The organism is Paraburkholderia sp. A1BS-2L (genome assembly GCF_051125205.1).
In the GTDB taxonomy this organism is placed as follows: domain Bacteria; phylum Pseudomonadota; class Gammaproteobacteria; order Burkholderiales; family Burkholderiaceae; genus Paraburkholderia.
The window spans coordinates 2567963-2624897 of sequence record NZ_CP120428.1; the positions used below are offsets into that span (position 1 = coordinate 2567963).

The following is a 56935-nucleotide window of genomic DNA, read 5'->3' on the forward strand; positions in this document are numbered from 1 at the left end:
GTATTCGATCGGCAGGTCGCCGGTGACGTATTCGTTTTGCACGTCGATGATGATCAGCGCACGGCGGGGAGTTGCGGACATGGCGATACCTCCTTCTTCGATATGAGCCTGGCGAGAAAACCGGGGGAAATCCGGATGGAAACTCGATGGAATCCGCGGCCGGCCAGGCAACCCGGCTGCGATGGAGGCATTCTCGGGTGGCGCATCGGACGTGCACAGTGGCCCAAATGACAACTTTCGATAGAATTGGGCCAAACCTGGGCGAATGATACGTGCTCACTCCCCCCCGACTCGCAAGGCGATCGATGCCCACCGCTCCCCGTACCCCGACGCCGGCCACCGCACCCACCGCAACAGCGTCAACGACAACCCCAACGCCCGCAGCAGCGCCGGCCGCGCGCCGCATTGCCGTGGTCGCGTTCGATCGCATCATCCCGTTTCATCTCTCGGTGCCGTGCATCGTGTTTGGCGAACCGCGCCCCGAAGGCGGCGTGCCGCCGTTCGAGTTGATCGTCTGCGCCGCGGAACCGGGGCCGCTCGCGACGACGGCCGGCTTTACGATCGGCGCGTCCTGCGGCCTCGAAGCGCTCGAACACGCCGATGTGGTCGTCGTGCCAAGCTGGCGCGATGCCGAAGAAGTGCCGCCCGGCGCGCTGTGCGAAGCGCTGCGCGCGGCGCACGCACGCGGCGCGGTGCTCGTGGGCCTGTGTTTCGGCGCCTTCGTGCTCGCGCACGCGGGCTTGCTCGACGGCCGCCCGGCCACCACGCACTGGGCCGCCGCGGACGCCTTCGCGCGCCAGTTCCCGCAAGTGCGCTTCGATCCCGATGTCCTCTATGTCGACGACGGCGACATCCTCACTTCGGCGGGTACGGCAGCGGGTCTCGACTGCTGCCTGCATCTGCTGCGGCGCCTCGCCGGCACGCAGGCGGCCAACTACGTGGCGCGGCGGTTAGTGGTGCCGCCGCATCGCCAGGGCAGCCAGGCGCAGTACGTGCAGCAACCCGTGGCGGCGCGCGGGCGCGGCGACCGGCTCTCGAGCCTGCTCGACTGGATCCGCGCTCATCTCGACACGCCGCATACGCTCGACTCGCTTGCGCAGCGCGCGCTCATGAGCCGCCGCACCTTCACCCGCCAATTCCGCCTGACGACAGGCGCCACCGTGAGCGCGTGGCTGCTCGGCGAGCGGCTCGCCCGCGCGCAGCAACTGCTCGAAACCACCGACCAGCCGATCGACGCCATCGCGCAGGGCGCGGGCTTTGGTTCGGCCGCGTCGCTGCGCCAGCATTTCGTGGAGGCATTCAGGACCTCGCCGTCGGCATGGCGACGGGAGTTCCGGGGGACGTGAAAGAATGTGAGGGTGATGTGAAGCCGCGCCGCCTCAGCCTTCCGCAAGACGCCGCGCGACGTAAAACAGCAGCGCGACGAAAAAGATCATCGCGGCCCAAACCCAGTTCGGCATCACGTGCGGCGCAGGCTCGTGATGAAGCGTGCCCGCGGCGCGGCCCGAGAGCGTGCCGCCCGCTTGCGGGAGCAGATGCGCACGCCGCGCGACCGCCGCGAGATTGATGGGCCGCAAAAACACATGCTGACGCCGGGGCGCCTCGCCACGCGCGCGGTTCGGCGCCCGCCCATGCTTGGCCGCAACCACGGCGCAAAATTCGGTGAAGAACTCATCGGCGAGTTCGTGGAGCGCGTTTTCGATCTGACGCGGCGGCAGTTCGCCCAGCGGCCCGGTCAGCGTGGCCCACACCGAATAGTCGATGCGCGTGCTCGCGCCCTTGCCCATCGCGGCCGGTTCCTCCTCGCGCAGTGCGACGTCGATCTGGCCGCGCAGCGAACCGATGCCGTCGGCGCGCGCGCGAAAGCTCAGCACCCGGCGCGGCGTGAGCGGCACCGTCGCAACGTCGCTGGCGATGTGAGCGCGCACTTCGTAACGCGCGCGCAGCGGTCCGAGTGGCACGGTCAGCGTGATCGCATACTCGCCGGGGCCGAGCCGCCTGAACGACTCGCAATGCTCCAGACTCGCCCGCACGAGCGCGACCTCCTGCAGCGCCTGCCAGACGGCAGACGGCTCGAGCGGAATCCTCAACGCATCGTTCAGTTCCATGGCGGCTCCCCGGTGGCGGTTCGAGAAGTTCCTTCAGGTCGTTCGGCGGGTGAGAGCATCAAACGGCAATCAATAGTCGAGCGCTCGGGCGCTTTCTCAGGAGGTCTGATCGATGCGGTCCACGCGCCCGGCGTGAAACGCCAGATAAGCCTTGATGCCGCGCACCGCCTCGAGTGGCGTCTCGTAGCTCCATGCGGCGTCCTCGACGCAGCCATCCTCGGTGCGCAGGTGGTAAAAGGACGCCTTGCCCTTATGCGGGCAGGCTTCGGTGCGTGTGGAGCGTTCGAGCCGCGCCATGTTCACGTCGGCGCGCGGGAAGTAAAACACGTCCGGATTGCCGGTCTCGACGAGCGTGAGCGCCGCGAGCGTATCGGCAATCGTGATGCCGCCGTGGATCACGCGCACGCGGTGACGGTTCACGACGATGTCGATGCGATGGCCGGTATCCGGTTCGACCGTCATGGTCTGCTCCCTGAGCGATGGGCGCCGCCGCGCTTTCGCGCGGCGCCTCACCCGGCACGGCGTGCCGGTTCTATCGTCAACTTGCCGGCCCAGCCACGCCGGGGCGAAAAGGTCCGGTCGCGCGGCAGCGGTGCCAGGAAATTCACGGCAAGTCCGTGGTTTTCATTATCCGCGAAACTCCGGGGGCTTGCGCGAATTCGGCTGCCGCGTGCCGCCAGGGCTTACCAGATGAACGATGCGCGGGCGCTGCCATTCGAGCCCACCGTCACGGCACTGGTCTTGTCGATGCCGTTGTGGCTCGCGTGCACGGTATAGCGCCCCGGGCGCACGCGCACGAGCATGTACGGCCCGCGCGCAGTCGCATCGAGCACGCTCGCGCCACGGGCGTCGACGATCTGCACGCGCACGTCGGCAAGGAATTCGGCGCTGCGGTCGGTGAAGCGCAAGGAAAGCGGCCACTGCGACCGAGCCGCTTGCAGCGCCTTCGATTCGTCGAGGCCGACACCGCCCGACACGAACTCCACGCTGCCTTGCTGCTGCACTTGCGGCATGCCGCCGCCGTTGGTGTTGCCGGCGCTCGACATATCGGTGCTCGAACCGCCCACTGCGCCGTTCGCGGGATTCATGCCGTTCACTGCACCGTGGGCGCCGCCTTGCTGGGCTGGCATCGGCTGCATCGGCGCTTGCTGCGCTGGCATTTGCTGCATTGGTGCTTGCTGCATTGGTGCTTGCTGCATCGGCATTTGCTGCGCCGGCATTTGCTGCGCCGGCATTTGCTGCGCCGGCGCGTTCTCTTGCGGCATCGGCACCTGCTGCACCGGCGCGCTGCCTTGCTGCGCTGCCGCGACGCCCGCGAAACCGAGTGTCAGGGTCGCCGCAATCGCAACGATCGAAAGAACTGGACGCGTTTGATGGAACCTCTTCATCGTGAATGCTCCTTACAAATTGCCTCGGTATCGAACCGGCGCAAAATGCATGCCCAACTCGTGAGGCATGAACAACACGCTGAAAAGAAAACTACCGCCGGGGCGCGAAGCCCACGGCGGCAGTGAAAAAATAGGGTCCGCGCTCAGCCGAGATCGACCGGCACGAAGATCTGCGCGTCGTCGCGCTGAATCAGGAGTGCGATGCTGTTACCCGCTTGCGCGATCATCTGCTTGAGCTGGTCGGGGCTCGTCACTGCGCGGCCGTTCACCGCGAGAATCACGTCGCCGGGCTGGATGCCGGCATTTTCCGCGGCGCCGGACGCCTGCTCGACCAGCAAGCCGTGATCGATCGAGCCATTGCCCTTCTCTTGCGGCGAGAGCGGGCGCACCGCAACACCGAGGCGCCCCTGCATCTGCGACTGAGGCGTGTCGTTCGAGGCGAGCTTGCTGTCGGTGAGCGCGCCGATGGTCGCCGTGAAGTCCTTGGTCGACTTGTCGCGCCAAACCTGAATGTCGGCCTTCGTGCCCGGCTTCATGCCCGCGATCAGCGAAGGCAGGTCGACCGAATCGCCCACCGCCTGGCCGTTCACGGCAAGAATCACATCGCCGGGCTTCAGGCCCGCCTTCGCGGCCGGACCGCTTGCGTCCACCGAACTCACCAGCGCGCCGCGCGGCTTGTCCATGCCGAACGAGTCGGCGAGCGTCTGGTTCATCGACTGCACGGCCACGCCGAGGCGGCCGCGGCTCACATGACCGGTCTTGACGAGTTCGTCCTTGACCTTCATGGCCTCATTGATCGGGATTGCGAACGAAAGGCCCTGGAAGCCGCCCGTCTGCGAATAGATCATCGAGTTGATGCCGATGACTTCGCCCTGCAGATTGAACAGCGGGCCGCCCGAGTTGCCGGGGTTCACCGGCACGTCGGTCTGGATGAATGGCGTGTAGTTCTCGTCGGGCAGCGAGCGCGACTTCGCGCTGATGATGCCCGAGGTCACGGTGTTGTCGAAGCCATACGGCGAGCCGATCGCCACCACCCACTGGCCGACCTTGCTCTGGCGCGGGTCGCCGATCTTCACGGTGGGCAGATCCTTCGCGTCGATCTTGAGCACGGCGACGTCGGACTGCTTGTCCGCGCCCACGACCTTGGCCTTGAATTCGCGCTTGTCGGTGAGCTTCACGGTCACGACGTTCGCGCCGTCCACAACGTGCGCGTTCGTGAGAATGTAGCCGTCCGGGCTGATGACGAAGCCCGAGCCGAGACTCGAGCTAGGCGTGTCGGGCTGCATGCCGCCGCCGTCGCCGCCCATGCCGGGCACGCCGCCGTAGAAGTGCTTGAAGAACTGGTAGAACGGATCGCCCGGATCGATCGGCAGTTGCTGCGCCCCGCCGCGCATGGAGGCCTGCTTCACCACATGCTTCGCACTGATGTTGACGACGGCCGGGCCGTAGGTTTCCACGAGGCCCGAGAAGTCCGGAATGCCGGTCTTGGCAGCGGCCTCGGCGGGCATCATCGCGGCCTGCGCCGGGGTGATCACCTGCGGCGGCGGCACGTCGCGGCGCCCGGCCACATAGCCCGCCGACAACGCGACTGCAACGGCAATGGCCACGGCACTGCGGGTAAAGACTTTGGTATTCATAGCGGACTCCTTGCGCGGGATACTGTCACGACGTAACGAAGATTAAGCGCTATCGCTTAAAGGAGTCTTAAGCGGGGAACTTCGCCGCAAACGCCCGTGCACCGGGCGATTGCGGGATTTCCGAAATGACTCGCGATCTCAAAACCGCACGTCCACCCGCAACCCGCTCGCCGGCGAATCACCGAGCGTGATGGTGGCCTCGTGCTGGTCGGCAATGCGGCGCACGATCGCAAGACCGAGCCCCGTGCCCGATACGTCCGTTGGCGCGCGGCTCGCGCTCGCACCCACGCGATAAAAGCGATCGAACACGCGCGAGCGTTCGTCGACGGGAATGCCTGGCCCGCTGTCGTCGATGCGCACGAGCGGATGGCCATCGTCCACGATCAGGCTCACGTCCACGCGGCCACCCGCGGGCGTGTATTTCGTCGCGTTGTCGAGCAGGTTGTTGAACATCACGCGCAAGGCGTCGGCATCGCCATGCACGTGCGCGTCGACGCTCTCCTCGATGCCGAGATCCACGCCGCGCTGCTGCGCGAGCGGCGCATAGTTGAGCACGCAATCATCTAGCAGCGCATGCAGGTCGACGCTTTGCTCACGCGCGTGGCCGTCGGGCTCCGAGCGCGCGAGCGCAAGCAGTTGCTCGGCAAGACGCGTGGCGCGCGTCACGCCCGCTTGCAGATCGACGAGCGCTTCGCGGCGCGTTTCATCATCCCTTGCGCGCGCAACGAGTTGCGCCTGAATCTGCACCGCCGCGAGCGGCGTGCGCAGTTCGTGCGCGGCGTCGGCCACGAAGGCCTTTTGTGTATCGAGCGCCTGGGCAAGGCGTTCGAGCAGCGCGTTGAGCGCATGCACGAGCGGCATCACTTCACGCGGCAGGCGCTGCTCGGGCAGCGGCTCGAGCGCCTCGGGGTGGCGCGTATCGAGCGCGAGCGCCACGCGCGAAAGCGGCTTGAGTCCGCGCCCCACCACCTGCCACACGGCGAGCCCGAGGAACGGCAGCAGGACGATCAGCGGCCAGAGCGTGCGCAGCGCGACGTTTGCGGCGAGCCGGTTGCGCACCGTCATTGGCTGGGCGAGCTGCACGACGTTGTCGCCGACGATCGCGCCATAGACGCGCCAGTCGCCGCGGTCGGTGCGCTCGGTCGAAAAGCCGAGCTCCGCGCGCGGCGCGAGCGGCGCGCGCGGATGCGAGTAGTACATCAGCTCGCCGTTGCGGTTCCAGATCTGCAGAACGATGCCCTCGGTGCCGGTGTCGCGCGAGCTTAGAATCTCGTTGAACGGCTCGGAAGGCAGCGCAGCGGCAATCTCCTGCAACTGGTAATCGAACAGCTCATTGGCTTCGGCGAGCGCCTGGCGGTAGATCAGCCAGCCCGCGAGGCCCACGCCCGCGACCACGATCGCGAGCAGCCAGAACAGCAGTTGTCGTCGGATCGAACTCATTCGGAACTCATCAAGCGGGCGCTCGTCCTCACGCGTCTTTCGCGATCATGTAGCCGAGGCCGCGCACGTTGCGGATCAGGTCGGCGCCGAGCTTCTTGCGCAGCGCGTGGATGTAGACCTCGACCGTGTTGCTGCCGATCTCCTCGCCCCAGCCGTACATCTTCTCTTCGAGCTGGGTCTTGGAGAGCACCGCGCCGGGACGCGCGAGCAGCGCCTCCAGCAACGCGAACTCGCGCGCCGAGAGCGCGACGGGCGCGCCGTCCTGAGTCACCTGGTGCGAGGCGGGATCGAGCGTGATCGAGCCGTGGCGGATCGTGGACTCGCTGCGGCCCGACTGGCGGCGGATCAGCGCGCGCATGCGCGCGCCCAGTTCGTCGAGATCGAAGGGCTTGATGAGGTAGTCGTCGGCGCCGGCATCGAGACCTTTCACGCGGTCGGCGATGGCGTCGCGCGCGGTGAGGATCAGCACCGGCAGCGCCACGCCGCGCGCACGCAAGGTGCGCAGCACGTCGAGGCCATCGCGCTTGGGCAGCCCGAGATCGAGCAGGATCAGATCGTAGGAGTCGGCGCTCGCGACCGAGAGCGCGGCCTCGCCGTCCTCGACCCAGTCGACCGCGAAGCCTTCGCCGCGCAGCGCCTTGCGCACGCCCTCGGCGATCATGCGGTCATCTTCGACTAGCAGTATGCGCATCGTAATGAATTGGCAAGGCGGCGCTCGCGGCACCGCGCTTGAAGCTCGAAGTGAATGAAGATGGCTGCATTCTAGCGCCTCGCCCCGCACCACCCGCGAGAACGACGCGCGTGCATGGGTGGTCCAGCCCTGCGCCCGCGCGACCTTTTCCCACATTTCTCGCCGGCGATGCGCGCACGCCACGCGAGGTCTTTACAATGTGCGCTTTTGCGGCGCGCGGCGCCGCGATGCGAACGCCCCCTTTCTCGTCCAACGCTCTTCATGCCGCCCGTTTTGCTGCCCATCTCGCTGTCCCGTCTACGTACCCGGTTCTGCCCGAACACCCCTCGTTCGCTTGCACGTCAATTTACTCGCCCCCTCGCGCTCATCCTCGCCTGCGCGGCGCTCGCCACCTCCTTTGCCGGCACGCCGGCCCTGGCGCAAGCCCAGGGCGAACCGCTGCCCGCCCAGCACCAGGGTGGGCGCGTGCCCGCCGTCAACGTCAGCACCGTCCTGCCGCCGGGCGTGATGGCAGGGCTCGAGCGCGCACACGTACCGCTTTCGTCGGTGAGCGTGGTGATCGAGAAAGTGGGCGACCGACAGCCGAGCGTGGCCGTCAACGCGGGCCAGCCGATGATGCCCGCCTCGACGATGAAGCTCGTCACCACCTGGAGCGGCCTCTCGATGCTCGGGCCCGACTACCGCTGGAAGACCAGCGCCTACACCGACGGCGAAGTGGACGCGAGCGGCACGCTGCACGGCAATCTCTATATCAAGGGCACAGGCGACCCGAAGCTCGTTCCCGAAGAGCTGATCGATCTGGTGCAGAAGATTCGCGCGACCGGCATCGTGCGCATCGAAGGCGCGCTCGTGCTCGACAAGAGCGAATTCGACGTGTCTACTCGCGACCTGCCCTCGTTCGACGGCGACGACAGCGCACCGTACAACGTCGGCCCCGATCCGCTGATGTACGCGTTCAAGGCGGTCTCGTTCACGTTCGCACCATCGCACGACGGCGTGTCGGTCAACGTGGTGCCGCCCGTCGCGCAATGGCAGATCGACAACCAGATCCGCGAGCGCGGCGGCAAATGCGGCGGCCTGCTGCCGAGCCCGCAGGTCACGCCGGGCGCGAACGGCGTGGTCACGGCGAGCTTCGCGGGCAACTACGCGACGCGCTGCGGCGAGCGCACGCTCAACATGGCCGCGCCCGTCGATCACAGCACCTTCTTCGCCGACGGCTTTCTCGCGCTCTGGCAGCAGGCCGGCGGCAGCTTCGAGGGGACGACGCGCGAAGGCGTCGTGCCGCCGCGCTCGCGTCCGATCGCCGTGCATCAAAGCCCGCCGCTCTCGGACGTCGTGCACGACATCAACAAGTTCAGCAATAACGTGATGGCGCGCAATCTGTTCCTCACGCTCGGCGCGGTCGCCGGAAAGCCGCCCGCGACCACGGCGAAGGCCGCAGCCGCCGTCGCGGCGTTCCTGCGCAAGAGCGGCCTGAACATGCCCGATCTCGTGCTCGACAACGGCTGCGGCCTCTCGCGCGAAGAGCACATCAGCGCACTCTCGCTCGCGAATCTGCTGCAAGCCGCCAATGCGAGCCCGGTGGCGCAGCCGTTCATCGACTCGCTGCCGATCGCGGGCGTGGACGGCACCATGCGCAATCGCCTGAACAACGCGGGCGTCGACGGCAACGCGCACATCAAGACCGGCACGCTGCGCGACGTGCGCGCGATCGCGGGCTACGTGGCCGCCCAGAACGGCGAGACCTGGATCGTCGTGAGCCTCATCAACGATCCGCGCGCCGAAGCCGCGCGCGCCGCGCACGACGCGCTGCTCGAATGGGTCTATCAGGGCATGCCGGAGGAGAAGCCCGTGTATGTCGATCCGCATCCGAAGCGTGCGTCGAAGGCCAAAGCCAGGCACGCCACGAAAGCGGAAAAGACCACCAGGGTCGTGAAGCGGACGCGCGGCGCGCATTGATCGTCCGGGCGCGCCAGCCGGTCCTGGCGCGCCCGCTTCCCGCACAAATTCGATGCGCGAATCCGCGCCTGCGCATCCCTCCTTCTCTCTCCCCCATCCCCCTCACGCCGGGCGCTCCGATCGAAGCTTTCCTCTAGCAAAGCCCCGCGCGCCGTGCGCGTCGGGCGTGTACTCTGACGGGCACAGTCGATTGGCGCGTCGGAATATGCCTATCGAGACAAACACAACAACGCGGCGCTGACTCGCCAGCGCCGCTCAAGGGACAAGGAGAACGGGATTCGTGCAGTTCGACGCTGAATGGCTGCTGCTCGCCCTCGCGCCCGTCTTTCTCGCCTGCATCGGCTGGGAGGCGTGGCACCTCGCCCGCACGCGCCCCGGCGCCGCGCTCTATAGCTGGCCCGACACGCTCTGCAACGCCGCGCTCGCGCTCATGCATCAGGGCGCCGACAAGCTCGCCTGGCTTGTCGCCATTCCCGTCTACGCGTACGTCTACCAGCATTGGCGCATCGTCTCGTGGCAGCCCGGCATTGGCGCGTGGCTCGCGCTGTTCGCCGCGCAGGATCTGCTCTATTACGTGTTCCACCGCGCCAGCCATCGCGTGCGATGGCTATGGGCCGCGCACGTCGTCCATCACTCGTCGGAGCGGCTCAACTTCTCCACCGCGTTCCGCCAGAGCCTCATGTATCCGGTCGCGGGCATGTGGGTCTTCTGGATCCCGCTCGCCGTGATCGGCTTCCCGCCGATGCAGATCGTCGGCATCGTGCTCGTCAATCTCGCGTTCCAGTTCTTCGTGCATACGCAAACCGTCGGCAAGCTCGGCTGGCTCGAGTACGTGTTCAACACGCCGTCGATGCACCGCATCCATCACGCGCGCAATGCGCAGTACATCGATCGTAATTACGCAGGCGTGCTTGCGATCTGGGATCGCCTGTTCGGCAGCTACGTCGAGGAAGACGCGCACGCGCCGCCCATCTACGGCATCGTCAAGCCGCTCGACACCTACAACCCGCTTAAGGCGAGCTTTCACGAATGGCTGGCGATGGCGCGCGACTGCTCGCGCATGCCCGACTGGCGCTCGCGGCTGGCCGCGCTGTTCGCGCCGCCCGACTGGTGCGAGCGCCGCGACGCCACGCACGCGGCAACCGGCCTGGCTGCGATACGCACATACGTGTCGGAAAACAACACCGAGGGTGACATCGGATCGCGCAAGACCTGACAGATTGCGTAGTCTGACGATTAAAAGCTGGCAGCAGGCAATGGCAACACACGCCACAACAGAGGAGATGAAGTGAATATGAAGCAACAAGGACCGAGACACCGTACGCTCGTGCGCGCCACCCAGATCGCTGTCGCGAGCGCGGCTTTCGCGCTCCTCGCCGCATGCGGCGGCGGCAGCAGCAGCGACTCGAGCACGCCGCCACCGCCGCCGCCGTCCGGCGTGAGCATGCAGGTCGTGGCATTCGGCACGAGCCTCACCGACGCTGGCACGTATTCGCCGCAAATCACGCCGGGCTTCGGCGGCGGCCGCTTCACGACCAATCCGGGCGAAGTCTGGGCCCAGAAGGTGTCCGAGTACTTCGGCAGTCCGATGACGCCGGCCTTCGAAGGCGGCTTCGGCCTGCCGCTGACGGCCTCGGGCGGCTTCGACTACGCGCAGGGCGGCGCAATGGTCTCCACCGGCGGCGTGGCCAACACCAGCGCCCCGATTCCCACCGCGAGCCAGCAGCCCGTGACCTGGCAGGTCGGCCAGTACCTGGCACAGCACGGCAGCTTCAATGCGAACCAGCTCGTGCTCGTCGAAGGCGGCGCAAACGAAATCCTGGCGCTGCTCGACAACAATGGCGCAGGGCTCGCAGCGTTCGGCAAGGCCCTCGCGGCCACGCCGTTCTCGACGCTCGTGAACGATCCCGCCACGCAGGCCAAGACGGTCCAGTCGCTGGTCGCGCAGGGCTTCACGCAGACTCAAGCCCAGGCGCTGGTGCCGGCCGCCATCGCGCTGCAGATCATCACGACGGATCCGAACGCCGCCACCGACTTCGCATCGGTTCTGCCGATCGTCACGGCGGCCACGACGCTGGCCACCATCGTCAACACGCGGATCGCGGGCGCGCCCAAGGTCGCGGTCGTGACGGTGCCCGACGTCGGCAAGACGCCGGCTGCGATAACGGCCGATGCGGCCGTCGGCGCGACGCCGGGCTCGGCGAACGCGCCCGACCAGGCGCTCTCGCTCATCTCCGCCGTCTACAACCTCGCGCTGCTGAAGGGGCTCCAGCCGTCGATCGCCGCCAAGAAGGTCCTGCCGATCGACACGTTCTCGTGGATCGACCAGTCGATCCAGAATGCGGCGAGCCTCGGCTTCACCGTGACGAACACGGGGACGGGCTGCAACATCACGCAGATGGCGGCCAGCGCCACCAAGTACGCACTGGCCAATCCGCAGGCGACGCTCGGCTTGAACCCGGCGACGACGCCGCAGTCGGTCATCGACGCCGCCGCGCAGCAATACGGCCAGGCTTTCGGCGACTCGCTGTTCTGCTCGCCGCAGACCTACACGACCCCGAACGCGCCCACGACCTACATGTTCGCGGATCTCGTGCACCCGACCACTTCGCTGCACGCCCAGTTCGCCACCTTCGTGGAAACGCAGCTCGCTGCCGCGGGCATCGGCAAGGCACCGCAGTAACAGAGCACGCGCAGGCCACCCGCGCCGGGCCTCCCGGCGTAAAAAAACACCCCACGGCCCGCCAAGGTCGTGGGGTGTTTTCATTTTTATCGAGCGCGGAGGATCGCGCGTTAGTCCTGCTGCGCTTCGAACGCCGCAGCTGCGCGGCCCAGGCGGTCGTTCACGGCGATCCACTCGATGGTCTCGGGAAGCTTCTCGATGAGGATGCGCGAGACGTTCGCGCGGTCGAGCGCGCGCAGCAGACCATAGAGCTCGCGCGCATAGGCCTGCGGCTCTTCCGGCGCGGCCACGAAATGCACGTTCGCGGCGCTCGCCCATGCACCGGCGCGCGAGCCGCGCGCCACCAGCGCAACCGTCTCGCCCGCGTCGCGCGCGGCCGCGAGCAGCGGCTCCAGCGCCTCGAACGGCAGCAGCGCGAGCGGCGTGCGCGGCGCGTAATGCGCCTTGAGCGTGCCCGACGCGCGCGGCGCCGTGGCGTCCGAGCCATCGGGCAGGCGCGGCGCCTCGCCCAGCACGCGCGCGATATCGTGCGGGCTCACGTGGCCCGGGCGCAGCAGCGCCGGGAAGCCACGCGAAAGGTCGAGAATCGTCGATTCGATGCCGACATCGCACGCCCCGCCATCGAGCACATGCACGGTCGCGCCGAATTCGTCGCGCACGTGCTGCGCCGTGGTCGGGCTCACATGGCCGAAGCGGTTCGCCGAGGGCGCCGCGACGCCGCCATGGCCGCCGCGCCGCTTCGAGAACGCGGCCAGCAGTTGCTGCGCGACCGGATGCGATGGGCAACGCAGGCCCACCGAATCCTGGCCGCCGCTTACCGCGTCGGGAATGCGCGCGTGACGCTTGACGATAAGCGTGAGCGGGCCGGGCCAGAACGCGTTGACGAGCTTTTGCGCCGCCTCGGGCCATTCGGCGGCCCAGTATTGCGGATCGCCGCCCGGCGGCAGATGCACGATCACCGGATGATTTGCGGGCCGGCCCTTCGCGGCATAGATGCGCGCGACGGCCTCTGGGCTCGCCGCATCGCCGCCAAGGCCGTAGACCGTTTCGGTGGGAAACGCGACCAGCTCGCCCGCGTCGAGCAATGCGGCGGCGGCTTCGATCTCGGCCGTGGTTACGTTGCGGCCTGGCTGCTGATCAGACATGATGCGGCCCGGCTCAGCGCGTGACGATGTGCAACAGGCGCGCGCAATCGCGCGCGGCCGTGCGCGCTTCGTCGAGCGTCGGCGCGGTGAAATTCACGTGGCCCATCTTGCGGCCCGGACGCGCCTCTTCCTTGCCGTACAGATGCAGGCGCGCGGAGGGCATCGCCGCGACCTGGTCCCACGGCGGCGTGACGGGCGCAGCGCCTTTCTGGGCCTTGGTCTCCCCCGCGCCCACGGCAAACCACACGTCGCCGAGAATGTTGAGCATCACGGCCGGCGAGTGCTGGCGCGGATCGCCGAGCGGCATGCCAGTCATCGCGCGCACCTGCTGCTCGAACTGGCTCGTCGCGCACGCATCGGTCGTATAGTGGCCCGAGTTGTGCGGACGCGGCGCCATTTCGTTGGCGACGAGCGAGCCGTCTTCGAGCACGAAGAACTCCACGCACAGCACGCCCACGTAGCCGAGCTTCGCAGCGATCTGCAACGCCGACTGCTGCGCCTGCTGCACGAGCGCCGCGCTCGCGTCAGGCGCCGGCACGATGGTGTGCGACAGCACGCCGTCGCGGTGCACGTTCTGCGCGAGCGGATACACCACGCTCGCGCCGCTCACGCCGCGCGCGATCAGCGCGCTCACCTCGAGCTTCAGCGGCAGGCGCTTTTCCAGCACGCAGGGCACACCGCCGAGCGAGGCATGCGCCTCGCGCACTTCGTGGGCGTTGGTCACGCGAATCTGGCCTTTGCCGTCGTAGCCCATGCGCGCGGTCTTGAGGATGCCCGGCAGCACGGCGGCCAGCGCCTCGTCGCCGATAGCTGCCAGCGCCTCGCGCGACTCGATCACCACGTGCGGCGCGACCGGCACGCCCGCCGCCGCGATAAAGCGCTTCTCCGCGATGCGGTCCTGCGCGACGGCCACGCAGCGGCCGGCCGGGCTCACGAAGGTCGACTTGGCGAGCGCGTCGAGACTTGCGGCAGGCACATTCTCGAATTCGGTCGAGACGGCTGCGCACAGACGCGCAAGCTCGGTGAGCGCGGCGGGGTCGTCGTAGGGCGCGCAGATATGGCGATCGGCGACCGCACCGGCGGGGCTCGTCGCATCGGGATCGAGCACGGCGACGCGATAGCCCATGGCCTGGGCGGCAAAGCAGAACATGCGGCCGAGCTGGCCGCCACCCACCATGCCCAGCCATGCGCCGGGCAGGATCGGTGAAACCGGAGAGTTGTCAGGAGTCATCTTCGTGGTCGGTCGCGGCTGGCCGCGGCGCGTGGGGAACGTCGCGCGTGGCCAAACCGGGGTTTAACGTCGAAGCACACACAGGCGGGAACGCGCTGCCCCGCCAGTTTGCCCCTCGACGATGTCACTTCAAGCGCGCTTCATGCGCTTTCGCGCGACGCAATCAAAGCGCCGGCAACACCATCGCGTGCGCCGCTTCGTTCTGGCGCACGCGGAAGGCCGCGAGCTTGTTCGCGTATTCGGGATCGGTCACGCTCAGCATCGATACGGCGAACAGCGCCGCATTGGCCGCGCCCGCCTCGCCGATGGCGAAGGTCGCGACCGGCACGCCCTTGGGCATCTGCACGATCGAGTGAAGCGAGTCCACGCCCTTCAGGTACTTGCTGACCGCCGGCACGCCGAGCACCGGCACCGTGGTCTTGGCCGCCAGCATGCCCGGCAGGTGCGCCGCGCCGCCCGCGCCCGCGATGATCGCGCGCAGGCCGCGCTCGCGTGCCCGTTCCGCGTACTCGAACATTTCGTCGGGCATGCGGTGCGCCGAGACCACCTTGGCCTCGTACGCGACGCCGAATTCCTGCAGGATCGCGACCGCGTGCTTCATCGTGTCCCAGTCGGAGCTGGAGCCCATCAACACGCCGACGAGCGGCGCCGCGTGCTGGTGAGCAGTCTGAACTTCACTCATTGTGCTTCCTTCTTCCCTCTTCGCTGCTTTATGCGAGCTTCTGGCCCGTGAGGCGCTCGAGCGCCTCCTGATACTTAGCCGACGTCTTCGCCAGCACGTCGTCGGGCAGCTTCGGCGCCGGCGGCTCTTTCTTCCACGGCTGGGTTTCGAGCCAGTCGCGCACGAACTGCTTGTCGAACGACGGCGGGTTCGAGCCCACCTGGTACTGGTCGGCGGGCCAGAAACGCGACGAATCGGCGGTGAGCGCTTCGTCCATCAGATAAAGCTTGCCGTTGTTGTCCAGACCGAACTCGAACTTGGTGTCGGCGATGATGATGCCGCGCGTGGCCGCGTAGTCGGCGGCTTCCTTGTACAGCTTGATCGAAATCTCTTTGATGGTGCGCGAAAGCTCAGTGCCGATGCGGCGCTCCATCTCTTCGTAGGTGATGTTCTCGTCGTGGTGGCCCATTTCGGCCTTGGCTGCCGGCGTGAAGATCGGCTCGGGCAGCTTCTGCGCGTTCTGCAGGCCCGGCGGCAGCGCCACGCCGCATACGGCGCCGGTTGCCTGATAGTCCTTCCAGCCGCTGCCGGCCAGATAGCCGCGCACCACGGCTTCCACGAGGATCGGCTCGAGGCGCTTGACCACCACGGCGCGGCCCTTGACCTGATCGACTTCGTCGGCGGCCACGACCGTCTCGGGCGCGATGCCCGTGAGGTGGTTCGGCACGACGTGCTTGAGCTTCTCGAACCAGAAGTCGGCCATCTGGTTGAGCACCTCGCCCTTGCGCGGAATCGGCTCGCCCATGATGACGTCGAACGCCGACAGGCGGTCGGTCGTGACGATCAGCAGCTTGTCGTCGCCCACGGCGTAGTTGTCGCGGACCTTGCCGCGGCCGAGGAGCGGCAGCGAGCGGAGCGTGGATTCGTAGAGGGTAGACATCGTCGTGATTCGCTAAAAGAACAATCGAAAACGGGCAGACCCGGGCAATATCGCGGCCACGGATCGCGGAATCAGTCCCCGGCGGGGAGCCGGAATCTGAAAGTATTGCGAGGGTAAACCAAAACTAATCAGAAATCCCGAAAAAGCCCATCGCCGTTCCCCCAAAACAGGCGGAAACGGCGATGTTTTTACGACTCCGGGATAGCCGCGCCAGCGCGGCCATCCGTTTAGCGGACGATCTGCGCGAGTTCGCCCGACTTGTACTTCTCGGCGATCTTGTCGAGCGAGACCGGCTTGATCTTGCCAGCCTGGCCTTCGCAGCCGAACGCGAGGAAGCGGTCCACGCAGACCTTCTTCGCAGCTTCGCGAGCCGGCTTCAGGTAGTCACGCGGGTCGAACTTCGACGGGTTCTCGAACATGTAACGACGGATCGCGCCCGTGATCGCCAGACGCAGGTCGGTGTCGATGTTGATCTTGCGCACGCCGTGACGGATGCCTTCCTGGATCTCTTCGACCGGCACGCCGTAGGTTTCCTTCATGTCGCCGCCGAATTCGCGGATTTCCGCGAGCAGCTCCTGCGGCACCGACGACGAGCCGTGCATCACGAGGTGCGTGTTCGGAATGCGCGCGTGGATTTCCTTGATGCGCTGGATCGACAGGATGTCGCCCGTGGGCTTCTTGGAGAACTTGTATGCGCCGTGCGAGGTGCCGATGGCGATCGCGAGCGCGTCGCACTGCGTGAGCTTCACGAAGTCGGCGGCCTGCTCCGGATCGGTCAGGAGCTGCTCGCGCGTCATGGTGCCTTCGGCGCCATGACCGTCTTCCTTGTCGCCCTTCATCGTCTCGAGCGAGCCGAGCACGCCCAGTTCCGCTTCCACGGTGACGCCGATCGAGTGCGCCATTTCCACTACCTTGCGCGAAACATCGACGTTGTACTCGTACGAAGCGACTGTCTTGCCGTCGGCCTCGAGCGAGCCGTCCATCATCACGCTCGAGAAACCGCTGCGGATGGCTGCCATGCAGACCGCCGGCGACTGGCCGTGGTCCTGGTGCATCACCACCGGAATATGCGGATACGACTCGATCGCCGCTTCGATCAGGTGACGCAGAAACGGCTCGCCCGCGTATTTGCGCGCGCCTGCCGAAGCCTGCATGATCACAGGCGAACCGACCTGGTTAGCGGCTTCCATGATGGCCTGGACTTGTTCCAGGTTGTTCACGTTGAACGCCGGCAGGCCATAGCCGTTTTCCGCGGCGTGGTCGAGCAGTTGACGCATTGAAACGAGAGGCATTGTTGCTACTCCTTTGATTTGAAACGAATTGCTTCATGCCGCCGGCCGTCTAGCGCGGCCGGTCGAGGATGGCCTGGCGGCCACCGCCCGCGCGCCGGGCAGCGGGCTTAATGGCGTGATTTTATCGCGAAGCCGCTCCATTCCCGCCGCCAAAAAAACGAACTGGCATGAAATTAGCGTATCAGGACGTCAAATCGGCGAGAAGATGCAAAAAGGGTTGACAGCCCGCGCCCTGCCTCGCTCGCGCGCGGGCCGCTACAGCCGGGGAAAGCAGCCCGACTAGCACCTGACTGGCACCTTTTAGATACCAATTCGATACCAGCATCAGGCACTCATCTCCCCTGCCCGCATGAGTCTCGAAAATAAACCGAAAAAAATCGCCGCGGCTTTAGAGGACGTCGCCGACCCGCACGATCTTCAGCGTGTTGGTGCCGCCCGGCTGGCCCATCGGCTCGCCCACGGTCAGCACGACCATGTCGCCGCGCGCCGCATAGCCCTTGCTCACCACCACTTCGATGGCCTGCTGGAGCGCCGTGTCGCGATCGTTGCTCGTGTCCAGATGCAGCGGCGTGACATTGCGGTAGAGCGACATCGCCCGCTCGCTGCCGGTGCGCGGCGTGAGCGCGAAGATGGGCACATGGGTCCAGTGGCGCGACATCCACAGCGCGGTCGAACCCGAATCCGTGAGCGCGACGATGGCCTTCGCGCCGAGGTGATAGGCCGTGAACAGCGCGCCCATGGCGATCGACTGGTCGATGCGCGTGAAGGTGCGGTCGAGAAAATCCTTGTCGAGTTCGCTGTGCTCCGACTTCTCCGCTTCCACGCAGATCGCGGCCATCGCCTCGATGGTCTCTACCGGGTACTTGCCCGCAGCCGATTCGGCCGAGAGCATCACGGCGTCGGTGCCGTCGAGCACGGCGTTGGCCACGTCCGAGACTTCGGCGCGGGTGGGCACGGGCGCGTGGATCATCGACTCCATCATCTGCGTGGCGGTGATCACGAGCTTGTTCGACTCGCGCGCCATGCGGATCATGCGCTTTTGCAGCGCCGGCACCGCCGCGTTGCCCACTTCCACGGCCAGATCGCCGCGCGCGACCATGATGCCGTCCGACGAATCGAGGATTTCCTGCAGCGCCGGGATGGCTTCGGCGCGCTCGATCTTCGCGATCATCTTCGGCTTGATGCCGTAGGGCGCGCCCGCGATGTTCGCAAGCTGGCGCGCCATTTCCATGTCGGTGGCGTTCTTCGGGAACGACACGGCCACGAAGTCCGCGCCGAGCGACATCGCCGTGCGGATGTCCTCCATGTCCTTCGCGGTGAGCGCCGGCGCCGTGAGGCCGCCGCCCTGGCGATTGATGCCCTTGTTGTTCGACAGGTCGCCGCCCACGCGCACCGTCGTGTGGATCTCGCTGCCGATCACGCGCACCACGTCGAGCACGATCAGGCCGTCGTTGAGCAGCAGCACGTCGGCGGGCTTCAGGTCGCGCGGCAGATCCTTGTAGTCGAGGCCGACGCGCTCGTCGTTGCCGAGTTCGCAGTCGGCGTCGAGGATGAAGGGCTGGCCGGGCTGGAGCGTCGTCTTGCCGTTCTCGAACTTGCCCACGCGAATCTTCGGGCCTTGCAGGTCGGCCATGATCGCGACTTCGCGGCCGCACTGACGGGCGCATTCCCGCACCATCTCGGCGCGTTGGCGATGATCGTCGGCGGTGCCGTGCGAGAAGTTCAGACGCACCACGTCCAATCCCGCGCGGATCATTTTCTGCAGGATGTCCGGCGTGCTGGAAGCCGGACCGATGGTGGCAACAATCTTGGTGGCGCGATGCATGAGTCTCCTCGTCTGGATGGGATCGCTGGAAAAACCGATGTTGCGAGATGTGCTGGCCGGCTCCCACGCCGATGAGGCGGGGCCGGAACGCGCACCGGTCAGACCCGGCGTCGCTTTCTTGGAGGGCTCGGCGCCAGTCGGCTGGACTGGCGCGGCGTTGCTTGTGCCGACGTTGCCGGCGTTATGGATGTTCGTGCCCGCGAGCGGCGCATGCTCGCGCTTTGGCGCGGCGGCGGGCGTCGCGCTCGCCCGCGCTGCGCCTGCGAGGGGCGCTGCGCGCCCCTGCTCTTTTGTCGCTTTTGCCACCCCGGCTGCGCCGCGCGGCCTGGCCGCGCCGGCGCGAGGAGACTTGCCAGCGGCGGCCTGTGCCGCCGCTTTTGCCACCGCCTTTGCCAATTTGGCGGCCGGGGCGCGCGGTGCCACTTAGCCTGCCGCCCGGGTTTCGAGCACTTCGACTGCCGGCAGCTTCTTGCCCTCGAGGAATTCGAGGAAGGCGCCGCCGCCGGTCGAGATATAGCTGACCTTGTCGGCGATGTTGTACTTCGCGATGGCCGCGAGCGTGTCGCCACCGCCGGCGATCGAGAACGCACCCGAATTCGCGATGGCGCTCGCGAGCGTCTTGGTGCCGTTGCCAAACTGGTCGAACTCGAACACGCCGACCGGGCCATTCCACACCACCGTGCCGGCTTGCGCGAGCTGCGCGGCGAGCGCGTTGGCCGTGACCGGGCCGATGTCGAGAATCATGTCGTCGTCGGCCACGTCGGCCACGTTCTTCGTCTCGGCCTTGGCCGTCGGCGCGAATTCCTTGGCGGTCACGACGTCGGTCGGGATCGGCACCGAAGCGCCGCGCGCGCGCGCTGCTTCAATGATGGCCTTGGCTTCGTCGACGAGATCGGCTTCGGCGAGCGACTTGCCGATCTTCAGGCCGGCCGCGAGCATGAACGTGTTGGCGATGCCGCCGCCGACGATCAGCTGGTCGACCTTCTCGGCCAGCGACTTGAGGATGGTGAGCTTGGTCGAGACCTTCGAGCCCGCGACGATCGCCACGAGCGGGCGCTTGGGCGCGCCGAGCGCTTTGCCGAGCGCGTCGAGCTCGGCCGCCAGCAGCGGGCCTGCGCAGGCGATGCCCGCATACTTCGCGATGCCGTAGGTGGTGGCTTCGGCGCGATGCGCGGTGCCGAAAGCGTCGTTGACATAGACGTCACAGAGCTTCGCCATTTTCTGTGCGAGCTCGTCGGAATTCTTCTTCTCGCCCTTGTTGACGCGGCAGTTTTCGAGCAGGACCACGTTGCCCGGCGCGACGTTCACGCCGTTCTCGACCCAGTTCGCGACCAGCGGCACGTCGCGGCCAAGCAGTTCGGCAAGGCGCTTCGCGACCGGCGCGAGCGAGTCTTCTGGCTTGAATTCGCCTTCGGTCGGGCGGCCCAGGTGCGAGGTGACCATGACGGCCGCGCCGGCGTCGAGCGCCGCCTTGATGGCCGGCACGGACGCGCGCACGCGGGTGTCTTCGGTGATGTTGCCCTGGTCGTCCTGCGGCACGTTCAGGTCGGCGCGGATGAACACCCGCTTGCCCTTGAGCTTGCCTTCGGAGATGAGGTCGGAAAGACGCAGAACCTTGTTCATGGAGATTTCATCTTGATGGTGGGAAGGCGGTGGCAAGCCGATGCGGGCGCCGAATGCAACGCGTGCCCGGGTGCCATGGCTACCGTGGGTGCCATGGGTGCCCGACACGTGCAATCGGGGACAAAGACGCAAAGGGCGCGGCGCGGGATCCGCGCGGCTGCCCTCTGCCGGCCCTGTGACAGGCCGCTGCGCCGCTGCGGGTCGCTGCTCGGCGCCGGGCGCGAGGCCAGCATCGATTTGCGAGATCGGTATTTTAGCCGATAGCCAGGTTGATCTGAGCGTGCATCAGAGAATGTCGCGTATTTGCATGGGCGCTGCGCAGACCTTGCGAGACCTTACAGCGCCAACGCGCGAGCCCGCGAGCGCGCTTGCGGCGCACAAATGACGCTAAAATGGCACTCTTTGCCCCGCGCGCGCCCGAAGGGTTCGCGCCTGGGGCGTGCGGCGCCGAATGTGGCAAGACAGCCGGCTGCGCCCGATCGATACACCGGATACAAAGAGAATCATCCTCATGAGCGAACTCAAGGAAATGCCCCTGGTCGAGTTGAAGGCCAAGGACCTGCCCGCGTATTGCCCGAATCCGTCGATGCCGCGCTGGAGCAATCATCCGCGTGTCTTTCTCGACGTGACCCACGGCGAAGCGAAGTGCCCGTATTGCAGCACGCGCTACAAGCTGCGCGACGGCGAGGTCGTGCACGGCCACTGACGGCTGCTGTTGGCAGGAAGCGGCACGGTTCGCAAGGTTCGCACACACGGCGGTAACGTGAGGACAGGCGGCCCGGGCCGCCGCATTCCGGGCGCTCAGCGCAACAGAAGACGCCGCGCCAGCGTGGGCACCCGATGATGCCCGCGCCGGCACGCGGCATGTTCCTCGCGCCTGCCGCCACTGGCGCATCATCCGCCACGCAGGCCCCTCGAACGGCCCGCAACCCGCCGGCGCGCTTGCCGCGCCGATTCCCTAACCGCGTTTCGCGCACGCTCCGGCCCAAGGTTGCCGGGCCGCGTACGAAATCCCCGCCCTTTTTCCGGACCCTGACTCCCGATGCGCCGCGCGCTGGTAATTGCACCGAATTGGATCGGTGACGCACTGATGGCGCAGCCGCTTCTTTCGCGGCTCGTAAAACTGCATCCGCGCATCGACATCGATGCGATTGCGCCCACCTGGGTTGCGCCCGTGCTCGAGCGCATGCCCGAGATACGCGACGTCTACGCCACCGACCTCGCCCACGGCAAGCTGCAGCTGCTGCGCCGCTGGCAACTGGCCGGCGACCTGCGCGCCGAGCGCTACGACGCGGTCTACGTGCTGCCGAATTCGCTCAAGTCCGCGCTGATCCCGTGGCTCGCGAACATTCCGCTGCGCATCGGCTACACCGGCGAGAGCCGCTACGGCTTCCTGAACGTGCGCCACGCGAATCCGCCCAAGGACGAGCGCCCGCCGATGGTCAAGCACTACGCCGCGCTCGCCTACGCGCCCGGCGCCACCGTACCCGACGACCTGCCGCTGCCGCGTCTCGAAGCGGATCCGAACGAAGCCTCGCGCGTCTCGGCGCGCTTCAATCTCGACACGCGCGTGCCGCTGCTGGTGTTCTGCCCCGGCGCCGAATACGGCCCCGCCAAGCGCTGGCCGCCCGAGCATTTCGCGGCGCTCGCGCGCATGGTCGGGCAGTCGTTCCCGTACACGCAGATCATCGCGCTCGGCTCGCCCAAGGACGCTCCGCTCGCCCAGGCGATCGCCGACAAAGCCCCGAACGTGCGCAACCTGTGCGGCCAGACCGCGCTGGGCGAAGCCTGCGCGCTCATCTCGCGCGCGAGCGCCGTGGTCACCAACGATTCGGGTCTCATGCACGTCGCCGCCGCTCTGCGCCGGCCGCTCGTGGCGATCTACGGATCGACGGATCCGCGCCACACGCCGCCCTTGTCCGACCTCGCAAAGGTACAATGGCTGCATCTCGAATGCAGCCCCTGCTTTGCGCGCGAGTGTCCGCTCGGGCATCTGAACTGCCTGCGCGAACTGAGCCCGGAACAGGTCTTCGACGATTTGCGCGGTATGCTGGTCGCCCAGCGCTAGCAGCACCGAACCCGGGCGGCGAGCGCGCCGCGCATGCGCCCGCGCGGTTTCCCTTCGGCCCGCCCGCGGGCTGCCGGCGCCCGGCAAACCTCGCGCCCCTCACGGGCTTCGGGCCGTGGATGTGCGGCACGCCACTGACACCATGCATCGAGCGCGCGCCCAATTCAGGTAACGCGCTACGAAGCGGGGCGTCACAGGCCTGTCTCGCGACGGTCTCATGATGCGGCGGCGTGCGCCTGGCTGCCAGGCGCCACGAACCGCCGCCTCGGAACCGAAGCAAATGCCGAAGCCAACGCCAACCCGCGCAAGAAGCGCATCAGATCAACGAGCCATGCCACGTTTTGCCCACATCTTCGAAGCCGCCGCGGACACCCTCAACGCGTACTATCAGGCCGTCGCGGAGGTCAACATCGACACGTTGATGGGCCTGTGGATCGACGAGGAGTTCGTGAGTTGCATCAGCGCCCAGGGTTCGCATCTGCACGGCCTGTCCGATATTCGCGCCGGTCTCGCCGCGGAGCTCGAAGCCGCGCCGGTGTCGATCGAGCCGCTCGACATCCGCGTCTACGACAGCCTGGGCACGGTGGTCTACGCCATCGTGGAGGCGCATCGCCCTGTGGATCCGAACGCGATTCCGGCAATGGTCTTCACGACTTATGTGATGGTGCATGAGCGCGGCGAGTGGCGCATCGCGCACATTCACGCGAGCCGCATGCCCGACGACGCCGCGAGCCAGTTCTCAGCAAAGCTGCGCCACGGCCAGGGCGCGCTGCATTGACAAAGGCGTGCGCGGCGCCAGCAGGACAGCGGTAAAAGCAGGGCCAGGCGCGGGAGAAAGGGGACGGCCATGAGCACGACAAGCGAAAAAGCGGCGTTAAGCCGGACTAGCAACGAAGCGGCAAGACACCCTGCCGCGTCTGTCCTGAACGGCGCGCGCGGCCACGCGCAGGGGGGCGCGAACCACCCCGCCGCCTATCAGACGCACTGCCAGTCATCCTGCCAGACGCCCTACCAGGCTCCCTTCTGGCTGCCGGGCGCGCACCTCCAGACCATCATCCCCGCGCTGTTTTCGCGCCTGCCCCTGCCCGCCTATCGGCGCGAACGCTGGGACACGCCCGATGGCGACTTCATCGAGCTCGATTGGGCCGACGCGCCGCCGCAACATTCGTCACAAGCGCCGCTGTTCGTGCTCTTTCACGGTCTTGAAGGCAGCTCCGGCTCGCACTACGCCCGCGCGTTCGCGGCGGCAGCGCACGCGCACGGCTGGCACGCGGTCATCCCGCACTTTCGCAGTTGCAGCGGGCCGATGAACCTGCTGCCACGCTTCTACCATCTCGCCGACGCAGCCGAAGTCGACTGGGTCCTGCGCCGCCTCGCCGCGCGCCACGCGGGCCCGCTCGTGGTGGCGGGCGTTTCGCTCGGCGGCAACGTGCTGCTGCACTGGCTCGCGCAGCAACGCGAAGACGCAAGGATCGTGAGCGCCGCCGCCGCGATTTCGGCGCCGCTCGACGTGCACGCAGGCGGCAAGATGCTCGCGAACGGCTTCGGCATGGTCTACACGCGCAGCTTCCTGAAGACGCTCAAGGTGAAAGCGCTGCAAAAGCTCGAACAGTATCCAGGCTTGTTCGACGCGCAAGCGGTGCTGGCGACGCGCAACATGTACGAATTCGACGATGTCGTGACCGCGCCGCTGCATGGCTTCAAGAGCGCGCACGACTACTACACCCGCGCGACGGTGCGCCCGAAGCTCGGCGAGATCGCCGTGCCCACGCTCGTCCTCAACGCGCGCAACGACCCGTTCCTGCCGGGCGATGCGCTGCCTGAGCACCACGAAGTGAGTTCTGCGGTCGAGCTCGAGCAGCCCGAAGACGGAGGCCACGTCGGCTTCATGACGGGGCCGTTTCCGGGCCGCAACGACTGGCTCGCGCAACGCGTGACCCGCTACCTCTCGCCCCACCTCGCCAAGACCCATGGATGACATCGTCAAACAGGCGCTCGCGCGCTGGCCCAACGTTCCGCATTGCACCGGCTGGCTGCTGCTCGACGCGCGCGGCCACTGGCGCCTGCGCGACGAAGCCGATCAGGCCCAGGGCGCACCAGGCACGCTAATCCGGCACGAGGCGCTCATCGGCTTCATCAACCGCAATTACGGACGCGACGCCAAGGGCCAATGGTTCTTTCAGAACGGGCCGCAACGCGTCTATGTCGAGCTCGAATACACGCCGTGGGTCGTGCGCCTCGCCAGCGCGAACGGCGGCGCACTGACGCTCGCCGATCAGGCGGGCCAGCCTTTCGAGCCGACTGCCGTGTACGTCGACGAGCATGGCAGCGTGCTGTTCGAAGCTGCGCCGGAATCGACGATGGAAGCGGCCACGGAAAGCGCCGACATCGCCGCAGCCACGCATGCGCGCGTGGCCCTGCTGCACGATCACGATCTCGACTGCTTCACGGAGCATGCGACGCTAGCCGAGGACGGCGAGAGCGGCACGTTTCACTGGCGCGCCGAGACCGCGCTGCCCTTGCAGCCCATCGCGCGCGCGGACGTGCCCGCGCGTTTCGCGTTCATACGGAGTCCGGAGCAAGCTGAAAAGGCGGAAAAAGCCGCTGGCTGAGCGGGATAGGCGCGTTCACCCCTGGTCCTGTTCGTCCGCGCGCTCTTCCTTGTAGCGCGCCTCGAAGTCATGCAGGCGCGCATCGATCGTCGACAAATCGTAGAACCCCACCGACTTCATGTCGCGCGCCTCCTTTAGCTGCCGGATCGCCGACGGCCACGCGCCATCGAGCGCGAACTTCTCCGCGAGCGCCCGCCGTTGCGCAAGCAGGTCGCCCAGCCCCGCGCTCGACTGAGCGAGATACAGCCACCACGCCCCCTCGCGCGGCTCGGACTCGGTCTCGCTGCGCGCGAGCGTCTGCGCCTCCTTGAAGCGGCGCGCGTCGATCAGCGCCTGCAGCAGGCCGTCGGTGGCCGCATGCGACGTGGGCCACGCCGCATGCGCGGCCTGCGCGAGCCGCACAGCTTCGTCGAAGCGGCCCGCGCGACGCGCGATCTCGGCAGCCAGCACGTCGAGGCTCGGCGAGCTGCGGATTTTGCCGCCACTGCTCTTACCCGCGTTGCTGCCCCCGCTTCCACCATCCGCGGCTTCGAAGCTGGCAAACGATGCGCGCGCATTCGCAAGCGACGCCGCGGCGGCGTCGTAGCGTTCGACGCGCATCTGCGCACAGGCAATGCCGTACCAGTTCGCCGCGACGTTGAGCGCGACGCGATCGTCGATCTCGACGCGCAGACGCGCAATCTCGTCGAGGTAATCGCCGCGCGAACGGTCCTGAAGCACGCGCACACGCGCACGCACAAAACCGTATTCGGGCGACTGGCGCGGCTGCCGGTAAGGCGAGCGGCGAGCGCGATCCTCCATGTCGGCGATGCGCGAGATCGTGAGCGGGTGCGTGCGCGCGTAGGCCGGCACGCCGGCGTCGCCCAGCGACGTGCGCTCGAGCCGCTCGAAGAACGCCACCATGCCCCAGGCATCGTAGCCTGCGCCCGCCAGCAGCTTGAAGCCGACGCGGTCCGCCTCATGCTCGGCGGCGCGCGAGAAGCGCAGCTGGCTGTCGACGGCGTAAGCCTGGCTGCCCATGGCGATCGCGCTGCCGAGATCGCCGCTCCTCGCCAGCACGCCCGCGAGAATGCCGAACACAATACCCGCGAGCGCGGCATAACCCGTACGCTCGCTCTGGGAAAGCATGCGCGCGATGTGCCGCTGGAGCACGTGGCCCATCTCGTGGCCGAGCACGGAAGCCAGCTCCGACTCGGTCTGCGTGGCCACGATCAGTCCCGTATTCACGCCGATGAAGCCGCCCGGCAGCGAGAACGCGTTGATCTGTCCATCGCGCACGGCGAACAGATCGAAGTCCGGCCGATACCCACCGATGAACTGCGCCGCCGCCGAAGCCGAGAGGCGCTCCGCCACCGAGTTGAGATAGTCGCGCACGAGCCAGTCGCCGATGTAGTCGGGATCGCGCCGGATTTCGCGCATCACGCGCTCGCCGATGCGGCGCTCCGCCTGCGGAGTGAGCTCGCCGCCCGAGCCGTCGCCGAGGTCGGGCAGTTGCGGAACCCAGGCCGGCGCGCGCGCACTGGCGTTGCCGCGTGCGCCCGACATCCCGGAGGAGTCGGTGAGTTGTCCTGATCCGGACGTGCCGAAACGGCTCTGCGCGCCGCCATAAGTGCCGAATACCCCCTGCGCGATCGAGGCCGGAACGGCGAAGCTGGCTTCATCGTCGAGCGGGCCGCTTACGAGCGCGGGCTCATCGGGGGCGAGCGCGCCAACGACGGATGGCTTGCTCGCGCGAGGCCCGGCCGCACCCGTGGCGGGCGCGCTCGCCGCATGGAGATCGAGCACGGCCGCGTGCGCAGCCGATGCCCCCGCCCCACCGCCCGGCGCCTGTGCGTGCGCTTGCGGCGTAACGGCAAGCGACATGCACAACCACGCAGCAAGCAGCCGTTTCAGATGCATTGATGACAGGATCGAAGAATGCAGAGCGCTGGCCCAGTGGCAGGAATCCATCATCTGGCGCCTGCGCCGACTGGCCCCGACCGACCGATTGTAGCCCCGTGCGGCAAGCCTGGAACGCTGCACTCCCCAATGGAAGTGCTGCCGCAACGATGCGCGAGAGCCATCGCCGGGTCTCCATGTTCCGTGCTTGACCGGATGCTCCGACGGGCGGGGCCGTATTCGAATCTTTCGCTTAATATATCGGCGCGAACGATTCACTCCGAGCTTACAATCCCGGAACCTTGGCGCAGCACCTGCGTCGATAGCAAATACACGGCGCGTCGAGCGAAATCCTGCTAATCCGCGCCTTCATCATGAAAGAACCCACCATGCCCGAACTCACCCATTTCGACGCCGCAGGCGACGCGCACATGGTCGACGTCGGCGGCAAGGCCGAGACCCGGCGCATCGCCGTGGCGAGCGGCACGATTCGCATGCTGCCGGCCACATTCGCGCTGGTGCGCGACGGCAACGCGAAGAAAGGCGATGTGATTGGCGTCGCGCGCATCGCCGCGATCCAGGGCGCCAAGCGCACCTCGGATCTGATTCCGCTGTGCCATCCGCTCGCGATCACACGCGTGAAGGTCGATTTCGCGCTCGATGAGGCGCTGCCAGGCGTGCACTGCACCGCGCAAGTGGAGACGCTGGGTCGCACGGGTGTGGAAATGGAAGCGCTGACCGCGGTTCAGGTGGGCCTGTTGACGGTCTACGACATGTGCAAGGCGGTGGACCGCGGCATGACGATCACCGATGTGCGCGTGCTGGAGAAGCACGGCGGGAAGTCGGGGGATTGGGTGGCGGCGGGTTAAGGCCCGCCAGGGCGGAGTTAAGGCAATGTCCAAACGCTGAGCGCGTTCGTTGGCGCGCCCAGCGGCGAGCCGGAGCCCAGCCGCCGCGCCCGATAGTCAATCATCCCTCAATCATCCGAATCGTCGTCCGATTCGCTCGACTCTTGCTGGACCTTCGTCGCCGGCATGCCGTACTTTTTCACCAGCGCGGCCTTGAAGCCTGCGAGCGCCGGCTCGGCGTCGCAGAGGCTGTAGAGCGAGGCCATTTGCGTGGGCCAGTCATGCAGTTCCTGCGCAAAGATCTTCAGGCGCTCGACCGTGTCGAACGCGCCGTCCTGATTCCCATCTAGCGCCTGCAGTGCCGCATAGCGGCGCAGCACGGTCTCGCCCGGCAGCAGCGCAATCGCGCGCTCGTGCGCGGCGAGCTTGCTCGCGAGATCCCGGGCGTCGATCGACATGAGCGTCGCCATGCCGTAATTGCCCCAGGCGCGGAACAGGAACGACGGCTGCGCCGCATACTCCTCGGCGGGATGGGAACCGTAGTACAGCACCTCCGCTCGGTTGTAGTCGCGCAGCACCGGCCACAGCGAAACGATGCCGCCGAACACGAGCACCGCATAAACGGCGCGCGTGAGGCTCGGCGGAACGAAGCGCAGCGGCTTCGTCTCGAGCAGGCCGAACACGAACATCGCGGGGAGCAGGAAGAACATGTACTGCTGCGGATACTCGACGAGCGCATGCATGACCAGCGCGCCAATCAGCGCAAAACCGAAAATGCGCTCTGCCGTATGCGGCGCGCGCAGCGCGCGCACGAACCAGGCGACGAGCCCGATCACGACGATCGCGCAGCCCAGCACACCCGTCTTGGCGAGCAAGTCGATGAAGATGTCGTGCGAGTTGTTGGCGATCTCGACGCCGCCCAGCGTGCGCGCGAGTTCGAACTGATGGATCGGGAAGTCTCCCCAACCCACGCCCAGCAGCGGATGCGTCTTGAACATCGTCCAGCCGTAGCGCCACAGTGCGATGCGCGGCGCGATCTGGCCGGCGTCCTTGAAGCGATCGGCCGCCGACTGGTCGAGCAACAACTCGTAGTGGACGTTGGCCCAGCGCACGAGCCCGTTCACGGCGAAGAAAATCACAAAAAGCACGATGGGCACGACCCAGGCACGCGCGCTGCCGACACGCGCGACCGCACCGGTGGTGCTGCCCGCCTCGTCTCCGGCACGCACGCCGCGCGTCGCGGACAGCGCCATCCAGAGTCCCGCAACGACAATTACGGCCATCTGCAGCCACGGGCCGCGCGACACCGTAAGCGCGAGACCGCCCGAGTAGATGACCGAAAGCACGACCCACAACAGGACGTTCAGACGACGCGTCTGCACGAGGTACAGCGCCGCTGCCGTCGCGAACGCGATGTAGGTCGCGAGGTGATTGGCTTGCGCCATGTTGCCGAACGGCCGCCGGTCGAAGCGCACGTTGTAGGCGACCACGAGCGGCGTGACCTTCGCCTCGAGATGCAGCAGTTGAATGACCTGGCAGAACACCGCGAACAGGCCGCCGATCATGAGCGCCCAGGCGCCCCACACCATCGCCGTGCGCGTGAGGTTCACGCGCGTGATGCCATAGCCCGCGTGGACGGCCATGAAGGCGGCCAGCAAATAGCCCGCGCCCAGCCAGTTCATCGACGGTTGCTCGACGGGCAGCGCGAGGGTCTGCACGATGAGAAGCACACCGAAGGCGAGGGGCACGAGCGCGACCGCGGGCGAAGCGAAGTCGCGCGCCGGCCGCGCGGAGCGCACCAGCAGCCAGACCCCGGCGCCGACCATCAGATACAGCGCGAGCGCGGTGAATTCGGAATAGAACGTCGGGATGGGATACGTGTGGACGACGACCGCATACGGCAGGATCAATGCAACGGCCAGCAGGACGAACGTAAGGTAACGCGCAAAAGGAGAAGGCATGGGAATGGGGGGCGTCGGGTAGGGTAGCCCCCCTTCCTTGCGGAAGAGGAGCCCCCTAGGAACCGTACGTGCGAGTTTCCCCGCATACGGCTCGAGCCTACATATTTCTTATACAAAGCCCCGTCAGTGCAACGACGGAGCCGGCTTAGCTACGACAAGTTTACCAACGTGCACCTGCCGGTGGCAGTCTGGGTGAAGCAGAACCCTGTTGGATAGAGCGTCTGAACCGCCGTGCATCCGATACTCCAGATGATGGTCGTGCCAGCCAGTCTCGTCCGTCAGGGCACAGCCACAATGCGCGCAAAGCCCGCTCTGTGACATGAACAGCGAAGCCCATTGCTTTCGGTAGCGCATCGAATCCCACATACGCTCCTGCCTCAGATGCTCGCCGTACTGCTCCCACACGGGGTCGAAGGGATTGAACTCCCCCTTGACCTTCTTGTGGCGCCTGATGTCCGTACCGCTGATTTGGTACAACTCAAGCAGCCCCCTACTACCGTCCTCGCGAATGACAGGAGCAGCAAACACCCAATGCCGATTGCCAACGGAGTGAAAGTACTTCCGCCTCACCCAGTCGGCGCCCTTGTTCGGATGCCGCCGCTTTGACCACCGCCAGAGTCGCTGAAACACCAATGACTCCATGCGGCTGTACGCCTGCTTGGCCACTACAGGGCAGTGATACAGCGCCCAACCCCGTAGTATCGGATTGAGCAGGCGGATTAACTCCTCCTGCTTGACCGTCTTATGACCGCTGATCGTATCCGCCACCTTGCGGTAGAACGTTTGCACGTTCTTCTTGCTCGGCTTGATGAGTAGCGTTCCCGAATACTTCCGGAAGCTCCACCCAAGGAAATCAAAGCCTTCGTCAATGTGAACGATCCGGGTTTTTTCCTCGGCTAGTTGCAATCCCCGCACTTCAAGGAAGGCTTCTATCCAAGGCCTGACCTCGCGTTCCAGCAGCTCTTTCGAATCGCCGGTAATGACGAAGTCGTCCGCGTATCGCACCACATTCACTTTCAGCTTCTTCGCTTTTCCGATCCCAAATTTTGCAGTGAGCTGCGCAATCAGTTCACGTTCCAGCCCGTTCAGCGTCACGTTTGCCAGCGTCGGGGAAATGATGCCTCCCTGCGGCGTACCGGCCTTTGTCGCCTGTAGCTGCCCTCTGTAAATTAGGCCAGCCTTCAACCATTTGCGGAGGATCACCCTGTCCATCGGGACATTGTTTTCCAGCCACTGGTGATTGATGTGGTCAAAGCATCCTTTGATGTCCGCTTCAAGAACCCATTGCGCTGATCTGCGACGGGCCATGACAACGAAAATCTGAGACATGGCGTCAGCCGTCGAGCGGTTAAGCCTGAACCCATAAGAGTTCGGGTCGCTCATCGATTCCGACACCGGCTCCAAAGCCAGCAGATACAAGGCTTGCATCGCCCTGTCCCGCATGGTCGGAATGCCCAGCGGGCGCTCCTTACCATTGGCCTTGGGGATAAAGACTCTCCGTAAAGGCAAAGGCCTGTATCCACGCCGCTTCAACCTGCCGACAGCGAGCCATCGGCTTTCAGGCGAATCCCACAGTTCGCGATCGACCCCAGCCGTTCGCGCACCCTGATTCTGCGTAACACGTCGTACCGCGTACAACTTTGCAGACAACGTGCGGGTCAGCATTCTTTGCAGGGCCTTCACCCTTCGCCAGTCGCCTTCCCGCGTCGCCTTCGCAATTCGAATCTGCATCCCTCTCACGTTCCGTTCAACCCGACGCCAATCTACGGCGTACCAGTTGTCAGGCGCGTGGGAAAGCGCAGATCCGGTCTTCCGACCAGATACTTTCATGCTGCTCTCCTACCTTGGGTTAGATCCCCGGCAGAAGGCGCATCTTCCCCAGCGGGGCAGACACACCCCGCTGGGGAACAACAGACACCTCAATATGGGCGCATGCACCCATATCTCGGACAAACACCTCAGTACGAGCGCATGCACTCGTACCTAACCAAGTTACAGAGGGTAGTCAGCCGTCTTGCGACGGTAGACCAGACGGAAGTCTGCCCGCTTTCGCGTGGGGCGATGTCTCAGCCCCTATCCGAACCGTTACAGCCCAGCATTCGCTTTTTCCGTCCTCCCATACCTGCACAATCAACAGCGTCCCTTACGGTTCGCCTGCCAGCAGTACCGCACCGGCAACCATACAGGCTTACCACGTTCCCGGCATGTCACACGACTGACGTAGGTTCTGCCTCTTCCCCGGTGGCTTGATGACGACGTAATCCGACGGTTGAGCGGATTAACCAGCCACGTACCTTTTGGTTAGAGCCCGATGTTCAAGCAGCTTTGGCTCCTCAGTGCTTACGAGGTTTATCAGCAGTTCACGTACGTTAACCTTATCAGCCAGCCTAGCTCCTCAACCCCCTTGCTGCTGGGAGTCTCCAGATCGTTCCTCGCGGAATCGGTCTGCCCGAAACGTCCGGGGGCTACGTTGTCAGAAGAGCTTCACACCCCACCGTTGCCAGTGACGCATGTCTTCCTAGGCTACTGCTGGTCGTACAGCAGGTTTACTTCCTCGCCCCGACATCAGGGCAAGGCCAAACAATGACACACCGAGCTTTCGCTCGTACCGGTTTACGAATCCGGTGCCACTGAGAGCACAGGAATTGCGCACAACAGCCCGCCCGGTCGGCGGAGATGAGGCCGCTGACTGGGCGGAACCTGACGGTAATCAGGTCAGCACAATGCGATGACCGGTGAGATGCAGCACACCAGACATCGCCAATGGCGATACCCGGCATACCCCCACCGGGTTCGCTTCGTTACATGAGGTGCAAAGACAGACGGGCTTAGTTAGGCCCACATTGCACCTTTCGCGGCTGGTTAGGCGCCCGAGGGCACCTCCGAACACCGCTAGTCGATGTCCCTTACGTTGGGACTACCCGGACACGAGCGTGCGTGTCGCACCAACCGGCGCACTATACAAAACTTTTCCCTCCCTGTGCGGAAGGCAGACGAATGAAATCCGCCCGCACCTGCCATGCCTTCGATCCGTACGCCGCGCATCAGGCCCCGGCTCCAGGTGGGTGCAGCATGGCGGCGCATGCGCCAGACATCGCGAGCCGGACGCCCTCACGACGGCCGGCGCGCGAATTGCCGCCTCTCACGCGTGCTTCACAAGACCCTCACGCTCTCAAGCCCGGCACTCCGGCGGCGCGAGGTTGGCGGGCAGCGTAGCCGCCTCGACAGGCACCGGACCCAAGCCAGGTGCGCCGAGCGACGAGGCCGACTTGCCGCCCGCGAAGCATTCCCACGTGAGCGTGCCGCCCTGCACGCTGCCTTGCGTGAGCGCCACGCGCGCGGTGGGCGAGTCCGCGTTGTCGGGCACCGACGGCACGAGCACGATCGTGTTGCTGCCATCGGGCGCGATGCGCTTGGTGAACACCACGGTGATCTGCCCGGTCGTGTCGTCCACCTTCACGGAGTCTACGTTGCGCGTGGCCGGCGGCACCGTGTAGCCTGCGCCGAACGCATTGCCGCTTGCGGCGTTCTCCGCCACTGCAAGCCGCGCTGCGGAAGCCAGTGAGAGGCCCTCGCCCACCCGGCTGCGCGCAAGATAGTCCTGATACGCAGGAATGGCATACGCGGCGATCACACCAACGATGGCGAGCACGATCATCAGTTCGATGAGCGTGAAACCGGGCGCTGACCAGCGCTTCGCGAGACGCACGAACGCGCGACAGGACCGCACGAGCGAAGCCGCGGCATGCGTGGCATGGCTCGCAAACGGTGGGGCCGCGGCCGACGCGGCACAGGGCCCGGCGAAGCGAGACGCGCTCGGGCTGGAAAGGGATGGGGATACGGTCATCATCAGGGCTCCTGAAACGAGAAACGCCTGCTCACGAAACAGTGAACAGGCGCTTCGATCGTATCGGCGCCCCCGTTGGCGCAGCAGTCGGCCGGATGGCTTAGGCCTGACGCTGTCGGAGCATCGGCTTGTGTGCGAGGCGCAGCGTCCACGCGACGGCCAGCTCAGAACGACCGGAAGAGCGCCAGCGCCGCACTCAATGCGTGCCCCGCGCGCGCCGCTCGTTGCGGCGCTTGAGCAGATGCCCGACCACCACCACCAGAATCGCGCACGCCGCGCTCATGCCATATTCGGCGGCGGGCGTATCGAGCAGCGGCCAGCGGTCGCCGGCCGGATCGTTGATGATCAGCCCGCCCGCGATCCAGCCGAGCAGCGCAGCGCCCAGCGTCACCACCACAGGATAGCGGTCGAGCAGCCTGAGCACGAGCTGGCTGCCCCACACGATCAGCGGAATGCTCACCATCAGGCCAAAGATCACGAGCGCGATGCGGTGGCGCGGGTCGGCGGCTTCGGCCGCGCCCGCGATTGCCACGACGTTGTCGAGGCTCATCACCGCATCGGCGACGATGATGGTCTTGATCGCGCCGATCAGCTTGTCGGAGGGCTTCACGTCAGCGTGCTCGAGATGCGAAGGCGCAAGCAGCCGCACCCCGATCCACAGCAGCAGCAGGCCGCCCGTGAACTTCAGGTACGGCACGTTGAGCAGCACGACCGCAAAAGCGATCAGCACGACACGCAGCACGATCGCGCCGACCGTGCCCCAAACGATGCCGCGCAGGCGCTGTTGTGCGGGCAAGTCGCGGCAGGCGAGCGCGATCACCACGGCGTTGTCGCCACCGAGCAGGATGTCGATGACGATGATCTGAAAAACAGCGCCCCAGTGGAGCGACGTGAAAAACTCAAGCATGAAAGCGACAAGAGAATCGTGAATGCAGCAACAAGGCGCGGCCGCCGTAAAAAAAAGCAGCCGCACAAGTAAAAAAGCGAGGCAGCCATGACTGACTCCCTCGCTTCTGTCCGGAAACCTCTTGAAAGGGTTCCGCAAGCATATCAAAAAACGCTGGCCACCCGCGCATCACATCGTGCGCGGGCGCGCAGCCAGTTTTGAAATTTACCGCGCCGAAATTACAGAATCGACTTCAGCAGACGACCCATTTCCGACGGGTTGCGCGTCACCTTGATGCCGCAGCCGTCCATGATTTCCAGCTTCGCGTCGGCCGTGTCCGCACCGCCCGAGATCAGCGCGCCGGCGTGGCCCATGCGCTTGCCCGGAGGCGCCGTGACGCCTGCGATGAAGCCGACCACCGGCTTCTTCATGTTGTCCTTGATCCAGTAAGCGGCGTTGGCTTCGTCCGGACCGCCGATCTCGCCGATCATGATCACGGCGTCCGTATCCGGGTCGTCGTTGAACATCTTCATGACGTCGATGTGCTTCAGACCGTTGATCGGGTCGCCGCCGATACCGACTGCCGACGACTGGCCGAGGCCGAGCGCCGTCAGTTGGCCCACCGCTTCATACGTGAGCGTGCCCGAACGCGACACGACGCCGATGCGGCCCTTCTTGTGGATGTGACCCGGCATGATGCCGATCTTCAGCTCGTCCGGCGTGATCGTGCCGGGGCAGTTCGGGCCGAGGAGCAGCGTCTTGCGGCCTTCGCGGCGCATACGATCCTTGACTTCGATCATGTCGCGGACAGGGATGCCTTCCGTGATGCAGATCGCGAGATCGAGGTCGGCCTCGACGGCTTCCCAGATCGCGGCGGCGGCGCCTGCGGGCGGCACGTAGATGACCGAAACGGTCGCGCCGGTGGCTTCCTTGGCTTCACGCACGTTCGCGTAAATAGGAATGCCTTCGAAGTCCTCGCCGGCCTTCTTCGGGTTCACGCCCGCGACGAACGCTTCGCGGCCGTTGGCATATTCACGGCAGGCGCGCGTGTGGAACTGACCGGTCTTGCCGGTGATGCCCTGCGTGATGACCTTGGTGTCTTTGTTGATCAGAATCGACATGTATTGACCTCTGTTCGTTTGGCGTCGCGCGTCGCGTCAGCCGGGCGGACCCGAGCCTTCGCGCCGGCACGATGCCATTCGTATCCGCTGAAAATTACTTGCCTTCGGTAGCCGCGACGACCTTCTGCGCAGCCTCTTCCATGCTGTCCGCCGAGATGATCGGCAGGCCCGATTCGGCCAGCATCTTCTTGCCGAGGTCCTCGTTCGTGCCCTTCATGCGCACGACGAGCGGCACATTCAGATTCACGGCCTTCGAACCGGCGATCACGCCTTCCGCGATCACGTCGCAGCGCATGATGCCGCCGAAGATGTTCACGAGGATCGCCTTCAGGCCCGGGTTCTTGAGCATGAGCTTGAACGCTTCGGTGACCTTCTCGGTCGTGGCGCCACCGCCAACGTCGAGGAAGTTCGCCGGCTCGCCGCCGAACAGCTTGATGGTGTCCATCGTGGCCATCGCAAGGCCTGCGCCGTTCACGAGACAGCCGATGTTGCCGTCGAGCGAGATGTACGCGAGGTCGAACTTCGAGGCTTCGATTTCAGCCGGATCTTCTTCGTCCAGGTCGCGGTAAGCAACGATTTCCGGGTGGCGGAACAGCGCGTTCGAGTCGAAGTTGAACTTCGCGTCGAGTGCGATGACCTTGCCGTCGCCCGTGACGTTGAGCGGGTTGATTTCGGCCAGCGACGCGTCGGTCTCCCAGAATGCCTTGTACAGGCCTTGCAGGATCGCGCGCGCTTGCGGAATCGAGGCAGCCGGCACGCCGATCTTCGCGGCGAGGTCGTCGGCCTGAGCGTCGAGCAGACCCGTCGACGGCTCGACGATGACCTTGTGAATCAGTTCCGGATGCTTTTCGGCAACTTCTTCGATGTCCATGCCGCCTTCGCTCGAACCCATCAGAACGATCTTTTGCGACACGCGGTCAACGACGAGGCTGACATACAGTTCCTGCTTGATGTCGGCGCCTTCTTCGATCAGCAGACGGTTGACGCGCTGGCCTTCCGGACCGGTCTGGTGCGTGACGAGCTGCATGCCGAGAATCTGGCTCGCGTATTCGCGAACCTGTTCCAGCGACTTCGCCACCTTCACGCCACCGCCCTTGCCGCGGCCACCCGCGTGAATCTGCGCCTTGACGACCCACACCGGACCGCCCAGCTCTTCAGCGGCCTTGACCGCGTCGTCCACCGAAAACACCGGCTTGCCGCGCGGTACCGCGACTCCGAATTTCCGCAGGATTTCCTTACCCTGGTACTCGTGAATCTTCATGCGTGATTCCTTCAGTCTGAGAGTTGGAGTGAACTTCGTTTCCGCTGTTGTTATTCATGCGCGAGAACGCCGGCCCTGCCCTCTTGGCTCAGGCCTGTTGGGTTGTCGCGCACGCTGGAGGCTTGTGCGCCGCGTTCTATTGATTGCGGCACATGACCATACCAGCGCGGATAAAACTGCCTCACCGCCTCACCGTCGAACCGCAGCGCATGGCAGCGGCCGAGCTGGAAAGGCGGCGTTTCGCCGGCGGCTTCGCCGTCGGCGGTCTTGCTCGGTTCCTGCCCGGACGCTTCGCCGGGCGTTCCGCGCGAGATTTCCCACACCTCTCCTGCAAACGCCTGGACCGCGACTGTCGGCAACACGCCCAGCATTTCCGTGAGGTGCGTGCAGCCAACCGTGCCGGCGAGCAACCGACCGGCTTCGCGGCGAAAGTTCTTGAGGAGATTGAGCCCGATAAGGGCCCGATAGGCGGGATGAGCGTTCTGGCACTGACCGTCGTACGGCACCCAGTCGGACGACGCTTCGGCGTCGACGACGTTGAGCTTGCGATCGATCGTGATGCGGAGCCAGAGTTCATGGATCGGCGAACCGTTGGGCCGCACACCGGCGGCGAGCGGCACGTCGCGTGGCTTATGATCGGTCAGGCACGCGTCGATGTCCCACAGGCCGTCTTCGCGCTCATAGGCGACCGCCCGGATAGCGCGCTGATGACGCAACTGGCGAGGCGCTGGCGAAGAAAGCGGCATGCTAGTAGAGGTAAGACCGGACAGGAAAACCTCTCGATTTTAGCATACCGAGTATTTGAGACAGCGGCGAACCCACAGCGCCCGGCAGTGCCAGGCCGCAGCTGTTTTTTGAGTCGACCGGATCAATTTTTGGTCAGTCGCCCTCGAAGCTGTCTTCGATGCCCTTCAAAATCTTGCCGATTATCGACATCGAAAAGCCTCGCGCAGCCAGAAAACGCGCCTGTCGCGCGCGCTCGGCGGGCGTCTCGGGTAACTGGCCGTACTTCTTTTGCCAGACGGCACGGGCCCGGGCGAGTTCCGTTTCGCGCAGTTGCGCGTTGACTTCTTCAATGAGCGCGTCGCCCACGGCATGACGCTTGAGCTCGCTGACGATGCGCCCCGCTCCCACGCGCGCGGCGCGGCGGTACACGACGCTTTCCGCAAAGCGTGCGTCGGATAGCCAGCCTTCGCGTTCGAGCGCGTCGAGCAGTGCTTCGAGCTCGTCGGCGTTTTCGGTGAAAGGCATGAGCTTGCGCGAAAGCTCTGCGCGGCTGTATTCGCGGCGCGAGAGATAGCCGAGCGCACGGCCCTTGAGGGAACGCTCGGGGCGCTGCCTGCCAGGCGCTTCGTTCGTGGGCGCGTTTCGCGAGGTGCGTGAGGTACGCGAGGTGGAGGTGCGCTCGAATTGGTCGGCTTGCGACGAGGCCCCGCCTTCGCCCAAAGACGAAGGCGGGGCCTCTGACGTTTCCGTCTCATGCGGCACCGAAGCGAACCCAACCTTGCGCATCACGATCGTGCTGACTCTCTGGTGCCCATTCGAGACTGGTGATCCGAACTTATTCTTCGCCCGCGACTTCGACTTCGCCGGAGTCGTTGACGCCGTCCGGCATCGTGCTCACGCCAAGCGACTCGCGAATGCGGTTTTCGATCTCGCGAGCGATGTCCGCATTCTCGCGCAGGAATTCGCGCGCATTGTCCTTGCCCTGGCCGATGCGTTCGCCGTTATAGCTGTACCACGCGCCTGCCTTGTCCACGATCTTGGCCTGCACGCCGAGGTCGATGATTTCGCCCTGGCGCGAGATGCCTTCGCCGTAGAGGATGTCGAACACGGCTTCGCGGAACGGCGGCGACACCTTGTTCTTGACGACCTTCACACGCGTTTCGCTGCCGATCACTTCGTCGTTCTTCTTGATCGAACCGATACGGCGAATATCCAGACGCACCGACGAGTAGAACTTGAGCGCGTTGCCGCCCGTGGTGGTTTCCGGGTTGCCGAACATCACGCCGATCTTCATGCGGATCTGGTTAATGAAGATCACCATGCAGTTCGTCTTCTTGATCGTGCCGGTGAGCTTGCGCAGCGCCTGCGACATCAGGCGCGCCTGCAGACCCGGCAGCGAGTCGCCCATTTCGCCTTCGATTTCGGCCTTCGGCACGAGCGCCGCAACCGAGTCGATCACGATCATGTCGATCGAGCCCGAGCGCACCAGCGCGTCGGTGATTTCGAGCGCCTGCTCGCCCGTGTCCGGCTGCGAGATGAGCAGCTCCGGCACGTTCACGCCGAGCTTGGACGCGTACTGCACGTCGAGCGCGTGTTCCGCGTCGATAAACGCCGCCGTGCCGCCGAGCTTCTGCAATTCGGCGATCACCTGGAGCGTGAGCGTGGTCTTGCCCGACGATTCCGGACCGTAGATCTCGACCACCCGGCCGCGCGGCAAGCCGCCCACGCCGAGCGCAATGTCGAGGCCGAGCGAACCGGTGGAGACCACCTGAATGTCTTCGACCGCCTCGCCGTCGCCGAGCCGCATGATCGACCCTTTGCCGAACTGCTTTTCGATCTGCGCGAGCGCGGCAGCCAGTGCCTTGCTCTTTTCAGCAGTCAGCCCAGCCGAGCCTTTCTTGCTATCTTCCATGAATCGTCCTTTGCTATGATGAACGGCGTCTGGTGACGATGCGCGCGTGCTTTTGCGCACATGCGCCTGAACGCAGACACTGTATAAAAAAACAGTAGTTTTGGCAAGCTCGTTTTTGGCCCTTAAACGCGCGCGCCGAAACCGCGAATTTTCGGAGACCGCCGCCCGACGCTGCCCGGGCCCGCTCCCTGCCGGGAGCGCTGCGCGCGCTGCACACCCCGCGCCGCACAAAACGGGCATCAAAGCGCTATGAGGGCGACGCTGGCGCACATGCGAATTCTCATTGCCGAAGACGACAGCATACTCGCGGACGGTCTCGTCCGATCACTCCGCCAGGCGGGCTATGCCGTTGATCACGTGCGTCACGGCGTGGATGCCGATACGGCCTTGTCGATGCAGTCGTTCGACCTCCTGATCCTCGATCTGGGCCTGCCGAAAATGCCGGGCCTCGAAGTGCTGCGCCGCTTGCGCGCGCGCAATTCCAACCTCCCCGTGCTGATCCTCACCGCCGCCGACAGCGTGGACGAACGCGTAAAAGGCCTCGACCTCGGCGCCGACGACTACATGGCCAAGCCGTTTGCGCTCAACGAACTGGAAGCGCGCGTGCGTGCGCTCACGCGGCGCGGCGCGGGCGGCGGCCCCACGGTCGTGCGCCATGGCGCGCTGGCGTTCGACCAGGTCGGGCGCGTGGCGCGCATCAACGACCAGGTGCTCGATCTCTCCGCGCGCGAACTCGGCGTGCTCGAAGTGCTGCTGCAGCGGCTCGGGCGGCTCGTCTCGAAGGAACAGCTCGTCGACCATCTGTGCGAATGGGGCGAGGAAGTGAGCAACAACGCGATCGAGGTCTACGTGCACCGGCTGCGCAAAAAACTCGAAACGGGCGGCGTGCGCATCGTGACCGTGCGTGGGCTCGGATATTGCCTCGAAAAGGAAGCGAATCCGGCAAACGCGAGCAACCCGGCAGACACCCCGGCGAGCCCCTCGGCAGGCGCCGCCGCGCCTCCCGCCATGCCGGCGAGCCACCACTACAAATAGCCAAGCGCCACGATGGCCGAGCCCGCTCCCGCCGCCCAGCCCGGCGCGCTCGACGACGAGGCGCGCGACGCCCGCTACGCCAACCCGTTCGCCCCGCCCGACGAGGCCGAAGCCGCCGCCGCGCGCCCCCGCTCGCTGTTCGGCGAAATTCTCGACTGGATGCTCGCGCCGCTGCTGCTGCTCTGGCCGATGAGCATCGCGGTCACGTATCTCGTCGCCAAGTCGATCGCCAACGGCCCGTTCGACCGCGCGCTCGAAACCGATGCCTATGTGCTCGCGCGCCAGATCCATCCGGTCAACGGCGTGGCGGAGCTCTCGCTGCCCGCCTCCACGCGCGACTTCCTGCGCGCCGACAACGTCGACAGCGTGTTCTACCAGGTGCTCGGCAGCCGCGGCGAACTGGTGGGCGGCGACCGCGAGATGCCGCTGCCGCGCGACGACGACCGCCCGCCCGCCGGCCTTGTGGAATTCCGCGACGACATGCTGCATGGCATCGATATCCGCGTGGCCTATACGACGGTCGAACTGCCGAATCTGTCGGGCTCGCAGCCCGTGCTCGTGCAGGTGGCCGAAACGCTCGACAAGCGCCGCCAGCTCGCCAACGACATCATTAAAGGCGTGATCCTGCCGCAGTTCGTGATCCTGCCGCTCGCGATCCTGCTCGTCTGGTTCGGCCTCTCGCGCGGCCTCGCGCCGCTGCATGCGCTGGAATCGAACATGCGCATGCGCCGCCCCGACGACCTCTCGCCGCTCGAAGCGCGGCGCGCGCCGCCCGAGATCGAGCCGCTCGTCACCTCGTTCAACGACCTGCTCACGCGCCTCGAACAGAACATGCAGCTGCAAAAGCGCTTTATCGCCGATGCCGCGCACCAGATGAAGACGCCGCTCGCGGGCCTGCGCACCCAGGCCGAGCTGGCGCTGCGCCAGGACGCAAGCGCCGAGGTGCACCGCTCGCTCGAGCAGATCGCGACGAGTTCCGAGCACGCCGCGCGGCTCGTCACGCAACTGCTCGCGCTCGCGCGCGCCGAAAACCGGATGACGGGGCAGATTTTCGCCCCCGTCGATATCGCCGATGTGGCCCGTCACGCGGTGCGCGACTGGGTGCAGCCCGCGCTCGCCAAGCAGATGGACCTCGGATACGAAGGTCCGGAGAGCGAAGCGAACGACGGCGATGAACGCGGCACGCAGGACCGCGCCGCACCGGTACAGGTCGACGGCAACCCCGTGATGCTGCGCGAGATGCTGTCGAACCTGATCGACAATGCGATCCGCTACACGCCCGCCGGCGGCCGCATCACGGTGCGCGTGCGGCCCGAACCCGCCGCGCACGTGGTGCATCTGGAAGTGGAGGACACCGGCATCGGCATTCCGGCAGCGGAGCGCGAACGCGTGCAGGAACGCTTCTATCGCATCCTCGGGCGCGACGGCGACGGCAGCGGCCTCGGGCTCGCGATCGTGCGCGAGATTGCCACGATGCACGGCGGCACGCTCACCATCGACGACAACGTCTATCAAGCCGAACCGCGTCTCGCCGGCACGCTCGTGCGCGTGACACTGCGTCTGCGCGACGGCAGCTGACGGCAAAACGGGCGAAAACCGGGATGGGACTTACCCTTAGCCAGCACCCGCCCGCCCCACATAAATCCGAAAGATAGAATCAATTGATCTGATTTTGACGACTGTTACACGCTTGTTGAGAGAAATTAGCAAACAATAGGCCATCCGGGTCGCGCCACAGTAAAGCGTCGCTGTCGTCAGAACCCCGTAAGTTTCCATTCCAATAATGCTCCGCAGGACCGCTCGCATGGCGGGCCCATACGCATATCAAAAATGGAGACACATATGGCAACCGTTGGCGGACAAGTCTCACACGCGCCGATGACCAGCGACGAAAAACGCGTGATCTTCGCGTCGTCGCTCGGCACGGTGTTCGAGTGGTACGACTTCTACCTGGCCGGCTCGCTCGCGGCCTACATCAGCAAGAGCTTTTTCTCTGGCGTGAACCCCACCGCGGGCTTCATCTTCACGCTGCTCGGCTTTGCGGCGGGCTTCGCAGTGCGGCCGTTCGGCGCGATTGTGTTCGGGCGCCTCGGCGACCTCGTGGGCCGCAAGCATACATTCCTCGTCACCATCGTCATCATGGGCCTGTCCACTTTCGTGGTCGGCTTCCTGCCCGGTTACGCGTCGATCGGCATCGCCGCGCCCGTGATCTTCATCGGCATGCGCCTGCTCCAGGGCCTTGCGCTCGGTGGCGAGTACGGCGGCGCGGCGACATACGTGGCCGAACATGCGCCGCCCGGACGCCGCGGCTTCTACACCTCGTGGATCCAGACCACGGCGACGCTCGGCCTGTTCCTCTCGCTGCTCGTGATTCTCGGCGTGCGCACGACGGTGGGCGAAGAAGCGTTCGCCACCTGGGCATGGCGCATTCCGTTCGTGGCCTCGATCCTGCTGCTCGCGGTGTCGGTGTGGATCCGCCTGCAACTCGACGAATCGCCGGCATTCAAGCGCATCAAGGCTGAAGGCAAGGTCTCGAAGGCGCCGCTCTCCGAAGCGTTCGGCCAGTGGAAGAACCTCAAGGTCGTGATCCTCGCGCTGATCGGCGTGACGGCGGGCCAGGCCGTGGTCTGGTACACGGGCCAGTTCTACGCGCTCTTCTTCCTCACGCAGACGCTCAAGGTCGACGGCGCGAGCGCCAACATCCTGATCGCGCTGGCGCTGCTGATCGGCACGCCGTTCTTTCTGTTCTTCGGCGCGCTCTCGGACAAGATCGGCCGCAAGCCGATCATCATGGCCGGCTGCCTGATCGCGGCGCTCACCTACTTCCCGCTCTTCAAGGCGCTCACGCACTTCGCCAACCCGGCGCTCGAAACCGCGACGGCGCGCGCGCCGATCGTGGTGATCGCGAACCCGGACGAATGCTCGTTCCAGTTCAACCCGGTGGGCACCTCGAAATTCACGAGCTCGTGCGACATCGCCAAGAGCGCGCTTTCGAAGGCGGGCCTGAACTACTCGAACGTGGCCGCGCCGGCGGGCACGCTCGCGCAGATCAAGGTGGGCGACACGACGGTCGACACCTATGACGGCAAGGCTGCGGGCGCGAAGGAAGCGGGCGCGGCGTTCGAGAAGACGCTCTCGGGCACGCTGAAATCGGCGGGCTACCCGGCCAAGGCCGATCCGGCGCAGCTCAACTGGCCGATGACCGTGGCGATTCTGACCATCCTCGTGATCTTCGTGACGATGGTGTATGGGCCCATCGCGGCAATGCTGGTGGAGATGTTCCCGACGCGCATCCGCTATACGTCGATGTCGCTGCCCTATCACATCGGCAACGGCTGGTTCGGCGGCTTCCTGCCGGCGACGGCCTTCGCGATCGTGGCGGCCAAGGGCGATATCTATTCGGGGCTCTGGTATCCGATCATCATCGCACTCGCGACCTGCGTGATTGGCGTTCTGTTCGTGAAGGAGACCAAGGATTCGGATATCTACGCGCAGGATTGATGCGCTGATGGAGGACCGGCGCGAGCCGGTTCCGAGAATCTTGAAAAAAGATGTCGATATGGGTTGACAGCTTCGGCCGGCGCCTTCATAATTCTTCTTCTTAGGCGAATTAGCTCAGCCGGTTAGAGCGACGGAATCATAATCCGCAGGTCCGGGGTTCGAATCCCTGATTCGCCACCAAATGCGAAAGCCGCTGTTCCGAAAGGGACAGCGGCTTTTCTGCTTTCGGCGGCCCATTCGCCCAAGGTTGGCACTTTTTCACAGTGCCGAGAGCATGTCCGGCGTGATTGCCACGGTCTTGCCGGTGTTCGCCGAGCGCGCAGCGGCCTCGGCGCACGCAAGCGCCACAATGCCGTCGCGCAGCGTCACGGGCATGGGAGCCTCATTCTCGACAGCATGGACAAAAGCAGACCATTCCGCTTCGTAAGCACGCATATAGCGCTCGAGAAAGAAGTAGACCGGTTTCGCAGATAGCGAGCCTTCGGGCGTGATCTTCTCCATCGTATTCTCAAGGACGTTCTTCGCCGACAAGAGGCCTTGTGAACCCAGCAGTTCGATGCGTTGATCGTAGCCATACCCCGCACGGCGGGAGTTCTTGATGACAGCGAGACGCCCGTCGGCCCACGCCAGCGTGACCGCTGCCGTGTCGAAATCGCCGGCGGCGCCGATCTCCGGATCGACGAGTGAGGCGCCGGTTGCCGTGATGCTCGAAGGCGCGCGGCCCATGATCCAGCAGGCGACGTCGAAGTCATGGATCATCATGTCGCGAAACTGGCCGCCGGAGGTTCCGATATATGAAATGGGCGGCGGCGCCGGGTCGAATGAGGTGATGGACAGCAACTCGGCCTTTCCGATATCGACAGCGTCGAACGCCTTCTTGAGCGCCGCGAAATTCGGATCGAAGCGGCGATTGAATCCGATCATCACGGGCCTGCCGGTCCTCGCCACCTTGACCTCGCATTGCAGCGCGCGTGCGAGTGCGAGGTCCACCGGTTTCTCACAGAGGACGGCCTTGCCGGCCGCCGTCGCGCGCTCGATGAACCCGGAATGGGTGTCGGTCGAGGAAGCGATGAGCACGGCGTCGATCGCCGGATCGGCGAGGATATCGTCGACCCGTCGAGCCTTCGCACCATATTGGCCGGCGAGCTTTTGCGCAGCCTCCACGCCGACGTCGCACACTGCGGCGAGCGTGCAGTCCGGGTGCGACTGGATTGATCTGGCGTGCACCTGTCCGATACGGCCGGCCCCCACGAGGGCAACGTTCAACATGTTGAATCGCTCCATTGATGTTTGACGGAATGATCGATCATTCGATCAGCGCTGGCTGGTTTCAACAGCATTTCCAGGCTGGATTGAAGGCTCTGCGGCATCAGACGGAAAAAGCGTTCCGGAAACGCCGCAGCGCGAGTTCGTCGTCGCCGCTTGCCCACGCCTCCATGGCGACCGTGCCCCGGAAGCCCGCCTGCGCCAGCGCGCGGGCGATCGCGGGATAGTTGATCTCACCCGTGCCGGGCTCGCAACGCCCGGGAACATCGGCAACCTGGATTTCGCCAATGAACGGAAGCGCGCCTCGAACCAGTTCGATCAAATTCCCCTCGCCGATCTGTGCGTGATACAAGTCGAGGTTCAGGCGCAGATTCGGGCTGTCGACTGCCTTCACGAGCGCCATGGTGTCCGCGGCGCGGGCAAACGGCACCCCCGGATGATCCACCGTCGTGTTGAGGTTTTCGAGGCAGAAGACGACCTTCGCGGTCTGGCCGAGTCGCGCCACGCGGGTCAGCGTATGCAATGCCGCAAGCCACATCGGTCCAGTCACGGCGGGCATCGGTTTCACGGGCATGCCATGGCCATCCAGACCCGTGCCGTGCAGATTCGGGCGGGGGCAACGCAACCGCCTCGCGGCATCGATCGAATGCGCCGCCGTTTTCAGCAGGGTTTGCGCGCCGCTCTCCGTAATCAGATCGCCTTCGATGTATCCCGTCATCGAAGAAAACGTCGCGCCGGTCTGCTGCAACTCCGTCAGGTCGTGCTTCGTCCAGTCCCAGATCTCCACCTGGAATCCGAGTTCGGCGATCCTGCGAACGCGCTCGACAAACGGAAGACTGCGGAAAATCATTTCCGCGCACACGGCCAGTTTAAACATAGGAATCCTCTAGAAATTCGTGATGCGCAAGCGGCCTGCGGGGCCGTGCGGCCGTGACGGGTTCAGCGGTATTGCCCGGCGTATTTCCCGACGAGACTGACGTTCTCACGCGTTACAAATCCGGGTCCGGTGTCGACACCATCCGCTGCGAAACGCGGAGTGAGTCCGTAGGTCCGGACACGTTGCTGAAACTTCGGATTGGCCTGCAGTGCAGCGATGGCCCTGCGGGTGTCTCGTGTACCGTCCTGCTTCATGAGCGCGAGCAGCGCAACCGGGATATAGCCCTGCAAATAGGGCTGCTGGTCGATCGCGAAAGCCACGACACCTGCTTCGATATCCTTAATGATTTCCGGGGTGATATCGAACATGGCGAACCAGATCTTGCCCGCCAGCCTCAGCTTGCGGATGGCACGCATCGCGGGCACGGCCGACGTTGGGCCCAGAGCCAGGACCGCCTGCGTGCCGGGTTGCTTATGCAACGCCGCGAACACCTTGTTTTCGACCTCGGTAGGATCGTTGCCGGTATCGAGCGTCGACTTCTTGAAATCGGCGCCGATCGCGTCCGCGAAGCCTCGGCAACGCTCGAAGGATTCGGGATTGGTCGCGTTGTTGTTGATGCACAGAAAGCTTTTAACGCCGGCAGCCTTGGCCCGCGCTCCGGCCCCCTTCCCTGCGAGATATTCGGGCTGACCCACGTGGAGCAGCGCGCCCAATTCCTTGTTCTGCTGCGCGGTTCCGGAATTGAAAGTGATGACAGGGATGCCTTTCCCCACGATTTTATTCACGGGACCGCGCACGACGTCGAAGTCGGCGATGGTCGTTGCGACGCCGTCGTAGTTGCGGGCGCTCGCCTAGTCAAGCAGATGAACCATGTCGGCGAGATCGCCATTCGGCGGATTGCGATAGTCCACCGTCACGCCGAAGTCTTTTTGCGCATCGGCAATGCCGTTTTTGACCACGTTCCAGAACGGGTCGGCATCGGGTGCATGGGACACGACGACGAACCTCACACCCGCTGCCGCCGCGCTCACGCTAAACGCCATGGTGGCCAACACAGCGATCAGCCTCGTTGCTCCTTTCATGCTCGTCTCCTTTCCGAATCACAGGTTGCCGGCTGGATTCCGGTCTGTACATGAATCGTATGGCGAGCGTCCCGCACGAGCTTCGCGGCAAAATAGCCATTCTGGTTATTTTCTTGTTTGTCATATAGTTATGACAGATTTCAGTCCCGGGAAGTGCCATGCATGCTGATGATCGGCTCGCGGCCATCGCCGTACTGGACCGCGCGGGCGAGATACTGCGTTCCGAACTCGGGGACGAAGCCCAAGCGATCTGGCCGGTCGTCTCCGCGCTCTTGCAAAACCATGCGCGTGACCGGCCGACGAGCATCACCGCACTCGCGGACCTGTCCGGCCTGCCGCGCACGAGCGCGCGCCGCATCATCTTCGGCCTGAAAGCGAAGGGCTGGATCGAGTTTCGCGCGATCACGGGTTCCGGCAGCCGAACGACGATCGTTCCGTCCAGTTGGCTGCTCGACCGTTTCGACCGGATCACCGAGCAGACGGTCCGCATGATCGTCGGTGCAACCGGCAACGGCTCGTTCGACAGTCTCGGTGCCATGAACCTCGACCGCGACACCGGTATTGCGTGGCCGCACGCCGCGACCGAAGGCTTTGACGATTCGATCGAGGTGACGTTGATCGCTTATGAGGACCCGGTATTCGACATCCTCAAACGCAACCGGTCCGACATCGAACGATTCGTTGGACATCGCATGCGGATGCAGACGTTCTCTCAAGCCGGATATCGCGCAGTGCTCGACAGGTCGCTCACCGATACATCCACGGCCGGCGGCACGACGCCGTTGCTCATCGCGATTCCGTTTCCGTGGCTTGCCAAACTGTGCGAGGACGCTCACCTGCTCGTGCTGCGGGGACTGCAAGCGGAAAGCAGCTTTTCCGGAGCCGACTTCTACGATGCCGTGTGGCAGGCAGGCTGGTTCGACGAGGAACTCTACGCGATCGCCCTGCAACCCACCGTCGACTTTCTCTGGTACCGGCAGGATCTGCTCGAAGCCGACGGACTCGAGCCTCCGCGTTGCTTCGACGATGTGCTCCGCATCGCGGCGCGCATGCATCGGCCTCGGCTGGGGCGTGCCGGCATCAGCTGGAACTCCGCCTCGGGACTGCCGCTCGCGGAAACGTTCCTGCAGATTCTCGGCGCACAGGGCGGCGTCGAGTTTGACGATGGGGTCCTGCAGGTGGATACCGAAACAGGCATGCAGGTCATCGAGTATCTGCGCGCACTGGTTCCCGTTTCGCCTGCGCACTCGAGCAGCGTGGATTGGGCGAGGAACGCCCGGCTATTCGGCTCGGGAAAAGCGCAATGTGTTACCACTGGTCAAACCGCTTTGGCGTGCTCGATAGTCACGCGCTCCTGCAAAAAGGCGGCCGCGTCGGACTGCAACTGCATCCCACCGGCACGCCCGGCATGACGCCCCTGTCACCCCTTGGCGGCGCACTGCTCGCCATTCCGCTGAGAAATTCCGAAGTCGCGGCGCGACGGGCGTGGCGGACCATCGAGACGCTGACGTCTCCCGAACTGATGAGATATTTTGTGCTTCACGGCGCCGCCGGCAGTGCCCGTCATTCCGTTGCGGAAGACCGCTATGTCCGGCAACGCAACCGTGTTGTCGAAGTGATCGACCGGCTCGCGAATGACAGGCAGATCCGCACGTTTCCTCCGGTGCCGTTACGGGGGTATCGGGGCATGATGCAAATCTTGAGCGATCATCTCGAGCCCTTGCTGCGCTTACCCGATCGGGACGTGCGCAAAACACTTCGCGCTCTCCAGCGTGCGTTGGCTCAGCAACGCTGTCGCCGCTGAAGCAGATGGCGCATGAGCGCAAGACCATGCGCAGCGTCGGCACTGCCGCTTTCGACACGATGCACAGGCATGTGCCGATTCACCCCATTGCCTTCCTTCCCCGCTTCGCCTCATACATCGCCTGATCGGCGTGATCGATCAGGCGGGTCATCTCCACGCCGTCCTCGGGCAGCAGTGCGAACCCCACGCTCACGCCGAGTTCGATCGGCCGCCCTTCGAACTCGAACGGCTCGCCCACTTTCTCCACGATGCGCCGGCTATGCGACTCGGCGTCCTTGCGCGAGCTGATGCCGGGCAGAATCATCGCGAATTCGTCGCCGCCCACGCGCGCGGCGGTATCCACCCGGCGGCAGTTTTTCACGATGCGCGCCGCCGTCTCCTTGATGGCCGCGTCGCCGGCCCGGTGGCCGTAGCGGTCGTTGATCGGCTTCAGGCCGTCCATGTCGAGATTGAGCACGCCCAGCCGGCCCTCCGAGCGCGTCGCCAGATCGACCGACTGGCGCAAGCGGTCGTAGAACAGCGCGCGGTTCGGCAAGCCCGTGAGCGCGTCGTGGGTCGCTTGCAGGTACAGCTCGCTCGTCTCGTGGCGCGCGGCATGGAACATCGCGGCCGCGATCAGGCCGGATATCAGCGAGAGCGCTTCGATATCGGCTTCGTCGAACGCAGCCACTTCGGGCGCCACCACTTTCAGCACGCCCACGGTGGTTTCCAGGTGCTTGAGCGGCGTGACGACCATCGAGCGCAGTCCCGCGCGCCGGCACGCTTCGCGATCCACGCGCGGATCGCTTTCCGAGTCGTCGCAGCGCAGGATTTCGCCGCTGCTCACACACAGTCCGGAGAGGCTCGTTTCGCGCGCGAGTCGCAAGCCCAGCATGTTCCCGACGCTGCCCGAGGCCGCGCGATACACCATCTCGTGGCCTTCAGCGAGCTCGACCACGGCGCCTTGTGCGCCGGTCAGCTCTTCGGCGCGCTGTGCGACGAAGGCCATCACGCCGCCGAGATCCAATCCCAGCTTCGCGATATCCGATTGCGCGCGGATGATTTCGAGGAGCGTTGCGTTGTCCAGGGTCGAGACGCCGGTTGAGATTTTCATTGCGACGAACGGTTGCGAAATGAGCCGGATGGCGTTGCGTGAGCGTGCCTGACAGCACTGAAAGGCAAAGGTCTGATCTATAACAGGATAGCAAACCCTCGCTGTCATGCCGCTCAGCCTTCGATGCGCTCGCGCGTCACGCGCAACAGCGCGGCCATCGCGGCGCTCGCCGCCTGCGCATCGCGCCGGCCTATCGCCTCGAACACCGTCGTGTGGTCGGGCAGCGCGGCGTTGAACACGTCCGCGCGTTTTGCGTTCACGCGCAACTGGCCTTCGAGCGTGCGCTCGATCAGCGTGCCGAGCGGCACCAGCAGTTCATTGCGGCACGCCGCCAGCACCGCAAGATGAAAGCGCAAGTCGGCGCGCACCCATTCGTCGACGTTGCGCGCTTCGGCCATTGCTGTGTGGGCGTTTGCAAGCCGCTCGAGCGCGAGGGCATCGTGGGCGCTCGCGGCCAGTCCCGCCGAGAACGGCTCGATCATCTCGCGCATCTCCTGGAGCTTGAGCGCGAATGCAAGCGGCGGCGCGACGCGCGCGTACCAGTCGAGCAAGTCGGCATCGAGCAGATTCCACGCTGTGCGCTCGCGCACCCGCGTGCCCACCTTCGGACGCGACTCCACGAGCCCCTTCGAGGTCAGTGTGCGCAAGGCCTCGCGCAGCACCGTGCGGCTCACGTCGAAGGCCGCCATGAGGTCGGCTTCGCGGGGCAGTATCTCGGCGGGCGCGTAGTCGCCGCGCAGGATCGCGCTGCCAAGTTCGAACGCCACCGTTCCATGCAGATCGCGCTGAATTGCCGTTCTCCCGAGGTTAAATCCGCTGCAAAAGCCCAGATACTGGGAGCTCACGCGAAATAATACTATTAATAGCACTTAAAGGCGATTTTTGCAGTAGCATGGGCTCCTCGACGCGGCGACAAGTGACGATGTGGCCGCGCGCCGCGCAACGATTAGCTTTGATGGGATGGGAGACCCCGCATGAAAATCACCAAGCTCGAAACCTTCGTCGTGCCGCCCCGCTGGTGCTTTCTCAAGATCGAAACGGACGAGGGCATCGTCGGTTGGGGCGAGCCCGTTGTCGAAGGCCGCGCGCACACCGTCGCGGCGGCGGTCGACGAACTCGCCGATTACCTGATCGGCAAGGATCCACGGCTCATCGAAGATCACTGGCAGGTGATGTATCGCGCGGGCTTTTACCGCGGCGGTCCCATCTCGATGAGCGCGATCGCGGGCGTGGATCAGGCGCTCTGGGACATCCTGGGCAAGCATCATGGCGTGCCCGTGCACGCGCTGCTCGGCGGCCAGGTGCGCGACAAGATCAAGGTCTACTCGTGGATCGGCGGCGACCGACCTAGCGACGTCGCGAACAACGCGCGCGCCGTGGTCGAGCGCGGCTTCAAGGCCGTCAAGATGAACGGCTCGGAAGAACTGCAGATCATCGACACCTTTGACAAGGTGCAAGGCGTGATCAACAACGTCGCGGCGGTGCGCGAGGCCGTGGGACCGAACGTCGGCATCGGCGTGGACTTTCATGGCCGCGTGCACAAGCCGATGGCCAAGGTGCTCGCGAAGGAGCTCGACCCGTTCAAGCTGATGTTCATCGAGGAGCCGGTGCTTTCGGAGAATGTCGAGGCGCTGCGCGACATCGTCAATCAGACGAGCACGCCGATCGCGCTGGGCGAGCGTTTGTACTCGCGCTGGGATTTCAAGCACATCCTCGCGGGCGGCTATGTGGACATCATCCAGCCCGATGCTTCGCACGCGGGCGGCATCACCGAGTGCCGCAAGATCGCCGCGATGGCCGAGGCCTACGACGTCGCGCTCGCGCTGCATTGCCCCCTCGGGCCCATTGCGCTCGCGACATGCTTGCAGATCGATGCGGTGAGCTACAACGCGTTCATCCAGGAGCAGAGCCTCGGCATCCACTACAACAAGGGCAACGATCTGCTCGACTACATCAGGAATCCCGAGGTCTTCAAGTACGAAGACGGCTTCGTGTCGATTCCGCAAGGCCCGGGTCTCGGCATCGAAGTCAACGAGGAGAAGGTGCGCGAGATGGCGAAGACGGGACATCGCTGGCGCAACCCGGTGTGGCGTCACGAGGACGGCAGCGTCGCCGAATGGTGATTTCGATGCAAACGCGCGTTACGTGACGCGCTCGTTACGGTGCGTTTCAGCGCCGTAACGTTTGAGGCCGTTTTGCGGCCCAAACGCTGCAACATGCCTTCGGGCGGGTTCTGCGACTGGCGCTTTCGCACATGGCGAAGGCGCCTGCAGATGCCCGTCACGCAAGGCTCTGCGCGCTTCGCATTCTGCCCGCGCGCCATCTGCGGCGCCATCTGGCCCTCGCTGGCCTGCTCCTTGCTGAATTCCCTGCGGCACTCATACCCGCCCTACACCAGCCGCAGGGATTCACATGGAAGCAATGCTCCCCGACTATCTGATCCGCGAGCAGGCCGCTGTTGGCGCTTTGTTCGTTTTTGGCCTGATGCGCGTGATCGCTGCCGCCGTCGCGTGTACGCGCGGCTGGCGCATCCTCGTTGTCGAGCAGAGCCTGATCGGCGTCGCGATGCTGTGGTGCGCGCCGCAGCTCGTCGAGCTGATCGCTCATCCGTCTTCGGTGCTCGCGCTCGCCGAACTCGAAGGCAAGGCCATCGGCTGCGCCATCGCCCTCTTCTTCTCGCCAATCCTCAGTCACCGGCTCGGCTACGAATGATGCGGCGCTAGCGCTCGAACGAAGGCGCACGCGCAATCCGCGAGCGCCATCTTTGGTCCGGCGTTTCAGCCCTGAAACACATAGCCCGGCACACTGTGCCCGAGCACGGCCGCGACGACGAGCACCGCCATCATCACCAGCGCTTCGAGATGCAGCACGTTGACGAAACGGCGCGCCGCGACCGTCGATGCCGCGCGGCGCAACTCGGGCATCGCCACGACGCGGTTAAAACCGCCCAGCAGCATCGCCAGCACGACGAGCGCGAGCTTGGCGATCAGCACGTGGCCCCATGTGCTCGTCATGAGCACATGGGGAGAGCCGCCAGTGCCGCGCAGCGCATTGAACACGCCCGTCGCGAGCACGAGCCCTACGGCGAACAGCGCCACATTCGACACTTGCCCTGCCGTGCGGATCAGCACGCCACGCGCCGTCGATGCGCCGAGCGCCGGCAGCACGGCCAGCCCGCCGGCCATCACGATGCCGCTCCATGCGCTCGCGCTGAGCACGTGCAGCGTCTGCACGCCGAGCGCCGCCGAAGCGAAGCCGGCATCGGCGGCATGGCCGAGTCCCGCGCGCCCGGCGGCCGTGGCGATGAGCGCGAGCCACAGCACGCCGTCGCGCGCCGCGCTGGCCGGCATCAGCGCCATGGCGGCCACCACCAGCGCGCCCACGAACGCAACGCTCCACGCGTGGCCCACGTGCGTTTGCGCGAGCACCGTCGGCACGACGCTATATGAGCCGGGCAGCGTCCCGCCGCTGATCGACGCGCTTTCATACAGCAGCCACATGACGAGCGCGATCACGAGCACGAGCGAGCCCGCTCGCAGCGATGTTTGTGCACGCAGCCACGCGGGTCGCGCCGGCGCGACCGCACTGCGAGCATCCTTCTCGAGCCATGCGCCATAGAGCGTCGAGCCCAGCGCAAACGCATAGGCGATGTTCACGAGGGCGGCCATCGCGACCTGCCCGATCCACAGCCAGTCAGCTTTCATCGGACCACGACCTCCCGGCATTCACGACATACGGGGAGCGTGGCGAGGTCCGCGGCACGCGGCTGCGGCATCGAGTGAGAAAGTGCAATTGAAGTCATCGAGACGAGTGGCAAGGAAACAACAAGAAAACAAGGTGGAATCAGATCAGCATCGACGCTGGCGCAACGATGCATGCATGCCGGTCGCGCGCTTGCATGCCATTTCGCGACGCGCCTGCTTCGATAGCCTCCACGCCGATCGGTTCAACCGCGGGTTCAACCGCGGGTTCAACCGCGAACATGCTGCGATCCCGATGCGCATGGCATGCAGTGCGGCGCAAGCAGGGTCAATCCCGAGTCGCGGATCGGCCAACAAGTGCAGAATCATAACCGGCGGCGTTGCGGCTCTCTGCCGCAATCGCGTTCGGGCAAGGCCTGTGCAGGCGACTCGATAGCACGCGTGGCAAATAGTCACTATCAGGTCGCGATGATAGAATCTGCTGCGTCGCCGCGGCGCGCACGGTGTTTGGTTTCAAGCGCGCGCAGCCTACAAGCCGGGTCGTTCGAAGCCTGGTCAGGTCCACGATAAAGAATGGAGTCGCGCGTGTCCCCAAGACGTATCTCCAGACCGCTCAATACGCTCGCCGCGCCGCTGTTGGCCGCCTTGCTGTTCGGCACGGCCGGTATCTTCAGCGCAGCGTCCGCCCAGACCCCGCAGCCCAAAGCCCCCGACACGATTGCAGCGCGCGTGCAGGGCTGTACCGCGTGTCACGGCACGCACGGCCAGGGGACCGACAACGACTACTTCCCGCGCCTCGCAGGCAAACCGGCGGAGTACCTGTACAACCAGCTGATGAATTTTCGCGAGGGTCGCCGCAAGTACCCTCCGATGAATTATCTGGTCACGTATCTCTCCGACGACTACCTGCACGAGATCGCGACGTACTTCTCGCAGCAGCGGCCGCCCTACCCGCCGCCTTCGAGGTCGGCGGTCGCCGAAAGCACGCTCAAGCGCGGCCGCGAAATCGTGCTGCATGGCGACCCGGCAAAGCAGGTGCCCGCGTGCGCGGCCTGCCACGGCGCGAAGCTCACCGGCATGGAGCCCGCCATTCCGGGCCTCGTCGGCCTGCATTCGGATTACATCAGCGCGCAGATCGGCGCCTGGCGTTCGGGTTCGCGCCACGCCAAGGCACCCGACTGCATGCATGAGATCGCCACGCGCCTCACGGATGACGACGTGAACTCGGTCGCTGCCTGGCTCTCGACGCAAAGCGCACCGCAAAATCCCGTGCCGGCACCGGCTGGCTCGTTGAAGACGCCGCTTGCATGCGGCAGCGAACCGCAATAAGGCGCCGGGGGAGACAGCCATATGAACCGCAAGTCCCTGTTCGCACTTTCCGCAGTCGTCGTCACCGCTGCCGCCGCGCTCGTGCCGGTGCTGTGGACCGGCACCGACTTTCTGCGCAACAGCTCGGCGCAGGCGGCCACGCCCGCCGACCAGTCCGAACTCATCAAGAAGGGCGAGCTGCTCGCCCGCGCCGGCGACTGCGTGGCCTGCCACACGGTGCGCGGCGGCAAGACCTTCGCGGGCGGCCTGCCGATGGCGACGCCATTCGGCACGCTCTATACGCCGAACATCACACCCGACGACAAGTACGGCATCGGCAAATGGACCGCCGACGACTTCTATCGCGCCATGCACACAGGCCGCTCGAAGGACGGCAGCCTGCTCTACCCGGCCTTCCCGTTCACGAGCTACACGAAGGTCACGCGCGCCGACTCGGACGCCATCTACGCGTACCTGCGCTCGGTGGAGCCGGTGAACGTGCCGAGCCGCCCGCACGAGCTCAAGTTCCCGTTCAACAACCGCAACCTGCTGATCGGCTGGCGCACGCTGTTCTTCCGTGAAGGCGAGTACAAGGCCGATCCGACCAAATCGGTCGAATGGAACCGCGGCGCGTATCTGGTCGAGGGCCTGGGCCACTGCGGCATGTGCCATACGTCCATCAACATGATGGGCGGGCCGGTCAACTCGTCGGCGTTCGCGGGCGGCCTGATCCCGCTGCAGAACTGGTACGCGCCGTCGCTCACCTCGAGTGAAGGCGGCCTCGGCGACTGGGACATCAAGGAGATTTCGAGCCTTCTGAAAACCGGCGTCTCGGAACGCGGCGCGGTATTCGGTCCGATGGCGGACGTGGTCCATAACAGTCTGCAATATCTCCCCGACGACGATATCCAGGCGATGGCGACCTATCTCAAGACGATTCCACAAAAGAAGGAAGCGCCTGAGAACATGCAGATGGAAACGTCCGAAGCGTTCGGAGGCGAACTCTTACAGCAAGGTCAGAAGATCTACCATGACCAGTGTGCAAAGTGTCACGCGGAAAACGGCCTCGGCATGCCGCCGAACTTCCCGCCGCTCGCGAACAATCAGTCGATTCAGATGAAGTCGGCGGTGAATCCGATCCGCATGGTGCTCAACGGCGGCTATCCGCCCAGCACGCAGGGCAATGCGCGCCCCTATGGCATGCCGCCGTTCGCGCAATCGCTGTCCAATCAGGAAGTGGCGGCGGTCGTGACGTTCATCCGCATGTCGTGGGGCAACAAGGGCACGCCGGTGTCCCCGCAACAGGTGGCCGATCTGCGCTCCGCGCCGCTCGACTGACGCTCGTTTGTTATAGTGGCGTCTGCCTGATAAAGGGCGCAGCCGGCAAAACGCCGCCGGCTGCGCCCTTCGCTATTGTCGGGGCAAGAAGAACAAGGAGTAGCCGTCATGAACCCGGGTGAGCGTCTGAACAGCGTTACGCACCTCCTGGGCGCGCTGCTGTCGGTCGCCGGGCTGGTTTCGCTCG

At 65.4% G+C, this 56935-nt stretch carries 50 protein-coding genes, 1 tRNA gene and 1 pseudogene (2 of these 52 cut by a window edge); 22 read left to right on the plus strand and 30 right to left on the minus strand.

The window, feature by feature from the left end; all coding sequences use genetic code 11:
• Nucleotides 1-81: the 5' portion of a cysteine hydrolase family protein gene (locus P5W98_RS11685; protein WP_421024669.1), read on the minus strand. Its footprint begins 555 nt before the window's first position; the window shows 81 of its 636 coding nt (coding positions 1-81); its start codon is at nucleotides 79-81; its stop codon lies beyond the left edge, outside the window.
• A gap of 224 nt (nucleotides 82-305) precedes the next feature.
• On the opposite strand from P5W98_RS11685, the gene P5W98_RS11690 reads away from it, so the two are divergent.
• The gene (locus tag P5W98_RS11690) at nucleotides 306-1346 is read left to right on the plus strand and encodes a helix-turn-helix domain-containing protein (RefSeq protein ID WP_421024670.1); all 1041 of its coding nucleotides are present in this window, start codon (nucleotides 306-308) and stop codon (nucleotides 1344-1346) included.
• 33 nt (nucleotides 1347-1379) lie between these two features.
• On the opposite strand, the gene P5W98_RS11695 is transcribed toward P5W98_RS11690, so the two are convergent.
• The 6 genes from P5W98_RS11695 to P5W98_RS11720 form a co-directional block, all read right to left on the minus strand.
• Nucleotides 1380-2108: a CoxG family protein gene (locus tag P5W98_RS11695; RefSeq protein WP_421024671.1), complete on the minus strand. Its 729-nt coding sequence runs from the start codon at nucleotides 2106-2108 to the stop codon at nucleotides 1380-1382.
• 96 nt (nucleotides 2109-2204) lie between these two features.
• Complete coding sequence (locus P5W98_RS11700) at nucleotides 2205-2570, minus strand: DUF427 domain-containing protein (protein ID WP_421024672.1); 366 nt, start codon at nucleotides 2568-2570, stop codon at nucleotides 2205-2207.
• 221 nt (nucleotides 2571-2791) lie between these two features.
• Nucleotides 2792-3238 (minus strand): carboxypeptidase regulatory-like domain-containing protein, encoded by a 447-nt coding sequence (locus tag P5W98_RS11705; RefSeq protein ID WP_421025263.1) that lies wholly within the window; start codon nucleotides 3236-3238, stop codon nucleotides 2792-2794.
• Between the two features lie 401 nt (nucleotides 3239-3639).
• Nucleotides 3640-5133 carry a DegQ family serine endoprotease gene (locus P5W98_RS11710; protein WP_421024673.1) on the minus strand — a complete coding sequence of 498 codons (1494 nt, stop codon included), beginning with the start codon at nucleotides 5131-5133 and terminating at the stop codon, nucleotides 3640-3642.
• Between the two features lie 138 nt (nucleotides 5134-5271).
• Nucleotides 5272-6573, minus strand: a complete 1302-nt coding sequence (locus P5W98_RS11715) for an ATP-binding protein (protein WP_421024674.1) — start codon at nucleotides 6571-6573, stop codon at nucleotides 5272-5274.
• Nucleotides 6574-6601: 28 nt separating this feature from the next.
• Nucleotides 6602-7264 (minus strand): response regulator, encoded by a 663-nt coding sequence (locus P5W98_RS11720; RefSeq protein WP_035532497.1) that lies wholly within the window; start codon nucleotides 7262-7264, stop codon nucleotides 6602-6604.
• A gap of 282 nt (nucleotides 7265-7546) precedes the next feature.
• Here P5W98_RS11720 and dacB point away from each other — a divergent pair, with 282 nt between their 5' ends.
• From dacB to P5W98_RS11735, 3 genes are all read left to right on the plus strand, one after another.
• Nucleotides 7547-9223: a D-alanyl-D-alanine carboxypeptidase/D-alanyl-D-alanine endopeptidase gene (dacB, locus tag P5W98_RS11725; protein WP_434715465.1), complete on the plus strand. Its 1677-nt coding sequence runs from the start codon at nucleotides 7547-7549 to the stop codon at nucleotides 9221-9223.
• Between the two features lie 280 nt (nucleotides 9224-9503).
• Nucleotides 9504-10439, plus strand: coding sequence for a sterol desaturase family protein (locus tag P5W98_RS11730; protein WP_421024676.1), 936 nt, complete (start codon nucleotides 9504-9506; stop codon nucleotides 10437-10439).
• A gap of 78 nt (nucleotides 10440-10517) precedes the next feature.
• A complete protein-coding gene (locus tag P5W98_RS11735; RefSeq protein ID WP_421024677.1) occupies nucleotides 10518-11906 on the plus strand; it encodes an acylhydrolase in 1389 nt (462 codons plus the stop codon).
• Between the two features lie 110 nt (nucleotides 11907-12016).
• Here the strand turns inward: P5W98_RS11735 and P5W98_RS11740 are convergent, their stop codons facing one another.
• The 6 genes from P5W98_RS11740 to pyk form a co-directional block, all read right to left on the minus strand.
• Nucleotides 12017-13051, minus strand: coding sequence for an L-threonylcarbamoyladenylate synthase (locus tag P5W98_RS11740; RefSeq protein ID WP_421024678.1), 1035 nt, complete (start codon nucleotides 13049-13051; stop codon nucleotides 12017-12019).
• Between the two features lie 13 nt (nucleotides 13052-13064).
• Nucleotides 13065-14282: a 5-(carboxyamino)imidazole ribonucleotide synthase gene (locus tag P5W98_RS11745; protein ID WP_421024679.1), complete on the minus strand. Its 1218-nt coding sequence runs from the start codon at nucleotides 14280-14282 to the stop codon at nucleotides 13065-13067.
• Nucleotides 14283-14445: 163 nt separating this feature from the next.
• Nucleotides 14446-14964, minus strand: coding sequence for a 5-(carboxyamino)imidazole ribonucleotide mutase (purE, locus tag P5W98_RS11750; RefSeq protein ID WP_238462633.1), 519 nt, complete (start codon nucleotides 14962-14964; stop codon nucleotides 14446-14448).
• 28 nt (nucleotides 14965-14992) lie between these two features.
• Nucleotides 14993-15883 carry a phosphoribosylaminoimidazolesuccinocarboxamide synthase gene (locus tag P5W98_RS11755; RefSeq protein ID WP_421024680.1) on the minus strand — a complete coding sequence of 297 codons (891 nt, stop codon included), beginning with the start codon at nucleotides 15881-15883 and terminating at the stop codon, nucleotides 14993-14995.
• Nucleotides 15884-16110: 227 nt separating this feature from the next.
• Nucleotides 16111-17175, minus strand: coding sequence for a class II fructose-bisphosphate aldolase (gene fba / locus P5W98_RS11760; protein ID WP_035532433.1), 1065 nt, complete (start codon nucleotides 17173-17175; stop codon nucleotides 16111-16113).
• A 388-nt stretch (nucleotides 17176-17563) separates the two neighbouring features.
• Entirely contained in the window at nucleotides 17564-19000 is a 1437-nt protein-coding gene (pyk, locus tag P5W98_RS11765; RefSeq protein WP_421024681.1) for a pyruvate kinase, read from the minus strand.
• On the opposite strand from pyk, the gene P5W98_RS11770 reads away from it, so the two are divergent.
• Complete coding sequence (locus tag P5W98_RS11770) at nucleotides 18999-19427, plus strand: hypothetical protein (protein ID WP_421024682.1); 429 nt, start codon at nucleotides 18999-19001, stop codon at nucleotides 19425-19427. The two genes, pyk and P5W98_RS11770, sit on opposite strands and share 2 nt — an antisense overlap.
• Here the strand turns inward: P5W98_RS11770 and P5W98_RS11775 are convergent.
• A complete protein-coding gene (locus P5W98_RS11775) occupies nucleotides 19424-20623 on the minus strand; it encodes a phosphoglycerate kinase (protein WP_421024683.1) in 1200 nt (399 codons plus the stop codon). The genes P5W98_RS11770 and P5W98_RS11775 overlap by 4 nt on opposite strands.
• Nucleotides 20624-21134: 511 nt before the next feature.
• Here P5W98_RS11775 and P5W98_RS11780 point away from each other — a divergent pair.
• The 5 genes from P5W98_RS11780 to P5W98_RS11800 all read left to right on the plus strand — a co-directional run bounded on the left by P5W98_RS11780 (nucleotide 21135) and on the right by P5W98_RS11800 (nucleotide 25303).
• Complete coding sequence (locus P5W98_RS11780) at nucleotides 21135-21329, plus strand: zinc-finger domain-containing protein (protein WP_213299692.1); 195 nt, start codon at nucleotides 21135-21137, stop codon at nucleotides 21327-21329.
• A gap of 336 nt (nucleotides 21330-21665) precedes the next feature.
• Nucleotides 21666-22691: a lipopolysaccharide heptosyltransferase II gene (waaF, locus tag P5W98_RS11785; protein ID WP_421024684.1), complete on the plus strand. Its 1026-nt coding sequence runs from the start codon at nucleotides 21666-21668 to the stop codon at nucleotides 22689-22691.
• 331 nt (nucleotides 22692-23022) lie between these two features.
• Nucleotides 23023-23469 carry a nuclear transport factor 2 family protein gene (locus tag P5W98_RS11790; RefSeq protein WP_421024685.1) on the plus strand — a complete coding sequence of 149 codons (447 nt, stop codon included), beginning with the start codon at nucleotides 23023-23025 and terminating at the stop codon, nucleotides 23467-23469.
• A gap of 69 nt (nucleotides 23470-23538) precedes the next feature.
• Nucleotides 23539-24669, plus strand: a complete 1131-nt coding sequence (locus P5W98_RS11795; protein ID WP_421024686.1) for a hydrolase — start codon at nucleotides 23539-23541, stop codon at nucleotides 24667-24669.
• On the plus strand, nucleotides 24662-25303 hold the full coding sequence (locus tag P5W98_RS11800; protein ID WP_421024687.1) for a DUF2946 family protein: 642 nt from the start codon (nucleotides 24662-24664) through the stop codon (nucleotides 25301-25303). Before P5W98_RS11795 ends, P5W98_RS11800 begins: the two co-directional genes overlap by 8 nt.
• Before the next feature lie 15 nt (nucleotides 25304-25318).
• On the opposite strand, the gene P5W98_RS11805 is transcribed toward P5W98_RS11800, so the two are convergent.
• Complete coding sequence (locus P5W98_RS11805; RefSeq protein ID WP_421024688.1) at nucleotides 25319-27202, minus strand: M48 family metalloprotease; 1884 nt, start codon at nucleotides 27200-27202, stop codon at nucleotides 25319-25321.
• Between the two features lie 368 nt (nucleotides 27203-27570).
• Here P5W98_RS11805 and moaC point away from each other — a divergent pair, with 368 nt between their 5' ends.
• On the plus strand, nucleotides 27571-28050 hold the full coding sequence (gene moaC, locus P5W98_RS11810) for a cyclic pyranopterin monophosphate synthase MoaC (RefSeq protein WP_213299674.1): 480 nt from the start codon (nucleotides 27571-27573) through the stop codon (nucleotides 28048-28050).
• Between the two features lie 107 nt (nucleotides 28051-28157).
• On the opposite strand, the gene P5W98_RS11815 is transcribed toward moaC, so the two are convergent.
• The 9 genes from P5W98_RS11815 to recA form a co-directional block, all read right to left on the minus strand.
• A complete protein-coding gene (locus tag P5W98_RS11815) occupies nucleotides 28158-29990 on the minus strand; it encodes a PglL family O-oligosaccharyltransferase (protein ID WP_421024689.1) in 1833 nt (610 codons plus the stop codon).
• A 123-nt stretch (nucleotides 29991-30113) separates the two neighbouring features.
• A complete protein-coding gene (gene ltrA, locus P5W98_RS11820) occupies nucleotides 30114-31820 on the minus strand; it encodes a group II intron reverse transcriptase/maturase (RefSeq protein WP_434718055.1) in 1707 nt (568 codons plus the stop codon).
• Between the two features lie 1342 nt (nucleotides 31821-33162).
• Nucleotides 33163-33840 (minus strand): pilin, encoded by a 678-nt coding sequence (locus P5W98_RS11825; RefSeq protein ID WP_421024690.1) that lies wholly within the window; start codon nucleotides 33838-33840, stop codon nucleotides 33163-33165.
• 193 nt (nucleotides 33841-34033) lie between these two features.
• Nucleotides 34034-34744: a TerC family protein gene (locus P5W98_RS11830; RefSeq protein ID WP_421024691.1), complete on the minus strand. Its 711-nt coding sequence runs from the start codon at nucleotides 34742-34744 to the stop codon at nucleotides 34034-34036.
• Nucleotides 34745-34962: 218 nt separating this feature from the next.
• Nucleotides 34963-35844: a succinate--CoA ligase subunit alpha gene (gene sucD, locus P5W98_RS11835; protein WP_035532387.1), complete on the minus strand. Its 882-nt coding sequence runs from the start codon at nucleotides 35842-35844 to the stop codon at nucleotides 34963-34965.
• Nucleotides 35845-35938: 94 nt separating this feature from the next.
• Nucleotides 35939-37105, minus strand: coding sequence for an ADP-forming succinate--CoA ligase subunit beta (sucC, locus tag P5W98_RS11840; RefSeq protein WP_421024692.1), 1167 nt, complete (start codon nucleotides 37103-37105; stop codon nucleotides 35939-35941).
• Between the two features lie 50 nt (nucleotides 37106-37155).
• Nucleotides 37156-37851: a DUF2889 domain-containing protein gene (locus P5W98_RS11845; protein ID WP_421024693.1), complete on the minus strand. Its 696-nt coding sequence runs from the start codon at nucleotides 37849-37851 to the stop codon at nucleotides 37156-37158.
• A gap of 133 nt (nucleotides 37852-37984) precedes the next feature.
• Nucleotides 37985-38617 (minus strand): recombination regulator RecX, encoded by a 633-nt coding sequence (gene recX / locus P5W98_RS11850; RefSeq protein ID WP_421025264.1) that lies wholly within the window; start codon nucleotides 38615-38617, stop codon nucleotides 37985-37987.
• A 49-nt stretch (nucleotides 38618-38666) separates the two neighbouring features.
• Nucleotides 38667-39743 carry a recombinase RecA gene (recA, locus tag P5W98_RS11855; RefSeq protein ID WP_421024694.1) on the minus strand — a complete coding sequence of 359 codons (1077 nt, stop codon included), beginning with the start codon at nucleotides 39741-39743 and terminating at the stop codon, nucleotides 38667-38669.
• A 270-nt stretch (nucleotides 39744-40013) separates the two neighbouring features.
• On the opposite strand from recA, the gene P5W98_RS11860 reads away from it, so the two are divergent.
• From P5W98_RS11860 to P5W98_RS11875, 4 genes are all read left to right on the plus strand, one after another.
• A complete protein-coding gene (locus P5W98_RS11860; protein ID WP_421024695.1) occupies nucleotides 40014-40778 on the plus strand; it encodes a response regulator in 765 nt (254 codons plus the stop codon).
• A 12-nt stretch (nucleotides 40779-40790) separates the two neighbouring features.
• Nucleotides 40791-42356 carry a sensor histidine kinase gene (locus P5W98_RS11865; RefSeq protein ID WP_421024696.1) on the plus strand — a complete coding sequence of 522 codons (1566 nt, stop codon included), beginning with the start codon at nucleotides 40791-40793 and terminating at the stop codon, nucleotides 42354-42356.
• Between the two features lie 264 nt (nucleotides 42357-42620).
• Entirely contained in the window at nucleotides 42621-44279 is a 1659-nt protein-coding gene (locus P5W98_RS11870; RefSeq protein ID WP_421024697.1) for an MFS transporter, read from the plus strand.
• Between the two features lie 103 nt (nucleotides 44280-44382).
• Nucleotides 44383-44459: transfer RNA gene (locus P5W98_RS11875), tRNA-Met, on the plus strand.
• Between the two features lie 78 nt (nucleotides 44460-44537).
• Here P5W98_RS11875 and iolG read toward each other — a convergent pair.
• From iolG to P5W98_RS11890, 3 genes and pseudogenes are all read right to left on the minus strand, one after another.
• The gene (iolG, locus tag P5W98_RS11880) at nucleotides 44538-45548 is read right to left on the minus strand and encodes an inositol 2-dehydrogenase (protein ID WP_421024698.1); all 1011 of its coding nucleotides are present in this window, start codon (nucleotides 45546-45548) and stop codon (nucleotides 44538-44540) included.
• A 100-nt stretch (nucleotides 45549-45648) separates the two neighbouring features.
• Complete coding sequence (locus tag P5W98_RS11885; protein WP_421024699.1) at nucleotides 45649-46422, minus strand: TIM barrel protein; 774 nt, start codon at nucleotides 46420-46422, stop codon at nucleotides 45649-45651.
• 62 nt (nucleotides 46423-46484) lie between these two features.
• A pseudogene (locus P5W98_RS11890) lies at nucleotides 46485-47504 on the minus strand (sugar ABC transporter substrate-binding protein).
• Nucleotides 47505-47662: 158 nt separating this feature from the next.
• On the opposite strand from P5W98_RS11890, the gene P5W98_RS11895 reads away from it, so the two are divergent.
• Nucleotides 47663-48916 (plus strand): extracellular solute-binding protein, encoded by a 1254-nt coding sequence (locus P5W98_RS11895; protein ID WP_421024700.1) that lies wholly within the window; start codon nucleotides 47663-47665, stop codon nucleotides 48914-48916.
• Nucleotides 48913-49308, plus strand: coding sequence for a hypothetical protein (locus P5W98_RS11900; RefSeq protein ID WP_421024701.1), 396 nt, complete (start codon nucleotides 48913-48915; stop codon nucleotides 49306-49308). The genes P5W98_RS11895 and P5W98_RS11900 overlap by 4 nt, the downstream gene beginning before the upstream one ends.
• 79 nt (nucleotides 49309-49387) lie before the next feature.
• On the opposite strand, the gene P5W98_RS11905 is transcribed toward P5W98_RS11900, so the two are convergent.
• Nucleotides 49388-50401 (minus strand): diguanylate cyclase domain-containing protein, encoded by a 1014-nt coding sequence (locus P5W98_RS11905; protein WP_421024702.1) that lies wholly within the window; start codon nucleotides 50399-50401, stop codon nucleotides 49388-49390.
• Nucleotides 50402-50514: 113 nt separating this feature from the next.
• On the minus strand, nucleotides 50515-51231 hold the full coding sequence (locus tag P5W98_RS11910) for a FadR/GntR family transcriptional regulator (protein WP_421025265.1): 717 nt from the start codon (nucleotides 51229-51231) through the stop codon (nucleotides 50515-50517).
• A 144-nt stretch (nucleotides 51232-51375) separates the two neighbouring features.
• On the opposite strand from P5W98_RS11910, the gene dgoD reads away from it, so the two are divergent.
• The gene (gene dgoD, locus P5W98_RS11915; RefSeq protein WP_421024703.1) at nucleotides 51376-52524 is read left to right on the plus strand and encodes a galactonate dehydratase; all 1149 of its coding nucleotides are present in this window, start codon (nucleotides 51376-51378) and stop codon (nucleotides 52522-52524) included.
• A 289-nt stretch (nucleotides 52525-52813) separates the two neighbouring features.
• A complete protein-coding gene (locus P5W98_RS11920; RefSeq protein ID WP_421024704.1) occupies nucleotides 52814-53113 on the plus strand; it encodes a hypothetical protein in 300 nt (99 codons plus the stop codon).
• Between the two features lie 65 nt (nucleotides 53114-53178).
• On the opposite strand, the gene P5W98_RS11925 is transcribed toward P5W98_RS11920, so the two are convergent.
• A complete protein-coding gene (locus tag P5W98_RS11925) occupies nucleotides 53179-54105 on the minus strand; it encodes a copper resistance D family protein (protein WP_421024705.1) in 927 nt (308 codons plus the stop codon).
• A gap of 570 nt (nucleotides 54106-54675) precedes the next feature.
• Here P5W98_RS11925 and P5W98_RS11930 point away from each other — a divergent pair.
• The 3 genes from P5W98_RS11930 to trhA form a co-directional block, all read left to right on the plus strand.
• Nucleotides 54676-55431 carry a c-type cytochrome gene (locus P5W98_RS11930; protein ID WP_421024706.1) on the plus strand — a complete coding sequence of 252 codons (756 nt, stop codon included), beginning with the start codon at nucleotides 54676-54678 and terminating at the stop codon, nucleotides 55429-55431.
• A gap of 21 nt (nucleotides 55432-55452) precedes the next feature.
• The gene (locus tag P5W98_RS11935) at nucleotides 55453-56748 is read left to right on the plus strand and encodes a c-type cytochrome (RefSeq protein ID WP_421024707.1); all 1296 of its coding nucleotides are present in this window, start codon (nucleotides 55453-55455) and stop codon (nucleotides 56746-56748) included.
• A 108-nt stretch (nucleotides 56749-56856) separates the two neighbouring features.
• Nucleotides 56857-56935, plus strand: the start of a protein-coding gene (trhA, locus tag P5W98_RS11940) for a PAQR family membrane homeostasis protein TrhA (protein WP_421024708.1). 542 nt of this gene lie beyond the right edge of the window; 79 of the gene's 621 nt are visible here — the first part of the coding sequence; the start codon lies at nucleotides 56857-56859; the stop codon falls past the right edge of the window.

Coding starts and splice junctions, on each gene's coding strand:
- P5W98_RS11690 (WP_421024670.1), top strand. CDS start 306: ATGCCCACCGCTCCCCGTACCCCGACGCCGGCCACCGCACCCACCGCA.
- P5W98_RS11695 (WP_421024671.1), bottom strand. CDS start 2,108: ATGGAACTGAACGATGCGTTGAGGATTCCGCTCGAGCCGTCTGCCGTC.
- P5W98_RS11700 (WP_421024672.1), bottom strand. CDS start 2,570: ATGACGGTCGAACCGGATACCGGCCATCGCATCGACATCGTCGTGAAC.
- P5W98_RS11705 (WP_421025263.1), bottom strand. CDS start 3,238: ATGCCAGCCCAGCAAGGCGGCGCCCACGGTGCAGTGAACGGCATGAAT.
- P5W98_RS11710 (WP_421024673.1), bottom strand. CDS start 5,133: ATGAATACCAAAGTCTTTACCCGCAGTGCCGTGGCCATTGCCGTTGCA.
- P5W98_RS11715 (WP_421024674.1), bottom strand. CDS start 6,573: ATGAGTTCGATCCGACGACAACTGCTGTTCTGGCTGCTCGCGATCGTG.
- P5W98_RS11720 (WP_035532497.1), bottom strand. CDS start 7,264: ATGCGCATACTGCTAGTCGAAGATGACCGCATGATCGCCGAGGGCGTG.
- P5W98_RS11735 (WP_421024677.1), top strand. CDS start 10,518: ATGAAGCAACAAGGACCGAGACACCGTACGCTCGTGCGCGCCACCCAG.
- P5W98_RS11740 (WP_421024678.1), bottom strand. CDS start 13,051: ATGTCTGATCAGCAGCCAGGCCGCAACGTAACCACGGCCGAGATCGAA.
- P5W98_RS11745 (WP_421024679.1), bottom strand. CDS start 14,282: ATGACTCCTGACAACTCTCCGGTTTCACCGATCCTGCCCGGCGCATGG.
- purE (WP_238462633.1), bottom strand. CDS start 14,964: ATGAGTGAAGTTCAGACTGCTCACCAGCACGCGGCGCCGCTCGTCGGC.
- P5W98_RS11755 (WP_421024680.1), bottom strand. CDS start 15,883: ATGTCTACCCTCTACGAATCCACGCTCCGCTCGCTGCCGCTCCTCGGC.
- fba (WP_035532433.1), bottom strand. CDS start 17,175: ATGCCTCTCGTTTCAATGCGTCAACTGCTCGACCACGCCGCGGAAAAC.
- P5W98_RS11770 (WP_421024682.1), top strand. CDS start 18,999: ATGAGTCTCCTCGTCTGGATGGGATCGCTGGAAAAACCGATGTTGCGA.
- pyk (WP_421024681.1), bottom strand. CDS start 19,000: ATGCATCGCGCCACCAAGATTGTTGCCACCATCGGTCCGGCTTCCAGC.
- P5W98_RS11775 (WP_421024683.1), bottom strand. CDS start 20,623: ATGAACAAGGTTCTGCGTCTTTCCGACCTCATCTCCGAAGGCAAGCTC.
- P5W98_RS11780 (WP_213299692.1), top strand. CDS start 21,135: ATGAGCGAACTCAAGGAAATGCCCCTGGTCGAGTTGAAGGCCAAGGAC.
- waaF (WP_421024684.1), top strand. CDS start 21,666: ATGCGCCGCGCGCTGGTAATTGCACCGAATTGGATCGGTGACGCACTG.
- P5W98_RS11790 (WP_421024685.1), top strand. CDS start 23,023: ATGCCACGTTTTGCCCACATCTTCGAAGCCGCCGCGGACACCCTCAAC.
- P5W98_RS11795 (WP_421024686.1), top strand. CDS start 23,539: ATGAGCACGACAAGCGAAAAAGCGGCGTTAAGCCGGACTAGCAACGAA.
- P5W98_RS11800 (WP_421024687.1), top strand. CDS start 24,662: ATGGATGACATCGTCAAACAGGCGCTCGCGCGCTGGCCCAACGTTCCG.
- P5W98_RS11805 (WP_421024688.1), bottom strand. CDS start 27,202: ATGCATCTGAAACGGCTGCTTGCTGCGTGGTTGTGCATGTCGCTTGCC.
- moaC (WP_213299674.1), top strand. CDS start 27,571: ATGCCCGAACTCACCCATTTCGACGCCGCAGGCGACGCGCACATGGTC.
- P5W98_RS11815 (WP_421024689.1), bottom strand. CDS start 29,990: ATGCCTTCTCCTTTTGCGCGTTACCTTACGTTCGTCCTGCTGGCCGTT.
- ltrA (WP_434718055.1), bottom strand. CDS start 31,820: ATGAAAGTATCTGGTCGGAAGACCGGATCTGCGCTTTCCCACGCGCCT.
- P5W98_RS11825 (WP_421024690.1), bottom strand. CDS start 33,840: ATGATGACCGTATCCCCATCCCTTTCCAGCCCGAGCGCGTCTCGCTTC.
- P5W98_RS11830 (WP_421024691.1), bottom strand. CDS start 34,744: ATGCTTGAGTTTTTCACGTCGCTCCACTGGGGCGCTGTTTTTCAGATC.
- sucD (WP_035532387.1), bottom strand. CDS start 35,844: ATGTCGATTCTGATCAACAAAGACACCAAGGTCATCACGCAGGGCATC.
- sucC (WP_421024692.1), bottom strand. CDS start 37,105: ATGAAGATTCACGAGTACCAGGGTAAGGAAATCCTGCGGAAATTCGGA.
- P5W98_RS11845 (WP_421024693.1), bottom strand. CDS start 37,851: ATGCCGCTTTCTTCGCCAGCGCCTCGCCAGTTGCGTCATCAGCGCGCT.
- recX (WP_421025264.1), bottom strand. CDS start 38,617: ATGCGCAAGGTTGGGTTCGCTTCGGTGCCGCATGAGACGGAAACGTCA.
- recA (WP_421024694.1), bottom strand. CDS start 39,743: ATGGAAGATAGCAAGAAAGGCTCGGCTGGGCTGACTGCTGAAAAGAGC.
- P5W98_RS11860 (WP_421024695.1), top strand. CDS start 40,014: ATGCGAATTCTCATTGCCGAAGACGACAGCATACTCGCGGACGGTCTC.
- P5W98_RS11865 (WP_421024696.1), top strand. CDS start 40,791: ATGGCCGAGCCCGCTCCCGCCGCCCAGCCCGGCGCGCTCGACGACGAG.
- P5W98_RS11870 (WP_421024697.1), top strand. CDS start 42,621: ATGGCAACCGTTGGCGGACAAGTCTCACACGCGCCGATGACCAGCGAC.
- iolG (WP_421024698.1), bottom strand. CDS start 45,548: ATGTTGAACGTTGCCCTCGTGGGGGCCGGCCGTATCGGACAGGTGCAC.
- P5W98_RS11885 (WP_421024699.1), bottom strand. CDS start 46,422: ATGTTTAAACTGGCCGTGTGCGCGGAAATGATTTTCCGCAGTCTTCCG.
- P5W98_RS11895 (WP_421024700.1), top strand. CDS start 47,663: ATGCATGCTGATGATCGGCTCGCGGCCATCGCCGTACTGGACCGCGCG.
- P5W98_RS11900 (WP_421024701.1), top strand. CDS start 48,913: ATGACGCCCCTGTCACCCCTTGGCGGCGCACTGCTCGCCATTCCGCTG.
- P5W98_RS11905 (WP_421024702.1), bottom strand. CDS start 50,401: ATGAAAATCTCAACCGGCGTCTCGACCCTGGACAACGCAACGCTCCTC.
- dgoD (WP_421024703.1), top strand. CDS start 51,376: ATGAAAATCACCAAGCTCGAAACCTTCGTCGTGCCGCCCCGCTGGTGC.
- P5W98_RS11920 (WP_421024704.1), top strand. CDS start 52,814: ATGGAAGCAATGCTCCCCGACTATCTGATCCGCGAGCAGGCCGCTGTT.
- P5W98_RS11925 (WP_421024705.1), bottom strand. CDS start 54,105: ATGAAAGCTGACTGGCTGTGGATCGGGCAGGTCGCGATGGCCGCCCTC.
- P5W98_RS11930 (WP_421024706.1), top strand. CDS start 54,676: ATGGAGTCGCGCGTGTCCCCAAGACGTATCTCCAGACCGCTCAATACG.
- P5W98_RS11935 (WP_421024707.1), top strand. CDS start 55,453: ATGAACCGCAAGTCCCTGTTCGCACTTTCCGCAGTCGTCGTCACCGCT.